45 protein-coding genes (2 of these 45 cut by a window edge) are annotated in these 57,671 nt (G+C 73.8%); 27 read left to right on the top strand and 18 right to left on the bottom strand.

Annotation, left to right across the window (positions count from 1 at the left end; genetic code table 11):
• From AACH11_RS03845 to AACH11_RS03820, 6 genes are all read right to left on the bottom strand, one after another.
• Window positions 1-257: the 5' portion of a SpoIIE family protein phosphatase gene (locus AACH11_RS03845; RefSeq protein WP_341372875.1), read on the bottom strand. It extends 2,575 nt beyond the left edge of the window; only the first 257 of its 2,832 coding nucleotides appear in the window; its start codon is at window positions 255-257; its stop codon lies off the left edge, out of view.
• A gap of 247 nt (window positions 258-504) precedes the next feature.
• Window positions 505-1,629, bottom strand: a complete 1,125-nt coding sequence (locus AACH11_RS03840; RefSeq protein ID WP_341372874.1) for a sensor histidine kinase — start codon at window positions 1,627-1,629, stop codon at window positions 505-507.
• A complete protein-coding gene (locus AACH11_RS03835) occupies window positions 1,626-2,264 on the bottom strand; it encodes a hypothetical protein (RefSeq protein WP_341372873.1) in 639 nt (212 codons plus the stop codon). Before AACH11_RS03835 ends, AACH11_RS03840 begins: the two co-directional genes overlap by 4 nt.
• Window positions 2,264-2,668, bottom strand: a complete 405-nt coding sequence (locus AACH11_RS03830) for a response regulator (protein WP_341372872.1) — start codon at window positions 2,666-2,668, stop codon at window positions 2,264-2,266. The genes AACH11_RS03835 and AACH11_RS03830 overlap by 1 nt, the downstream gene beginning before the upstream one ends.
• Window positions 2,661-4,634 carry a diguanylate cyclase gene (locus AACH11_RS03825; RefSeq protein WP_341372871.1) on the bottom strand — a complete coding sequence of 658 codons (1,974 nt, stop codon included), beginning with the start codon at window positions 4,632-4,634 and terminating at the stop codon, window positions 2,661-2,663. Before AACH11_RS03825 ends, AACH11_RS03830 begins: the two co-directional genes overlap by 8 nt.
• A gap of 209 nt (window positions 4,635-4,843) precedes the next feature.
• Window positions 4,844-5,887, bottom strand: a complete 1,044-nt coding sequence (locus tag AACH11_RS03820) for a S1C family serine protease (RefSeq protein WP_341372870.1) — start codon at window positions 5,885-5,887, stop codon at window positions 4,844-4,846.
• A 350-nt stretch (window positions 5,888-6,237) separates the two neighbouring features.
• On the opposite strand from AACH11_RS03820, the gene AACH11_RS03815 reads away from it, so the two are divergent.
• The 3 genes from AACH11_RS03815 (at window position 6,238) to AACH11_RS03805 (ending at window position 8,783) form a co-directional block, all read left to right on the top strand.
• Window positions 6,238-6,867, top strand: a complete 630-nt coding sequence (locus AACH11_RS03815; RefSeq protein ID WP_341372869.1) for a hypothetical protein — start codon at window positions 6,238-6,240, stop codon at window positions 6,865-6,867.
• Window positions 6,868-7,552: 685 nt separating this feature from the next.
• The gene (locus tag AACH11_RS03810; RefSeq protein ID WP_341372868.1) at window positions 7,553-8,038 is read left to right on the top strand and encodes a hypothetical protein; all 486 of its coding nucleotides are present in this window, start codon (window positions 7,553-7,555) and stop codon (window positions 8,036-8,038) included.
• A gap of 10 nt (window positions 8,039-8,048) precedes the next feature.
• Window positions 8,049-8,783: a hypothetical protein gene (locus AACH11_RS03805; RefSeq protein ID WP_341372867.1), complete on the top strand. Its 735-nt coding sequence runs from the start codon at window positions 8,049-8,051 to the stop codon at window positions 8,781-8,783.
• Here AACH11_RS03805 and AACH11_RS03800 read toward each other — a convergent pair.
• Window positions 8,705-10,258: a hypothetical protein gene (locus AACH11_RS03800; RefSeq protein ID WP_341372866.1), complete on the bottom strand. Its 1,554-nt coding sequence runs from the start codon at window positions 10,256-10,258 to the stop codon at window positions 8,705-8,707. The genes AACH11_RS03805 and AACH11_RS03800 overlap by 79 nt on opposite strands.
• A 343-nt stretch (window positions 10,259-10,601) precedes the next feature.
• On the opposite strand from AACH11_RS03800, the gene AACH11_RS03795 reads away from it, so the two are divergent.
• The 7 genes from AACH11_RS03795 (at window position 10,602) to AACH11_RS03765 (ending at window position 21,017) form a co-directional block, all read left to right on the top strand.
• Window positions 10,602-11,609, top strand: coding sequence for a helix-turn-helix transcriptional regulator (locus AACH11_RS03795; protein ID WP_341372865.1), 1,008 nt, complete (start codon window positions 10,602-10,604; stop codon window positions 11,607-11,609).
• 178 nt (window positions 11,610-11,787) lie between these two features.
• Window positions 11,788-13,794, top strand: a complete 2,007-nt coding sequence (locus tag AACH11_RS03790) for an HD-GYP domain-containing protein (RefSeq protein WP_341372864.1) — start codon at window positions 11,788-11,790, stop codon at window positions 13,792-13,794.
• 219 nt (window positions 13,795-14,013) lie between these two features.
• Complete coding sequence (locus AACH11_RS03785; RefSeq protein ID WP_341372863.1) at window positions 14,014-14,637, top strand: YitT family protein; 624 nt, start codon at window positions 14,014-14,016, stop codon at window positions 14,635-14,637.
• Window positions 14,638-14,759: 122 nt separating this feature from the next.
• On the top strand, window positions 14,760-15,935 hold the full coding sequence (locus tag AACH11_RS03780) for a hypothetical protein (RefSeq protein WP_423228686.1): 1,176 nt from the start codon (window positions 14,760-14,762) through the stop codon (window positions 15,933-15,935).
• Entirely contained in the window at window positions 15,935-17,944 is a 2,010-nt protein-coding gene (locus tag AACH11_RS03775; RefSeq protein WP_341372862.1) for a DNA polymerase Y family protein, read from the top strand. The genes AACH11_RS03780 and AACH11_RS03775 overlap by 1 nt, the downstream gene beginning before the upstream one ends.
• A gap of 193 nt (window positions 17,945-18,137) precedes the next feature.
• Window positions 18,138-20,489, top strand: coding sequence for a DNA topoisomerase IV subunit A (parC, locus tag AACH11_RS03770; RefSeq protein ID WP_341372861.1), 2,352 nt, complete (start codon window positions 18,138-18,140; stop codon window positions 20,487-20,489).
• Between the two features lie 144 nt (window positions 20,490-20,633).
• A complete protein-coding gene (locus AACH11_RS03765) occupies window positions 20,634-21,017 on the top strand; it encodes a cupin domain-containing protein (protein WP_341372860.1) in 384 nt (127 codons plus the stop codon).
• A gap of 99 nt (window positions 21,018-21,116) precedes the next feature.
• Here the strand turns inward: AACH11_RS03765 and AACH11_RS03760 are convergent, their stop codons facing one another.
• The 3 genes from AACH11_RS03760 to AACH11_RS03750 form a co-directional block, all read right to left on the bottom strand.
• Window positions 21,117-22,508, bottom strand: coding sequence for an FAD-dependent monooxygenase (locus AACH11_RS03760; RefSeq protein WP_341372859.1), 1,392 nt, complete (start codon window positions 22,506-22,508; stop codon window positions 21,117-21,119).
• 257 nt (window positions 22,509-22,765) lie between these two features.
• Window positions 22,766-23,653 (bottom strand): DeoR/GlpR family DNA-binding transcription regulator, encoded by an 888-nt coding sequence (locus AACH11_RS03755; RefSeq protein WP_341372858.1) that lies wholly within the window; start codon window positions 23,651-23,653, stop codon window positions 22,766-22,768.
• On the bottom strand, window positions 23,650-24,207 hold the full coding sequence (locus AACH11_RS03750; protein ID WP_341372857.1) for a phosphoribosyltransferase: 558 nt from the start codon (window positions 24,205-24,207) through the stop codon (window positions 23,650-23,652). Before AACH11_RS03750 ends, AACH11_RS03755 begins: the two co-directional genes overlap by 4 nt.
• Before the next feature lie 124 nt (window positions 24,208-24,331).
• Here AACH11_RS03750 and AACH11_RS03745 point away from each other — a divergent pair, with 124 nt between their 5' ends.
• Window positions 24,332-25,615, top strand: a complete 1,284-nt coding sequence (locus tag AACH11_RS03745) for an MFS transporter (RefSeq protein ID WP_341372856.1) — start codon at window positions 24,332-24,334, stop codon at window positions 25,613-25,615.
• Between the two features lie 140 nt (window positions 25,616-25,755).
• On the opposite strand, the gene AACH11_RS03740 is transcribed toward AACH11_RS03745, so the two are convergent.
• The 3 genes from AACH11_RS03740 to AACH11_RS03730 form a co-directional block, all read right to left on the bottom strand.
• The gene (locus tag AACH11_RS03740) at window positions 25,756-26,277 is read right to left on the bottom strand and encodes a disulfide bond formation protein B (protein WP_341372855.1); all 522 of its coding nucleotides are present in this window, start codon (window positions 26,275-26,277) and stop codon (window positions 25,756-25,758) included.
• A 2-nt stretch (window positions 26,278-26,279) separates the two neighbouring features.
• A complete protein-coding gene (locus AACH11_RS03735) occupies window positions 26,280-26,741 on the bottom strand; it encodes a RidA family protein (RefSeq protein ID WP_341372854.1) in 462 nt (153 codons plus the stop codon).
• Between the two features lie 127 nt (window positions 26,742-26,868).
• The gene (locus AACH11_RS03730) at window positions 26,869-28,389 is read right to left on the bottom strand and encodes an FAD-binding oxidoreductase (protein ID WP_341372853.1); all 1,521 of its coding nucleotides are present in this window, start codon (window positions 28,387-28,389) and stop codon (window positions 26,869-26,871) included.
• A 270-nt stretch (window positions 28,390-28,659) separates the two neighbouring features.
• On the opposite strand from AACH11_RS03730, the gene AACH11_RS03725 reads away from it, so the two are divergent.
• Complete coding sequence (locus AACH11_RS03725; protein WP_341372852.1) at window positions 28,660-28,992, top strand: hypothetical protein; 333 nt, start codon at window positions 28,660-28,662, stop codon at window positions 28,990-28,992.
• Here the strand turns inward: AACH11_RS03725 and phhA are convergent.
• A complete protein-coding gene (gene phhA / locus AACH11_RS03720) occupies window positions 28,943-29,968 on the bottom strand; it encodes a phenylalanine 4-monooxygenase (protein WP_341372851.1) in 1,026 nt (341 codons plus the stop codon). The genes AACH11_RS03725 and phhA overlap by 50 nt on opposite strands.
• Before the next feature lie 518 nt (window positions 29,969-30,486).
• On the opposite strand from phhA, the gene AACH11_RS03715 reads away from it, so the two are divergent.
• From AACH11_RS03715 to minE, 10 genes are all read left to right on the top strand, one after another.
• Window positions 30,487-33,279: a DNA internalization-related competence protein ComEC/Rec2 gene (locus tag AACH11_RS03715; protein WP_341372850.1), complete on the top strand. Its 2,793-nt coding sequence runs from the start codon at window positions 30,487-30,489 to the stop codon at window positions 33,277-33,279.
• Window positions 33,276-34,712, top strand: coding sequence for a circularly permuted type 2 ATP-grasp protein (locus tag AACH11_RS03710; protein WP_341372849.1), 1,437 nt, complete (start codon window positions 33,276-33,278; stop codon window positions 34,710-34,712). The genes AACH11_RS03715 and AACH11_RS03710 overlap by 4 nt, the downstream gene beginning before the upstream one ends.
• 34 nt (window positions 34,713-34,746) lie before the next feature.
• The gene (locus AACH11_RS03705; RefSeq protein ID WP_341372848.1) at window positions 34,747-35,703 is read left to right on the top strand and encodes an alpha-E domain-containing protein; all 957 of its coding nucleotides are present in this window, start codon (window positions 34,747-34,749) and stop codon (window positions 35,701-35,703) included.
• 141 nt (window positions 35,704-35,844) lie between these two features.
• Entirely contained in the window at window positions 35,845-39,399 is a 3,555-nt protein-coding gene (locus tag AACH11_RS03700; RefSeq protein WP_341372847.1) for a transglutaminase family protein, read from the top strand.
• Window positions 39,400-39,469: 70 nt separating this feature from the next.
• Window positions 39,470-42,070, top strand: coding sequence for a circularly permuted type 2 ATP-grasp protein (locus tag AACH11_RS03695; protein WP_341372846.1), 2,601 nt, complete (start codon window positions 39,470-39,472; stop codon window positions 42,068-42,070).
• A 191-nt stretch (window positions 42,071-42,261) separates the two neighbouring features.
• Entirely contained in the window at window positions 42,262-43,323 is a 1,062-nt protein-coding gene (locus AACH11_RS03690) for a transglutaminase family protein (protein WP_341372845.1), read from the top strand.
• Between the two features lie 211 nt (window positions 43,324-43,534).
• On the top strand, window positions 43,535-44,386 hold the full coding sequence (locus AACH11_RS03685; protein ID WP_341372844.1) for a hypothetical protein: 852 nt from the start codon (window positions 43,535-43,537) through the stop codon (window positions 44,384-44,386).
• A gap of 194 nt (window positions 44,387-44,580) precedes the next feature.
• Window positions 44,581-45,336: a septum site-determining protein MinC gene (minC, locus tag AACH11_RS03680; RefSeq protein ID WP_341372843.1), complete on the top strand. Its 756-nt coding sequence runs from the start codon at window positions 44,581-44,583 to the stop codon at window positions 45,334-45,336.
• A gap of 135 nt (window positions 45,337-45,471) precedes the next feature.
• Window positions 45,472-46,287, top strand: coding sequence for a septum site-determining protein MinD (minD, locus tag AACH11_RS03675; RefSeq protein ID WP_341372842.1), 816 nt, complete (start codon window positions 45,472-45,474; stop codon window positions 46,285-46,287).
• Between the two features lie 6 nt (window positions 46,288-46,293).
• The gene (minE, locus tag AACH11_RS03670) at window positions 46,294-46,557 is read left to right on the top strand and encodes a cell division topological specificity factor MinE (protein ID WP_341372841.1); all 264 of its coding nucleotides are present in this window, start codon (window positions 46,294-46,296) and stop codon (window positions 46,555-46,557) included.
• Window positions 46,558-46,669: 112 nt separating this feature from the next.
• Here minE and AACH11_RS03665 read toward each other — a convergent pair whose 3' ends face one another.
• Window positions 46,670-47,332 (bottom strand): DUF1415 domain-containing protein, encoded by a 663-nt coding sequence (locus AACH11_RS03665; protein ID WP_341372840.1) that lies wholly within the window; start codon window positions 47,330-47,332, stop codon window positions 46,670-46,672.
• A 41-nt stretch (window positions 47,333-47,373) separates the two neighbouring features.
• Here AACH11_RS03665 and AACH11_RS03660 point away from each other — a divergent pair, with 41 nt between their 5' ends.
• Window positions 47,374-48,369, top strand: coding sequence for a tRNA dihydrouridine synthase (locus AACH11_RS03660; RefSeq protein ID WP_341372839.1), 996 nt, complete (start codon window positions 47,374-47,376; stop codon window positions 48,367-48,369).
• Between the two features lie 108 nt (window positions 48,370-48,477).
• Window positions 48,478-49,956 (top strand): PEP-CTERM sorting domain-containing protein, encoded by a 1,479-nt coding sequence (locus tag AACH11_RS03655; RefSeq protein WP_341372838.1) that lies wholly within the window; start codon window positions 48,478-48,480, stop codon window positions 49,954-49,956.
• A gap of 53 nt (window positions 49,957-50,009) precedes the next feature.
• On the opposite strand, the gene AACH11_RS03650 is transcribed toward AACH11_RS03655, so the two are convergent.
• From AACH11_RS03650 to AACH11_RS03640, 3 genes are all read right to left on the bottom strand, one after another.
• Window positions 50,010-51,818 carry a glutamine--tRNA ligase/YqeY domain fusion protein gene (locus AACH11_RS03650; RefSeq protein ID WP_341372837.1) on the bottom strand — a complete coding sequence of 603 codons (1,809 nt, stop codon included), beginning with the start codon at window positions 51,816-51,818 and terminating at the stop codon, window positions 50,010-50,012.
• Window positions 51,819-52,018: 200 nt separating this feature from the next.
• Window positions 52,019-54,031 (bottom strand): Lnb N-terminal periplasmic domain-containing protein, encoded by a 2,013-nt coding sequence (locus AACH11_RS03645; protein ID WP_341372836.1) that lies wholly within the window; start codon window positions 54,029-54,031, stop codon window positions 52,019-52,021.
• Between the two features lie 282 nt (window positions 54,032-54,313).
• Window positions 54,314-54,784: a DUF3015 family protein gene (locus AACH11_RS03640; RefSeq protein WP_341372835.1), complete on the bottom strand. Its 471-nt coding sequence runs from the start codon at window positions 54,782-54,784 to the stop codon at window positions 54,314-54,316.
• Window positions 54,785-55,031: 247 nt separating this feature from the next.
• Here AACH11_RS03640 and AACH11_RS03635 point away from each other — a divergent pair, with 247 nt between their 5' ends.
• The 3 genes from AACH11_RS03635 to AACH11_RS03625 all read left to right on the top strand — a co-directional run.
• Window positions 55,032-55,982 (top strand): DUF808 domain-containing protein, encoded by a 951-nt coding sequence (locus tag AACH11_RS03635; protein ID WP_341372834.1) that lies wholly within the window; start codon window positions 55,032-55,034, stop codon window positions 55,980-55,982.
• A gap of 273 nt (window positions 55,983-56,255) precedes the next feature.
• Window positions 56,256-56,972: a hypothetical protein gene (locus AACH11_RS03630; RefSeq protein WP_341372833.1), complete on the top strand. Its 717-nt coding sequence runs from the start codon at window positions 56,256-56,258 to the stop codon at window positions 56,970-56,972.
• 161 nt (window positions 56,973-57,133) lie between these two features.
• Window positions 57,134-57,671 carry the beginning of a DUF6515 family protein gene (locus AACH11_RS03625; RefSeq protein WP_341372832.1) on the top strand. It continues 617 nt past the right edge of the window, so 538 of the gene's 1,155 nt are visible here — the first part of the coding sequence; its start codon is at window positions 57,134-57,136; the stop codon falls past the right edge of the window.

The following is a 57,671-nucleotide window of genomic DNA, read 5'->3' as shown; positions in this document are numbered from 1 at the left end:
ACCGTGGCGGCGCTGCGGTTGATGCTCAGCACATCGTGCAGGATCAGGAAGGTGGCGGTGGCCAGCAGCGCGATCAGCAGCAGGCCGGTGATCGAGCGCAGCCAGACGCCGCGGGTGAGCTGGCTGACATCCCGGTCGGCCAACGAACTGGCGGCGTCATCGGGGCGGCGGGAGGATGCGGGGGCGCCGGGGGATGGCGTGGACCGGTCGGTGGCGTTCAGGGGCAGGGTGGCGGCGTCGGACAGCAGGGCGGCCATGCGTGGAAGGGGGTGCGTGCGGCAGACCGTCGGCCGGGCCGGCCCGTCGAGCGGCCGTGCCTACCGGTCCGGCGGAGCGGACGGATGCCACGCCGTGCGGGCACCCGCCGTGATCCAACGCAACGCCCATGCCGGGCGGCACCCCCGATGTCCGGGGGTGTCCGTCACGACGGAGCCGTCGGGGGTCCTGGCCGTGTCGACGTGCGGCGCCTGCACACGGTGCACGTCAGGGCACCGGGGCAGTGCATCAGGCCTGCGCGGCGTGCGTGGCCGAGGCTTGCAGGCGCGAGAAGCGCAGCTGCCAGTGCGTGCCGGGACCTGTGGTGGCCCCGGCCCCGGCCGACGCCGGCTCGCCACTGTCGCGGCACGCCGGCAGGCACAGCGCCTGACCGTCGATCTGACGGGTCAGGCTGTGCACCAGCTGCAGGCCGAGCGAGGCCTGCGGGCCGTCGCGCCACTGGGGCGATCCGATGCCGTCGTCGATCACCTCCAGCAGCGCGCCGCCGTCGGGCAGCGGGCTCAGCCGCACGTCGATGCGGCCGGGCCGGCCGTCGGCGAACGCATGCTTGTGGCAGTTCGACAGCAGCTCGGTGACGATCAGGCCGAAGGGGATGGCGCAGTTGAGGTCGGCGCGCACGGCCGCGGCCTGCACCTGCAGCTGCACGGCGGCCTGTGGCCCGCGCAGCGCCTCGCCGACCTGGCGGCACAGGTCGGCCAGATAGTCGGCCAGATCGACCTGGACCAGCTGCGAGGACTGGTAGAGCTTCTCGTGCACCAGGGCCATCGCCCGCACCCGCTCGGCCGTCTCGGCCAGCGCGGCACGGGCCGCGGCATCGTCCAGGCTGCCGCGCTTGAGGTTGAGCAGGCTCTGGATCACCTGCAGGTTGTTCTTGACCCGGTGGTAGACCTCGCGCAGCAGGGTCTCCTTCTCGGCCAGGGCGAGCTCCAGCCGTCTGGCCTGCAACCTGAGGGTCTCCTCGCGGCGGTGGCTCTCGCCCATGTCGCGCACCTGCAGCAGACAGGAGCGGCTGCCGTCGCCCAGCGGGACCGACACCACGTCGACGGCATGCCGGATGCGCGGGCCGCGGCCGCCGGGATCGTGCAGCGGCAGCGGCCAGGGGTGCAGGGCGGTCGACAGCCGGCTGGAGTGGCCACGCGTCAGCGCGGCCTGGACGGCGGCCTGCAGCCGGGGATGCAGATCACCGCCCAGCACCTCGGTCAGGGTCGCGCCGTCGGGTGCGGCGTGCAGGCGCAGCCGCTCGCGCAGCCAGCGGTTGCACAGGCGGATGCGGCCGTCGGCGGCGATCAGCAGTGCGCCCATGTCCAGCGCGTCGCACAGGCGTGCCGGGACGGCGGGCGACAGGGCGCTCATGCCACGGCCGGCTCACCCAGGCCGAAGTAGACACGCATGTGGCGCACCAGCTGCTCCAGCGACGGCACGTTCATCAGGAACAGCACCATGCCGCTCACGTTGCTGGCCTTGAGCGTCATCGAGATCTCGGCCAGCAGCGTCGCGTTGCCGGGATGCAGCTGATCGACCAGCTGCTCGACGTCGGCGCTGTCGACCTGCGGCAGCGAGCCCTGGAACTCCATGCCCAGCATGTCGGCCAGCGTGCCCATGCAGCTGTTGATGATGATGTTGCCGATCTCGGCCAGCGCGTCCTGCTCCAGCTCGCTGATGTCCTGCACGGCCTGGGCGTGTTCGCCGAGCATGCGGCGCACCACGTCCAGGCAGGCCTGCTGCGGCATCAGCAGCACGGCATCGGTCTGGATCTGCTGGCCGGCGGCGAAGTCCTGTGCGATGGTGACGATGCGGCGCTGGCCGGCCTCGGCCGGCAGCTCGCACAGCCGGGCGTTGAGCTGCTCGCGCGAGAGCAGTTCGACGCGGGGCACCGACATCTGCACCTCGGTCTGCACCACGTCGGCGAAGGATGCGCTGGCCGCGCCGAGGGCCACGTTGAAGGCCTCGGCCAGGGCGTCGCGCTCGATCTCGCTGATGTTCATCATCAGGCGTGTGCCTCGTGGTTGGCGCTCAGGGGGCCGGCGGCCTCCAGCGTGCGCAGCACCTCCAGCACGACGTTCTCGGTGATCGGCTTGCGGAAGAAGTGCACGCCGAGCGCCTGGGCGCGGGCCTGGGTCGCGTCCTGCACATTGGCCGTCAGCAGCGCGATGCGCAGCGTCGGCCGTTCGGCGCGCAGCTGCTCGGCCAGGTCCAGGCCGCTGCGGCCGGGCATGTTGTGGTCCAGCAGCAGCCAGTCGGGCCGCTCGCGCTCGATCAGCGCGCAGGCCTCGTCGGCATGTGACGCTTCGAGCACGCGCAGCGCGGGCCGGTGCTTGCGCAGGTAGCCGGTGGACATGATGCGCGAGACCTTGCTGTCGTCGACAACGAGCAGGGTGAGGGGCTCAGACATGGTGCAGGGACTCCGGATGCGGTGGGACGGGGAGGGCCGGATCGGCCGATGGGGAGGTGATCGGGTCGGGGGCGGTCTCGCGCACGTCGCCGGGCGTGGCCTCGGCCGCCGCGCAGGGCTCGTGCACGACGCAGCGGTCGCGGCCGGCGGCCTTGCCGCGGTAGAGCGCGGCATCGGCCAGGGCCATCAGGCGCGAGGGCCGGCTGGCGTGCTGCGGATACAGCGCCACGCCGATGCTGGCGCCGATGCGCACGTCCTGCCCGTCCGGCAGGCGGATCGGCTGCGACAGGGCGCACAGCAGCTTGTGGCCGACCACCGTGGCCTGCTCGGCACGGGCCACGCCGTGCAGCAGCAGCACGAACTCGTCGCCGCCCCAGCGCGCGAGGTGGTCGCTGGCGCGCAGCACGCTGCGCATGCGGCGGGCCGCCTCGGCCAGCACGGCATCGCCGGCGGCATGGCCGTGGCGGTCGTTGACCGGCTTGAAGTGGTCGAGGTCCAGCAGCATCAGCGCGTGCGGCAGGCGCGGTGTGGGGTCGTCGGCGTGGTCGGTCCGCGCACGGCAGTGCTGCAACAGCGTTTCGTTCATCGCCGCGCGGTTGGGCAGGCCGGTCAGCATGTCGCGCGAGGCCAGGCGCGACAGCCGGCCCTCATCGGCCTTGCGCGCGCTGATGTCCATCACCTGGTAGAGCAGCGTGCCCGGGGGCGGCAGCGGCTGCAGCGCCTGCCCGGCGGGCCCGGCGGTGGCCTGCACACCGGCCTGCGCACCGGCCGGTGGGGCCCGCAGCGGCGCGCCCGGCAGGCGGCACACGCTGACGGCGACCCAGCGCTGGCGGCCGTCCAGGCCCTGCCAGGCGCGCTCGTACTGCGCGCAATCGGGGTGGCCGGTGTGGCCCAGCCGCTGCAGCCGACCGGCTTCGGCCGCCCAGTCCTCGGCGCTGCCGAGCTGGCCCAGATGCACGCCGCCGGGCGGCGGTGGCGTGCAGCCCAGCAGCTGGGCCATCGCCGCGTTGGCCTGCTCGATGTGGCCGTCCGGTCGCACCAGGGCCATGCCCAGCGGGGCCTGCTCGAACGCGCCCCGGAAGCGCGATTCGCTGGCCCGCAGCGCGGCCTCGGCCTGCACCTGCTCGGTGACGTCACGCAGTGCGCAGACCTGGCCGATCAGGCGGCCGTGCTCATCCCGGATGGGGGCCCGTGATTCATCGACGGCGCGCTCGCCATGCGGCGTCAGCAGGCGGCGGGCCGGGCGCTGCTGCGGCGTCGGCGCGCCGGTCGTGCCCGGCGGCAGGCCGTCCGCATAACGCAGAAGTTCGGAGACGGGCCGTCCCTGCCAGTCGGCGCTGGCACAGCCCAGCAGGCGCTCGGCGGCCGGGTTGATGAAGTGCAGGCGGTCGCCGAGATCGATGGCCAGGACGGCATCGGTCACGCAGCGCAGCGTCGAGGAGAACCAGCGTTCGGCCGCCCGCAGCTGCTGCTCCAGCCGGTGCTTGCACAGCGCCACGTCGATGGCCGCGCGCAGCTCCTTGAGCTGGTAGGGCTTGGTCAGGTAGCCGTAGGGGCCGGTCTGGGCCGCGCGGTGCACGGTGGCCGGATCGCTGAAGGCGGTCAGGTAGATCACCGGCGTGGCCTGGCGGGCCTGGATGCGGCGGGCGGCCTCGATGCCGTCGCGCGGGCCCTTGAGCACCACGTCCATCAACACCAGATCGGGCTGGCGCGCGGCGGCCAGAACCACGGCCTCGTCGGCGGTGTCGGCCTGGGCGCAGACCTCGAAACCGAGGTGCTCCAGCTGCACGCGCATCTCGAGGGCCACGATGGCCTCGTCCTCGACGATCATCAGCCGTGACGGGCGGCCGGCCTGTGCATCCAGGCCGCCCGGAGGTCCGGGACGGATGGGGGCGCTCGCGTGCATCGGCACGTCGTCGTCCGGCGCGCCCTGCCGGCGCGTGTCACGGGTACTGCCACTGCTCATGGTCCTGCCACTTCCCTGCTGCCCTGTCACTTCCTGGGTGCAGGTTGTAGCGATTCAGGCCGCGGCGGTATCCCGGCAGGATCAGGTCGTGCACGCCCTTGTTCGGCCCTTGGGCCGGCTCAAGTGACGCGGCAGGCGGCCGACGCTGGCGCCGGACCGGCATGCCGCCCGCAGCCGTCGCACCGGTGCCTTGCCTGTGCCGGTGCGCGTCATTCGCCGGTCAGGCGCACGCTCGTCTGGCGGGTACGGCCGCTGCGCCAGACGGTCAGGGTGAGGGTGTCGCCGCTCTGGTAGCGTTCCAGCACGGTCAGCAGGTCGTCGAGCGTCGACACCGCCTCGCCCTGCACGGCGGTGATCACGTCGCCGCCGGCCACGCTGCCGTCGCGGTTGCGGGCGAAGGGCTGCAGGCCGGCGCGTGCGGCCGGGCCGTCCGGGGCGACCTGCACCAGGGCGACGCCGGTGGGCAGGCGCAGCGCCCGTTCAAGTTGCTCGTTGGCTGCGCTGATGCCGAGCGCCGGCCGCGTGATGCGGCCCGAGCGGATCAGCCGCGGCACGATGCGGTTGACCTCGTCGGCCGGAATCGCGAAGCCGATGCCGGCGTTCGCCCCCGAGGGGCTGGCGATCTGCGTGTTGACGCCGATCAGCCGGCCGGCCGAATCGAGCAGCGGCCCGCCCGAGTTGCCGGGGTTGATCGCCGCATCGGTCTGGATCACGCCGCGGATGGTGCGCTCGTTGAAGCTCTCGATCTCGCGGTTGAGGGCGCTGACGATGCCGGTGGTCAGCGTCTGGTCGAGGCCGAAGGGGTTGCCGATGGCGTAGACGCGCTGGCCGACCAGCAGGTCACGGCTGCTGCCCAGCGGGATCGGCGTCAGCCGCTCGCGCGGCAGCTCGACCTTGAGCACGGCCAGGTCGCGGTCGGCGAAGGCGCCGACCAGCTTCGCCTCGACCGTGGTCTGGTCGGCGAAGGTGACGGTGGCCGACGAGCCGCCCTGGATGACGTGGAAGTTGGTCACGATGTGGCCGGCCGCATCCCAGACGAAGCCGGTGCCGGTGCCGCGCGGCACCTGCTGCACCGAGCGGCTGAACAGGTCGCGCTGCAGGCCCAGCGTGGTGATGTGCACGACCGAGGGCGACAGGCGGCGGAAGAGCTCGACCTGGGCCAGCTCGTCGGCCGCCAGCGGCCCGCGCGGGGTGATGGTGCGCGGCTGCTGGGCGGCGGCGCCCAGGGTCACCACGGTCAGCAGCAGGGCCACGCAACGGGCCAGGCGGCCCGGGCGGCCCGGGCGGCCCGGGCGTCCCTGGCCGCAGCCCCGGCGCGGGCCTGCGGGGCGTGGCGCAGGCCCCATCACGGCGGGGACGGTCGGGCGGGCGGTGTGGCAAGGCCGGGAGGGGCGTGAGGGCCGAGGAAGGGGCAGGAGGGGCATCGGCGGTCGGGCAGGACGTCGGGGGGTGCTGATCATAGAAGTGCGGTCGGCGCCGGTTCCGCTCAAGCGCGGCGTCAGGCCGCCGATAGCACGTCCAGGCCCGTGTCGGGTCCGGTCTGCGCCGTGGGCGCGCCGGGGCCGGCCGCTCGCGTGATCCCGTTGCCTGCCGCTGCGCCACCATGACCGTCGATACCGATACCCGTCCTGATCTGCTGCCGTTGGTGGCTGGAGCCCTCAGCCAGGGCTGCGCCTTCGCGGCCCTGGGGGTGGCCTTGTGGCCCTCCCGGGCGCTGGCCGCCGCGGCGCTGCTGGGCGGCTGTGGTCTGGTCTGCGGGGCCTTGATCCAGCGCCTGCGGGGCCGCCACCGGGCCTTGCCGCCCCGGCCCGTCGCCGCCGCGCCGGAGCGCTCCGAGGGCTGGCAGGCCAGCCGCGCCACCGCCTTGCGTGAGGCGGTGGCCCGCGGGGCCACGTCCTGGCTGCCGCTGGACGTTCCCGGCGCGATGCCGGCCTCGGCCGGCTATGCCGGCGTGGCCGGGGTGTCGGCCTGGCGCGCGGCGGCGGAGGCGGGCGGCGCGGGGGCCACGTCCGGGTCCGGGTCCGGGTCCGCGGGTGATGCGACGAACGGTCATGACGGACCGTCGGGCCCGTCCGGGTCGGGCGAGGAGGACGATGGGCCGGCGGCCGAGCCGCCGCGGGCGACCTCGGTCGTCGCCCGCCGGCGCTGGGTCGATGGCCGGCCGCCGGTGGCGGCGCGCGTCGGTACGGCCCCGGCGTCGGCGTCGGTCGCCGAGCCACTGCCGCAGCCGTGATGGCCGGCGGAAAAGGCACGGCGATGCACGGGCTGCAGCCAGGCGCGATGTTCAAGGTCATCATGCGGCGGGCCCGTGCCGGGGGCGCGGCGATCGCCGGCGGCGTGGCGCCGGGCCACCCCATGGCGCTGTCGGGCCGCGGGCCCGGGCGGCTGCCGGCGCCGGACGAGCGCTGCGCGCCCGCGCGTCCGGGCGTCGCCCGGCGGGGACGGCGCGCAGCCCGCGGCCGCATCCGTGCCGGCGTGCGCGTGGCCGTCGGCCGTGGGGCGGTGGTCTGCACGCCAGGGGGCTGCGGCACGGCGCGTGTCGGCGCGGGCGGGCGTCAGGGTGATGGGGGTGGCGGTGGTTCCGGTGGCGGTGGCAGCGGCCACGGTGGGGGGTGTGGCGGTCGGGGGACGCCGTGAGGCGCGACCGTGCATCACGGTCGCCGTCGTCCTCGTCCGGTCCGGACGGCGATCCGGATCACCGTCGACCGATGCCGCGCACCGAGGGCGCGACCACCACGGCTGCACCGTCGTCCGGTCGCGTGGACGCGGATGGTGACGGCGACGCTGAGGGCGCCGGTGAGCCGGTGAGCACGGTCGGCGCCGGTGCTGGCCCGGGTGCTGGCTCTGGTGCCGGCGCAGGCGCGGGTGCCGGTGCAGGCGCAGGCCGCGCCGGGCGGTCCGCGACGGCCTTGCTGCGGGTGCAGATCGCTTCGCGGGCCTCGCGCCAGGGCGTGCACGGCGTGCGCTGGGTGCTGCTGGAGCCGCTGCCGGCATCCGCGACGGTGGCCGCGCCGGCTGCCTGGGTCGAGCCGGCGCCGCGGCAGCTGCCGGGTCAGGCGCTGCAGTCCTTGCTGGGCTGGCTGCTGATCCTGCTGACACTGGTGCTGGCGCTGCTGCTGGGCTGGCGCTGGTTCGGGCCGCCTCAGGCCTGGCGGGCGGTCATCGAGTTGCTGCCGTCGGCCGCCGTCGCCGCGCCACCGGCCGCATCCCGTCGGCCGTCGGCCGCGGCATCGGCTCCGACTCCGACTCCGACTCCGACTCCGACTCCGACTCCGACGACCGTTCCGCTCGACGCGGTGTCGACCGGCATCCCCCCGGCGGCCGCGGCGACGGCGGCCAGCGCGGCCACGCCGGCCACCCCGGCCACCCCGGCCATCCCGGCCCTGAGGCCGTCATCACCGTGAGGAGCGCCGGATGAGCCCGTCGATGCGACCGGGACCGGCCGATGCCGTGCCCGGCACCGTCACCCGTCGTCCACCCACGCCCTGGCCCGAGCCGCCGGGGCCTGGCGAGCTGCGCTGGCATGACGAGGTCGAATGGCTGGGCCTGCGCGTGCGGGCCTGGTTCTTCGACCCACGGCGCCTGCCGGCGCAGCTCGCCTGGGCGCAGGCCCAGCGGGAGCGCACGGGCCAGCCCCTGGCCCCGGCCCAGCTCGAACGCCTGGTCCAGCTGCTGCCCTGTCTGGCCGACTGGCCGGTGCAGCCCCTGGGGCTGCCCGGCGAGCGGTCCGTCTGTCATGCCGGCGCGCTGCAGGCGCGGCCCGAGCTGCTGCTGCGCATCGGCGAAGGTCGTCGCAGCGGCCTGCTCTGCCTGGGCAACCGGGGGCCCGAGGCGACACGGCCGGTGCCCACCGACAGCTGGTTCCGCGAGCTCGACCTGCAGGCGATGCTGCAGGCGGTGGCGGTGGCCATGGCCGCCTCCGGCGAGTACCAGTTGCCGGCCGTGGCCCTGTGGCGCGGGCCGAACGTGGTCTACCAGGTCGATCCGGGATCGGTGGTGCTGGCGCAGCTGGCGGCCCAGATCGGGCCGGCCTGCCACTACTGGGGCGAGCTGCGCAGCCTGAGCCCGGCTCAGCTGGCCAGCTTCTGCGAGCCGAGGTTGCGCAGCCTGCCGGCCCTGAAGTACGCCGCGCCGCTGGGCACGCCCTGAAACGCGGCCTGGAACGCCGCGGGAAACGGGGTCTGTGGCGCGGGCGCGGGCCCGGCCGGCAGGGCCGACGGATGCAGGGGCTGCGCCGGCTGTGTCGGATGTGGCCAGGGGCTGCCGCGGCGCAGGCGGGCCTGCATCCCGCTGGCTGGCAGCAGCGTGATGGCACCGGCACCGGCACCGGCGTTGGCGTTGGCACCGGCGTTTGCGCCCGCGCCGGCTCCGGCCCCTGCATCCACCCGCGCAGCGTCGCCTTCGCCGCCGGTGTGCACGAGCGCGGCGCTGCGCGCCGGCAGTCCCCAGCCATCGGTCGCCTGTTCGCCGCTGATCCAGCATCCGCCACCGACGACCAGCCCCCGCTGGGTCGCGCGCTGCAGCAGCCGCTCGCAGTCGGCCGCGCCCAGGCGCAGCGCCAGGCGCTGCCAGCGGCGCAGCACCAGCGGATCGGCCCAGCTGTCTTCCAGCGCCTGGCGCAGCGCCCGGCCCTCGGCCCGTGGCCCGGCCTGCAGCCGCCGCGCCAGCAGCGTGTGCATGAAGATCTGGAAGGCCTGGCGGGTCTGTGTGCAGGGCATCAGCGCGGCCAGGTCCAGCAGCCGCCGGGCATAGCCGCTGGCGCAGAACTGCAGCGTCAGCATCAGCTGCAGCGCCTGTACCGGGTTGATCACCCGCACGCCATGGCCGGGCAGCACGCGCAAGGGGATGCGCGCGGCCCGGGCATGGGGCAAGGGGGTGGCGAAGCTCACCAGCACGCCCAGGCGCAGCCAGGCCTCGGCGGGCAGGGCCTGCGGCCAGGGCGTGTCGCCGGTGCCGCCGCTGCTGGCGCCGGTGCCGCTGTCGCTGCTGCCGGTACCGCCGCAGGCGGGATCCTGCAGCAGCCGCGCGATCAGACGCGCGTCGCCGAGCGCCTGCCGGGCCTGCAGCGCCTGGCGCTCGATCAGCACCAGATGGCCGAGCGCCCAGGCGGCCTGCGGGTTCAGCCGCGTGATCTCGGCGGGGTGGGTGGCTTCGGCCGCGGCCGCGGTCTCGTGGCCCGCCAGCGGGCCGTCGGCCCGGTCGTGCGCTCCGGCGGGCGTCGTCCAGTGCACGGGCCTGCGGGTCACCGGGCAGTGGTCGGTGGCGGCCAGCCGCGACAGCAGCAGCGGCGTGACCTGCAGCTCCTCGAAGACCTCGCCGCCTTGCCAGGCCTGCAGCCGCAGCGCCAGCCAGTGCCGCAGGGCCGGACCGTGGGCCAGCGTGCGGGTGCCGTAGACCGCGCGGCCGGCCCGCCAGCCGGCGTGCACCGGGCTGTCGGCATGCAGATGGGCCAGCGGCGGGGTCAGGCGGTGGTGGGCATGGTCCCAGCCGATGCGCCGGCCGATCGCGTCGGCCGCCGTGGCGGCGCCTGCCGGCGCTGCGGCACCGGGCGCCGGCCTCCCGGCCGGTGACGGGGCGAGGGCGGGCAGCGGCGTGTCATCGAAAGCCAAGGTGACCTGACGCATGTTCGAGCTCCTTCGGGACCGGCGCGGCCGGAACATTCCGGCATGGGGGTCAGTGTGGCGGCCCACTCGCTCAAAAGATGAGCCACACAGGGTGGTGAACTGATTTTTTTCACAGTGTTCCGCGGGGTGTCCGATCCCCCATGTTTGCATCTAGGGGTATGTCTCTTTATGTCCTGTTACAGAGTGTGCACGCTGGGCGCTCGTCTGCCGGACGCTTGTCCGGGGGGGGCGGAAGAGCCCTGGCGGACCTGCGGATGACCGAGGGTGGTGGCACACTGGCGCGATAAAGCACGCTCATCTCGGCCGCAAGGTCCGCGAGCGGGCACCAAGAACCTACCAGCCGATGTCCAAGACCGCCCGCCTCTACAAGATCGAAGCGCTGATCCGCCAGCGCGGCCACGTCAGCTTCGCTCAGTTGATCGACACCCTCGAGGTCTCGCCCGCCACCCTCAAACGCGACCTCGAGTACCTGCGCGACCAGCTCGGCGCCCCGATCGAGTACGACCGCTATCTGAACGGCTACCGTTTCGCCGATGCCGGTGTGCCGGTGGCGGCCAACGATGGCTCCGCCTCCGAACGCCGCCACGAACTGCCGGGCCTGTGGTTCAGCGAGCGTGAGCTGCACGCGCTGCTGATGGCCCAGCAGCTGCTGTCCAGCCTCGATGACGAGGGCCTGATCGGCCGCCATCTGCAGCCGCTGCTCAGCCGCATCGAGGAGCTGCTCGGCCCCGGTGGCCAGAGCGACGCGCGCCAGCTGATGAAGCGCGTGAAGATCGTCGGCGCGCTGCGCCGGCCGGTGCCCAGCGAATGCTTCCAGCGCGCCGGCGAGGCGCTGACGCGCCGCCGCCGCCTGCACATCCGCTACCTGACGCGCACCCGCGGCAACGACGTCAGCGAGCGCGAGGTCTCGCCGCAGCGCCTGGTCCACTACCGCAACACCTGGTACATGGACGCCTGGTGCCACAGCCGTGACCGCCTGCTGCGCTTCGCGCTGGATGCGGTGCAGCAGGCCAGCGTGCTGACCACGCGGGCCAAGGACGTGGCGATGAAGCAGGTCGAGGCCGAGATGGACGCCGGCTACGGCATCTATGCCGGCGCCACCACGCGCCAGGCGGTGCTGCGCTTCTCGGCCCAGGCCGCGCCCTGGATCAGCCGCGAGGAATGGCATCCGCAGCAACAGGGCCGGGAGCTGCCCGACGGTGGCTGGGAGCTGAGCCTGCCCTACACCGACGAGACCGAGCTGGTGATGGACATCCTGCGCCACGGCGAGCAGGTGCAGGTGGTCTCGCCGGCCGCGCTCAAGCAGACGGTGCTCAAGCGTCTGAAGGCCGCGACCGCGGTCTACGCCTGACGCCCGCCGGCGGCGCCCGCACCCTGCGGGGTCACCGCGCGCCGCCGGTCCGGCGGCGCGTCGGGGCGGCCGCCGCACCTGGGGCCCGGCAAGCCTGTCACGCCGGGCGCGGCCGTGGCGCGGGCCGGGCGGGTTCCTGCGGTCAAGCCGGCGCCGGCCGCGGCCGATAGCGACAGGCATGGATCGTCTGCTTTTCCGTCCGGCCCGTGTGGCGGACCCCGCTGTCGAGGGCGCTGTCCCGGATGCCTTCACGGATGCCTTCACGCTGTCGGCGGTCCGCGGTGGAGCGTCGACGGTCGCCTGCGCGCCGGATGTCCTCCGGGACGCCCCGCGGCCCGGTGCCGAGGTCTGGCCCGAGTGCGGCCGCGAGGACGACGCCTGGGCGGCGGTCATCCGCGAGGCCGCGCTGGCCGTGCCCGATGGCGCGTCGATCGATCCGCCGGCCTGCGGTGCGGCGGATGGGGTGGGGCAGGGGGGCGCGGCGCCGGACGCCGATCGGCGTCCCGTTCCCACGCTCGGCGCCCTGTGGATCGGCTTCAGCCGGGCGCTGGATCTGGCCGAGGGCCAGCCCGAGGGCCATGCGCTGCGCAGTGCCTGGATCGCGCTGCACATCGGTCAGTCGCTGGGGCTGGAGCCCACCGCGCTGCGCCAGTTGTGCGAGACCGTGCTGCTCAAGGACCTGGGCGGCAGCTGCATCGCCGTCGGCCTGAGCGCCCTGTCCGGCGTCGATGACCGGGTGCTCAAGCCCCGGCTGCAGCTGCGCCGTCCGGCCGGCTGGGCCGGGACGCTCGCGCTGCTCGCCCGGGGGGCTGCACAGGTGGTCGCTCGGGGGGGCGCTCAGGGGGGCGCCCGGGGGCCGCATCCGGCCGGCGCCACGGCGACCGGCGGCCCGGCCGGCCCGCTCGGGCGCGGGCCTGCCGCATCCGCTGCATTCGCCACATCCGCCACATCCGCCGCTCCCGGGCCGGTGGCCGGCATCGGGGCCGCGCCGGGGTCGGGGCCGGCGGTGCCGTCGACCGAGGCGCTGTGGCAGGGCGCCCGCCGGCTCTGGCATTGCGCACGCCATGGCGGCCGCGCGCTGCCCGAGCTGCAGCGCCTGCGCAGCCGCCAGGGCGCCGAGCTGGCGCGCCAGCTGTCCCTGTCGGAGGGCGTGGCGCACGCCATCGGGGCGCTGGACGAGCACTGGGACGGCCGGGGCGGCCCTCAGGGCCTGCCCGCAGAGGCGATCGCGCTGGGAGCGCGCATCGCGCTGCTGGCCCAGCAGACCGAGCGGGCCTTCGCCACCGGTGGGCCGGGCGCTGCGCTGCAGCTGGCGCGGCGCCAGTCGGGGCGCTGGTTCGACCCGCATCTGGTGCAGATGCTGCTGTTGCTCGGCCGCGAGCCCGTGTTCTGGGAGGCGCTGCTCGATCCACAGCTCGATGAGCTGCTGCTGGCCCATCCGGCCTGGCGCGGCCAGCCGCTGCCCGACGACGCGCACCTGGACGACATCGCCGCCACCTTCGGTCTGGTCGCCGATGCCAAGAGCCCCGGTCTGCGCGGCCACAGCGAGCGCGTGAGCGTGCTGTGCGACGCGATGGCGCTGCGCCTGGGCCTGCCGCGACAGCGGCGCCAGAGCCTGCGCCGGGCCGCGGCCCTGCACGATCTGGGCAAGCTGGGCGTGTCCTCGCTGTTGCTGGAGCGGCCCGGCCCGCTGGCCCCGCCGGAGCTGGGACGGGTGCGTCAGCATGTGCGCCACACCCGCCGGCTGCTGTCGCGCATTCCCGGCTTCGAGCCGCTGGCCCGGCTGTGCGGCGACCACCACGAGCGGCTGGACGGCACGGGCTACCCCTGCGGCCTGTCGGCGCGGCAGCTGCCGCTCGACGCCCGGCTGCTGGGCGTGGCCGATCTCTACGATGCCCTGGTCTCGCCGCGACCTCACCGCCCGGCGCTGTCGCCGGCACAGGCCCTGCAGAAGCTGCGCATCCAGGCCGACACCGGCCAGATCGACGGCCGCTGCGTCGAGGTGCTGGCGCGCGTGGTGCGGAGCCAGGGCGCGGACGGTGTTCCGCCGCCCGGCCCGGTCGAGGAGGACGGTCCGCCGACAGACCGTGACGATCCCCCGACCGTCATCGAGCCCCACGGCACCGACCGTGGCGCATCCCACGACCCGGTCGCCGCCGGCCGCACCGCGGTGCCGGTGGCCTGAACGGCCCCGTCGCAGGGTTCGCGGGGGTCGCGGGGGTCGCCGGCCGGTCCGGCGCGACGGCGGGCCCGCGGTTTGCTACTCTCCTGGATCTGAGATCCTTCCGCCGTGGGCCCGACCTGAACCGTCGGTGCCGACCGGGGGTGCGGCGGCCGGTGATCCCGGTGGCCGTGCCGCCGCGGCGGACCCGCCCGCACCCCGGGCTGCCGACCGGATGCCGAGATGGCCACCACCCACGTCCCGACTCAAGTTCCCTTGCGCCACAGCTGGTTCGACGACCTTCACGCCCTGCTCGCCGGCTCGCTGTTCGTGGCGCTCGGGCTGGCCATGTTCGCCCATGCCGGGCTGCTGACCGGCGGCGTCGCCGGCGTGGCCTTCCTGCTCTGGTACGCGACGGGCTGGCCGCTGTCGGCCTGCTTCTTCGCGCTGAACCTGCCGTTCTACTGGCTGGCCTGGCGCGGGCTGGGGGCGGCCTTCACGCTCAAGAGCTTCGTCGCGGTGGCGCTGGTCTCGCTGTGGACGGCGCTGGCCCCGGGCGTGCTGCGCTTCGACCTGCTCAACCCCTGGGTGGCCTCGGTGCTCGGCGGCTTCCTGATCGGCTTCGGCCTGCTGGCGCTGCTGCGCCACCATGCCAGCGTGGGCGGCGTCAACATCCTGGCGCAGTGGCTGCAGCAGACGCGCGGCATCCGCGCCGGCCATGTGCAGATGGGTGTGGACGTGGCCGTCGTCATCGCCGCGCTGGTCACGCTGGCGCCCGAGAAAGTGCTGCAGTCGGTGGCCGGCGCGGTCATCATCGGCGCCTTCCTCGCGCTGAACCACCGGCCGGGGCGCTACCTGGGGGCCTGAGCCGCGGTGACGGCCGGGCGGCCGGGCCCGGGGCCCGGCACGGTCCGGTCGAGGCACGCTGACAGCGCCTGGCGCGCACACCTGACTTGCTTGCGAATACTGTATGCGCATACAGTATCCAGGTGAGCCTTTCACTGCCCTTCGTCGTCGCTGATCCGCCCGTGCCGCGCCCTGGAACAGGGGCGCCGGCCGCGGCCGATGACCTCCGCCGGCCCGGCCCTCGGCCTGCGGCAGCGGATGCGGGCGCCGATCCGCTGCCGCAGGCCCCGCCCGGGCCTTCGGCCGCACCCGAGCTCTGCCACCCGGCCCTCTGGCGGGCCAGCCAGCTCGGGCGGGGCAGCCCGCGCTGCAGCGCCAGTGGCCATGTCCAGCTCGATGCCCAGCTGCCCGGCGGCGGCTGGCCGCATGGCGTGCTGACCGAGCTGCTGCTGCCGCGCCCGGGCATCGGCGAGCTGCGCCTGCTGGCTCCGGTGCTGGCGCCGTCCGCACTGGCCTGTCGCGTCAGCGGTGAGCCGCGCTGCGTGATGCTGTTCGATCCTCCGGCCCTGTTGTCGGCCTGGGCCCTGCTGCAGCAAGGACTGGATCCGGTGCACTGGCTGATCGTCGGTGGCGGGCAGGGCTGGTGCGCGGGGCCGCTGTCCGGCCGTCCAGGGCAGGGGCCGGGCGGGGACCTGGCGCCATGGTCGGATGCGGGTACGGGTGTTGGTGCTGGTTCGGGTGCGGCCATGTCGCGCCCGACCTCCCGGTCGGCCGTGCGGGGCCTGCCACAGCCATCGCGCCTACCGCACCCGCCCCATCGGCCTCATCGGCCCCCTCTGCCCGGAGGCCGGCCGCCGCTGTTGCCGCAGACCGACGTGCTGTGGGCGCTGGAGCAGGCCTTGCGCAGTGGCCATCTGGGGGCCGCGCTGGCCTGGTTGCCCGCCCACGGGCTGCGTGCCGAGGCCCTGCGCCGGCTGCAACTGGCCGCGCAGTCCCACGACGGCCCCGTCTTCCTGTTCCGCGACGAGGCCGCGCGCCTGCAGCCGAGCGTGGCGCCGCTGCGCCTGTGGCTGCGGCCGCAGGGCATCGACGGTCTGTCCGTGCGGGTGCTCAAGCGGCACGGTCCGGCACTGGCGCAGCCCCTGCGGCTCGTGCTGCCGCCGGTGCTGGAGGCCGCGCGCCTGGCCCGGGCCCAGGCCCGCCACGCGTTGGCGCAGGCCGCCGCCGGTGGTGGCCGGCCCCTGGCCGGGCAGCGTCCGGCCGCGTCGGGCCGGGGGGAGCCGCCCGCCGCCGCCCTGCGTGGCACGCGAGGTCCGTGATGCTGTGGATCGCGCTTCACCTGCCCCGGCTGTCGCTGGAGGCCTGGCGGGCGACCCGGGCGGCCCTGCCCGATGACCGGCCCTGTGCGCTGCTGCACGCCCACCGCATCGTGCAGGTCGATGCCGCGGCGGCCGCGGCCGGGGTGCAGGTCGGTCAGCGGCGTGCCACCGCACAGGCGCTGGTGCCGGGGCTGCGGCTGGGCCAGGCCTGCGCACAGCGCGATCTGCGTCTGTTGCGCGCGGTGGCCCATGTGGCGCTGACCTTCAGCCCCTCGGTGTGCTGGGCCACGCCGGCCGGTGCGCGCACCGACGCCGCGCCGGACGATGCCGTCGAGGACGGGGACGACGGTGCGCTGCGGGAGCCCGGGCCTGGCCGGCTTGAGCCACCGCCGCGGCCGGCGGGCCGGGCCGTGGCGGCGGTGGCCGCCGTGGCCGCCTCCCCGCTCGCGGCCCCGGTGCCGGCGCAGGTCGCCGCCGGTGGGCACGGTGGGTACGGTGGACACGGTGGACACGGTGGGCACGGTGGGCACGGTGGGCACGGTGGGCACGGTGGCGCGCCCGAGGCCCAGGCCCCCGTGCAGCCGGCCGCCGGTCCGGCCCTCGTCGGCGTGCGGCTCGAGGTCTCGACCTGCCTGCGCCTGTTCGGAGGCTTGCCGGCCCTGTTGTCACGGCTGTGCACCGGGCTGCGTGATCTCGGGTTGGGCGAGGTGCGGCTCGCCTGCGCACCCACCGAGCTGGGGGCGGCGCTGCTGGCCGCGACGGCGCCACCGGTCGCCTTGCAGGCCGGGCGTGCGGTGCAGCTGCCGGTGCTGCCCCAGCTGTGCAGTCTGGCCGCCCTGCAGCCCTGGCTCGACCGGGTTCCGCTGGCACTGCTGGGGCTGACGCCGCCGCAGGACGAGGCCGCCGCGGCGCTCGGCCTGCGCGTGCTGCGCGATCTCGATGGGTTGCCGCGCGACGGGCTGGCACGCCGCCTGGGGCCGCTGTTGCTGGCCCGGGTCGATCAGGCCCGGGGCCGTCAGCCCGGTGCCTGGCACTGGTTGCGGCTGCCCGAGCGCTTCGAGGCACGGCTGACCCTCGACTGGCGGGCCGACGACACGGCCGCGCTGCTGCCACCGGCCCGCCACCTGCTGGCCCAGCTCGGTGCCTGGGCCCGCGCGCGCCAGGGCTGCATCGGCCGCTGCCGGCTGCGTCTGCACCACGAGCGCCGCCAGCAGGCCGACGATGACGCCACCACCCGGACCGAGCTGGTGCTGGCGCCGGCACGGCCGCGGCACGCCGATCCGCAGCACCTGGGCCGGCTGCTCGACGAGCGGCTGGCCCGGCTGGAGCTGCCCGCCCCGGTCCAGGGCCTGAGCCTGGTCTGCGACACGCTGCTGCCGCGCGAGGACGACGGGGCCGAGCTGTTCGAGGGTCTGGCCGGCGCCGGGCACTGGCAGCGCCCGGAGGCCCGCCGTGCGGGTCTGGCCGCGCTGGTCGAGCGTCTGCAGGCCCGTCTGGGACCGCAGCAGGTGCAGGCGCTGCGTGCCGTCGCCGACCGGCGGCCCGAGCGCGCCAACCACTGGCCAGCGGCGGATCCGGACCGGCTGGCGGGCCCGCTCCGTGCCGGCGTGTCGATGGCTGTGCCGGCCGGGTCCGCCGGGTCTGCCACGCCTGCCGCACCTGCCGCACCTGCCGCACCTGCCGCGGCGCGGGGCACCCGGCCGACCTGCGATGCCACCGGGCGGCCGCAACCGTCGGCGGCCCGGCGTCTGTCGGCCCAGCCCTTGTGGCTGCTGCCGCAGCCGCTGCGCCTGGGTGAGGGGCCGCAGGGGCCGCTGTGGCAGGGTCGGCCGCTGGAGCTGCTGGCCGGTCCCGACCGGCTGGAGACCGGCTGGTGGGATGCGCCCGAGCCCACGCTGCGCGACTACTTCATCGCCCGCGACGGCGACGGTGCTCTGGCCTGGATCTTCCTGCAGCGGCCGGCCGCCCGGGCCGAGCCGCACTGGTGCCTGCAGGGCTGGTTCGCCTGAGCCGCGCCCTGTCCATGCGCCTGCCGTACCCCGTCCACGCGCCGTCCATGCCCCGTGTCCGTCCGCCCGCCACCGCGCCCGCACCCCCCGGTGCGCAGGGGGTGTGCGCGCCAGCCGCCACAATCACGCCCTGGGTCCGTGGCCGCGCCGGCCCGCGCGCACCGGCCCAACGGCTCCCGCAACCCGTCCGTCCATGACCGTCCAGACCGATCTCTTCTCGACTCCCCCGAGCCCGTCCGGCCCCGAGGCCGGTGACGCCATCTCGCTGGCCCACTATGCCGAGCGCGCCTACCTCGAGTACGCGTTGTCGGTGGTCAAGGGCCGTGCGCTGCCCGATGTCTGCGACGGCGCCAAGCCGGTGCAGCGCCGCATCCTCTACGCGATGCAGCGCATGGGCCTGGGCTGGGCCAACCAGGGCACCAGCGGCCCGAAGCCGGTCAAGAGCGCGCGCGTGGTCGGCGACGTGCTGGGCCGCTTCCACCCGCACGGCGACCAGGCCGCCTACGACGCGCTGGTGCGCATGGCGCAGGACTTCAGCCTGCGCTATCCGCTGATCGACGGCCAGGGCAACTTCGGCAGCCGCGACGGCGATGGCGCGGCCGCCATGCGCTACACCGAGGCGCGGCTGACGCCGATCGCCCGCCTGCTGCTCGACGAGATCGACGAGGGCACGGTCGACTTCGTGCCCAACTACGACGGCAGCTTCGAGGAGCCCTCGCTGCTGCCCGCGCGCCTGCCCTTCGTGCTGCTCAACGGCGCCTCGGGCATCGCGGTGGGCATGGCCACCGAGATCCCGTCGCACAACCTGCGCGAGGTCGCCGCCGCCGCCGTCGCGCTGATCAAGGACGAGCAGCTCGACGACGACACGCTGCACACGCTGATCCCCGGCCCCGACTTCCCCGGCGGTGGCCAGATCATCTCCAGCCCGACCGACATCCGCGAGGCCTACCGCACGGGCCGCGGCTCGCTGAAGGTGCGCGCGCGCTGGAAGATCGAGGACCTGGCCCGCGGCCAGTGGCAGCTGGTGGTCACCGAGCTGCCGCCGGGCACCAGCAGCCAGAAGGTGCTCGAAGAGATCGAGGAGCTGACCAATCCCAAGGTCAAGGCCGGCAAGAAGACGCTGACCCAGGAGCAGGCCCAGCTCAAGGCCAGCCTGCTGGCCGTGCTCGACGCGGTGCGCGACGAGTCGGGCAAGGAGGCCGCGGTGCGGCTGGTGTTCGAGCCCAAGAGCCGCACCGTCGAGCAGCAGGAGCTGATCACCGCGCTGCTCGCCCACACCAGCCTGGAGACCAGCGCCTCGGTCAACCTGACCATGGTCGGGCGCGACGGCCGGCCCACGCCCAAGAGCCTGCGCCAGATGCTGGTCGAGTGGATCGACTTCCGCCAGGCCACCGTCGCGCGGCGCAGCCGCCACCGCCTGGACAAGGTCGAGGACCGCATCCACGTGCTGGAAGGCCGCCAGCTGGTGCTGCTGAACATCGACGAGGTGATCCGCATCATCCGCGAGAGCGACGAGCCCAAGGCCGCGCTGATCGCCCGCTTCAACCTGTCGGACCGCCAGGCCGAGGACATCCTCGAGATCCGGCTGCGCCAGCTCGCCCGTCTGGAGGCGATCAAGATCGAGCAGGAGCTCGCCGCGCTGCGCATCGATCGCGACAGGCTGCAGGAGATCCTGGGCAGTCCGGCCGCGCTCAAGCGCCTGCTGATCAAGGAGATCGAGGCCGATGTCAAGGCCCATGGCGACGAGCGCCGCACGCTGATCCAGGCCGAGAAGCGGGCGGTGGCCGAGATCAAGGTGGTCGACGAGCCGGTGACCGTCATCGTCAGCGCCAAGGGCTGGGTGCGCACGATGAAGGGCCACGACGTCGACGCGGCCACGCTGCAGTTCAAGACCGGCGACAGCCTCTACGGCACCTTCGCCTGCCGCAGCGTCGACACGCTGCTGGTCTTCGGCTCGCCGGCCGGTGGTGACGGCCGCGTCTACAGCGTGGCCGTGGCCGGCCTGCCCGGCGGCCGTGGCGACGGTGTGCCGGTCACCAGCCTGATCGACCTGGCGCCCGGCACCCAACCCGCCCACTACTGGACCGGCGCGGCCGACACCACGCTGCTGCTGGCCAACACCGGCGGCTTCGGCCTGCTGGCCAAGGCCGGCGACATGCACGGCCGCAACAAGGCCGGCAAGGCCTTCCTGACGCTGGGCGATGCCGACCGGCTGCTGCCGCCGTCGGTGGTGGCGGCCGCGCACCGCCAGGTCGCCTGCCTGGCCTTCGACGGCCGGCTGCTGGTCTACAGCCTGGACGAGCTCAAGCTGCAGCCCAACGGCGGCAAGGGCCTGACCCTGATGGACGTCGACGAGAGCTGCCCGCTGGTGGCCGTGGCCACCTTCACCGACGCGCTGCGCGTCGATGGCCTGGGCCGCGGCGGCAAGGCCAAGGACGAGACGCTGAAGACCGGTGCTCTGGCCGCCTACCTCGGCAAGCGGGCGCGCCGCGGCCAGAAGCTCGACGGCTTCCCGAAGCCGCTGCGGGTGGTCGCGGCCAGCTGACGGGCGACGGAGGGGCGACTGTGGGGCGGCGGAGGGCCGCTTCCTGGCGGTCTGAAGTCGCACGGCTGGCGGCATATGGGGTCGATGGCGACGTTCTGCAACGTTCGGTCACACCCTTCAAACATGGGGGGTACACTGCAGCCCATGGATGCCGCCACCTTTCGACAGTGTCTTCTGGACGACGGATACACCGAGCAGTTCGAACGTGAACTGGCTTCTGACACCCTGCTCGACGAGCACCGCCATGCCTGGGACTCGCGCCTGTACGTGCTGCGCGGCACGCTGGAATTCACCCAGGGCGGCCACACCCGCCTGCTGCAGGTCGGTGACTGGTGCGAGGTGGCGCGCGATGCCTTGCACACCGAGCGTTATGGCCCCCAGGGCTGCCGGGTGCTGATCGGCCGGCGCATGCCCGAGGCCGGCCAGGGTCTGCTGCATCCATTGGGCAGCGGCCTGACGGCCATGCTGACACCGGGCGTCACGCTGCTGGTGCTGATGCTGGCCTTCGGCGGGCTGCGGACGGGCTGAGGCCGCTCCGGGCGCCTGCGGCATCCGCCTGCGGACCGCGCCCGTCCTGCCACGCTGGGCAGCGCGTGGCGGCACCGGGCCCGAGCCCGAACCCGGATCTCACGCCGTCGCGGACCCCGTCAGCTGCCGGGTGACCGCCTGCTTGATCAGGCGGTTGACGGGCGGCAGGTGCTCCGCGATGCCCAGCACCGCCCGGCGCAGCAGCCGGGCCGGCCCCCGTTCATCGGTGTAGAGGCCGACCACGGCCTGCGTGCCGGCGAACACCGGCAGCGTGCGCTGGCGGTGCTCGCGCTGGTAGTGCGCGAGGGCGGCCTGCAGTGCCGCGGCCGGTACCTGCGCCAGGCGTCCGCCATGCCCGGTCGCTGGCGCGCCAGCGTCCCGGACCGCCGCCACCCGCGCCGTGGCCTGCAGCGCCTGCTGCAGTTGCGTGGCCAGCACCTCGATGCCGTAGAGGCCGAAGTTGTAGCCATGGGCCGTCACCGGGTGCATGCCCACGGCCGCGTCGCCGACCAGCGCGAAGCGCGGTGCGACGAAGCGGTGGGCATAGACGGCCACCAGCGGATAGCCGTGGCGCGGCCCGGCCGGGGCCATCGCGCCCAGCCGGCCGCCGCACTGCTGGGCGATGCGCGCGGAGAACGCGGTGTCGTCCAGCGCCATCCAGTCGGCCACCGCGTGCGTGGGCAGGGTCACCACGGCCGAGCTGCGCTGCTGCGTCAGCGGCAGCAGCGCCAGGGTGTTGCCATAGCGGAAGCATTCCCAGGCGATGCCGCCATGGTCGCGCGCGTGGGCCACCGGCGCGACGATCACGCTGCGGCCGAAGTCGTGCATCGCCGCGCCGATGCCGGCCATGCGCCGTACCGTCGACAGGCGGCTGTCGGCGGCCACCACCAGCGCGGCGCGCAGCACGCGCCCATCGGCCAGCGTGAGCGTCGCCAGAGCGGGGTCCGGGGCCGGCGAAGGTGCCGGCCGTGGGAACGGCCCCGCCGCCGCTGCGGCGCCTGCCGCGGCCGGCAGTTGCAGCGCCAGCACGCGGGCCTCGGCCTCGATGCGGATGCCGGCGCGGTGGCTCGCGGCCTGCCAGGCCGCGGCCCGGATCGCATGGTTGGGCACCAGCCAGCCCAGCACGTCGTCGTCGGTCTGGCGGGCCTGGCCAGTCCGGGCATCGGCATCGGTGCGGGTGTGGGCCGGCGTGCGGCGGGCATGCTCGGGGCCGAAGCGCAGGGCGGCGGCCAGGCCACGCTCGGCCTGCAGGCCGTCGAGCACCCGGGCCTCGCGCAATGGCGAGATCAGGTCGGCCGGCAGTGCCGACCACAGGCCCAGGCGGCTCATCACGCCGCGCGCGCGGTGGGTCAACGCGATCTCGCGGCCATCGTCGGCCGGGTGGGCGATCGCCGCCAGCGGCTGCTGCTCCAGCACGCACACGCGCAAGCCCAGATCGGCCAGCGCGCAGGCCAGCGCCAGCCCGGCCGGGCCGGCGCCGACGATCAGCACGTCGTCGTCGAGCGGGTCGCCTGCGGCCGGGGCGGCCGCCGGGCCCGTCGAGTCCCCCGTCGAAGGGCCTGCCGCGCAAGCGAGAGCGGGCCCGGTGGCACCGCCCTCGGCGAGATCCGCTGCGAAGCTGGCCGCGGGACCGGCGTGCAGGGGGGCGGCCTGGGGGGCTGGCAGAGGAGTGGTGGCGGCGCGGACGGCAGGTGTATCGGACATCGCGCCATGCTGCCTGACGGCAGGCCCGCGGGGCTTGATCGGGCTCAGCCCCCCTGCAGACCGGGCGGGGCCGCGGCGCCTGCGCTGCCGACCGGGTCTGCCGCGTCGGTCGCCTCCGCCGCCTGCGCCGCCTGCGCCGCCGCACGGACGATCTGCTGCCGTCCGGCCAGCCAGTCGACCGCGCGGTCGCTGATCACGCGGTCGACCTCGTCGAGTGCGGCCACCGCGCAGGGCGCGATCTGGTCGAGCTTGCTGTGGTCGCCCAGCACCACGCGCAGGGCCGCGCCGTCGACCATCGCCCGCTTGACCGGGGCCTCGTCGGGCTCGGTGGCGGTCAGGCCGGTGCGCGGGTGCAGCGCGCAGGCGCCGAGAAAGGCGATGTCGGCGCGCCAGGCCGCCACCGCCTGCGCGGCCTGCGGGCCGCCGAAGATGCGCTGCGTCGGCAGCCACAGCCCGCCGGCCAGCACCAGGCGGATCTGCGGGTCGTCGGCCAGCGCCAGCATCACGTCCAGCGCATGGGTCACCACGGTCAGCGGGCGGCAGGCGCTTCCGGCCTCGCGCAGCGCGCGGGCCAGGGCCAGCGTGGTGCTGCCGGCGTCGATGAACAGCGTCTGGTGGGGCTGCACCCAGGCGGCGGCGGCATCGGCGATCGCCTGCTTGGCGGCGGGCAGCAGATCCGCACGCTGGCGCGCCGGCAGCAGCGACGTGTTCAGCGCGACGGCCCCGCCGTGCGTCTTCTGCACCAGGCCGCGGGCGGCCAGGGCGCGCAGGTCGCGCCGGATCGTGTCCTCGGACACCCCGTAGCGCAGGGCCAGCGCGTTGACCTGGACCCGGCCGGCGTTCTGCAGCGCCTCGGCGATCTCCTGCTGGCGCTCGGCGGCGTAGCGGGGAGGCTCGGCGGCGGGATCGAGTCCGGTGGCGGTGTCGGTCATGGCTGTCCGGTGGGGGCGGTCTGGTCGGGCGCGCGGTCCAGGCGTGCGACGAAGGGCAGCTGTCGCCAGCGGTCCTGCCAGGGCAGGCCGTAGCCGACGATCGGGGCATCGCTGTCGAGTGCGAAGCCATGGAACTGCGGCACGGGCAGGGCGATGCGGCCCGGCTTGACCAGCAGCGTGGCCACGGCCAGCGAACGCGGGCCGTGGGTCTGCAGATGCGCCAGGATGCGGGCCATGGTCGCGCCGGATTCGATCGCGTCATCGACGACGATCACGTCCCGGCCGTGGATCGGCACGGTCTGCCGGTAGTGGATGTCAGCGTCATTCGTGCGACAGCCGGGGGTGTGGGGACAGGAGATCCAGTCCAGCGCCAGATCCATGCGCAGCTGCCGCACCAGATCGGCCGCGAACAGCATGCCGCCGGGCACGACGGTGATCACCACGGCCGCGGTGCAGTGCGCGTCCAGGCTGCGGGCCACGTGGGCGACGCCCGCGGCGATGTCTTCGCGGGACAGCAGGATCTGGCCTGGGGAGGGCTCGTGCAGTGATGTCATGGGCGGGTCGATGGGGTGGCTCCGAGGGTGGATGAATTGTGCACAGCCTGCCGGCTTGGATGCAAGTTTATTCCGACTTCTGCGTGTAATTGCCTATTTGTGCCGACATTGCTACAGTGTCGGCATGAGCCAATCCTCTGATTTCTTGCCCCGGGCGGCCACGGCCGGCGATCCCGCCGCGGACCGGTGCCAGGGCGCGGTGGTCACGCCGGCGGCCCAGGCCGCGGCCCGCCAGGCCACCCGCCTGCAGTTCGCCGCCCTCGGCCTGATGGCCGGTGCCTGGGGCGCGCATGTGCCCAGCGTCAAGGCGCACTACGGGCTGAGCGCCGGCGAGCTGTCGCTGGCGCTGCTGAGCGCGGCCGTCGGCTCGGTGCTGTGCCTGAGCCGGGCGGCGACCATGGTGCAGACGCTGGGCGCGGCGCGGGTGGTGATGGCCGGCGCGGTCGTCGGCTGCGCGGCGCTCGGTTCGGCCCTGCTGCCAGCCGGCCTGGTGGCGCTGATGCTGCTGATGGTGGCCATGGGCGGCGCGATGGCGCTGGTCGATGTCGCGATCAATGCCGAGGGCTCGCTGCTGGAGCGCATCGGCGGGCGCAAGGTGATGAGCGGCTTCCACGGCATGTGGAGCCTGGGCGGCATGGGCGGCGCCGCGCTGGCCGGCTGGATGCTGCGCCATGCGGTGGCGCCGGCCACGCAGCTGATGCTGGTGGCCGGACTGGCGCTGGTCGCACTGGTGGCCGGGGCCACGCGCATGCTGCCGATGGACGCCCACGGCGCGGCCGACGAGGCGGCGGCCGATGCCCATGCCGCCGGCGGCAGCGGTCGGGGGGCGGACGACGGTGGTGCGGTGCGCACCGCGGCCACACCGCCGCGCTCGACCCTGCTGCTGCTGCTGGGTGCGCTCGGCATCTCGGGCTATCTGGCCGAGGGCGCGATGTACGACTGGTCGGTGCTGTGGCTGCACCAGGATCTGGGCCAGCCGCAGGCCTGGTCGGCCCTCGGCTATTCGGCCTTCGCCGCGGCGATGGCGGCCTTCCGCTTCGCCGGTGACGCGCTGCGGGCCCGCATTCCGGCCCACCGTCTGCTGGCCGTCAGCGCGCTGACCGGGGCGGCGGCGATGGCGCTGGCGCTGATCGTGCGCGAGCCCTGGATCGCGCTGGCCTGCTTCGTCGTCGCCGGGGCGGGCCTGGCCAACATGGTGCCGGTGATCTTCATGGCCGCCAGCCAGGTGCCGGGTGTGCCGGCGGCGCGCGGCATCGCCACCGTCTCGGCGCTCGGCTATGTCGGCTTCGTCGCCGGGCCGCCGCTGGTGGGCTTCATCGCCGAGGGCGTGTCGCTGACCGGCGCGCTGTGGGTGGTGGTGGTGGCGATGGCCGTGCTGGCCTTCGGCGCACGGCTGGTGCCGCGCTGAGCCGGCCGGGGCAGCGGGGGGCGGAGGGCCGGGATCGGCCCTCGACCGCCACCGATGCCGCCAGCCGCGGCCGACACGGTGGCCGGTATCGCGGCCTGTACAGCGGCCTGTATCGCGATCGATACCGCGGCCGGGTGGGCTCAGCGCCCGTCGCGCAGCACCGGCCAGACGGCGGCACCGAGGCCGACGAACAGCGCCAGGCTGTAGAACTCGTAGGGCACGCCCAGCAGCCAGGCCTTGGCCTCGGCGCAGGACGCGTAGGCGGCGAAGACCTCGGGCCAGCGGGCGTCCAGCCCCAGGCTGCCGACGATGCGGTCGGCCAGCGACATCGCGCAGGACTGCGATTCGTTGGCGACGACGTGCTGCCACAGCGCGGTGGCCACGCCGCAGGCCGACAGCAGCAGCGCCAGGCCGGCACCCGTGCGCCGGACGGCCGGGGCCGACCCGGCCGAGCCCAGCAGCGCGGCCGCGGCGATGGCCAGGAAGATCAGGCGCTGCAGCACGCACCAGGGGCAGGGCAGCATGCCACCCACGTGCTGGGTCAGCAGCGCCGCGCCCACGGCCGCCAGCGAGACGGCGGCCACCAGCGGCAGGCGCAGCCGCACCCAGGGGCTGGCCGGGGCGTGCTCATCGAGCCCGGAGAACAGGCGGCGCGGCCCCACGGTCAGTCGCGCACTTCGGCGATCAGTTCGATCTCCACGCAGGCCCCGAGCGGGATCTGCGCGACACCGAAGGCGCTGCGGGCATGGGCGCCGACGGCCGGGCCGAAGACCTGGCCGATCAGGTCCGAGCAGCCGTTGGTGACCAGGTGCTGCTCGGTGAAGCCGCTGGTCGAGTTGACCAGGCTCATCACCTTGACGATGCGGCTGACCTTGTTCAGGTCGCCGACGGCCGCGTGCAGCGTGCCCAGCAGGTCGATGGCGACCGCGCGGGCGGCCTGCGCACCGGTGGCGGTGTCGACGTCGGCCCCCAGCTGGCCGACCCAGGGCTTGCCGTCCTTCTTGGCGATGTGGCCGGACAGGAAGACCAGGTTGCCGGTGCGCACGAAGGGCACGTAGGCGGCGGCGGGAACGGCCACCGGCGGCAGCGTGATGCCCAGCTGGGCGAGTTGATCGTAGACGGACATCGTCGGCGGAAGGGCAGAGGAAGACGGTGGGACGGGGGCGGGGCCGGCCGCAGGGGCCACCCGCTCCCGGGCAAGCCGACGATGCTACAGCAGCGGGCCCGCCCGCCTGCTCGGCAGCGACGCAGGATCAGGCCGCACGGTGCAGGGCCGCGCCCTCGTGCGGCGGCGCGGCTGGTGCGGGCTGTGCGGCTGGCGCGGTCTGTGCGGCTGGTGCCGCCGCCGCCCGTGCCGCCGGTGTCCCGCCCGGGCCGCCCAGGCCGCCCAGGCCGCCCAGGCCGCCCAGGCCGCCGCGCCCCCCCGGACCGCCGTCCGCCCGCGTGCGCAGCTTGCCCGGGTTGAGCAGGCCCAGCGGATCGTGGCGGGCCTGGGTCGCCCGTAGCGTGGCCAGCGCGGCGGGGCTGAACCCGTCGCCGATGCTGCAGGCATGGGCCTCGATCACCTGCACGCCGTGCGCGCGGTGCAGGTCCTCGATCTGCCGCAGCCGGGCCTCGTCACGGAAGCGCAGCAGCGGCAGGCCGCGGCAGCTGATCCGGCCCTCGGCGGTGCGCACGAACTCCAGGTGCGGCATCAGTTCGTCGCCCAGGGCCTGCTGCAGCGCCAGCACCTGCTGCGGGTAGCACGAGGGGTCGTGTACGGTCTGCAGATGGGTCAGCGCGCGGTCGGCCTTGAGCGCGTGCAGCGTGGTGTGTCCCCAGGTCGATTCCAGCAGCGATGGGCGGCCGCGGCGCACCGCGTGGGCGTCCTGGCGCAGCGTGCAGTGCCCGCCGTGGCGCTCGACCAGCTGGCGCAGCCCCGGCTCGCCGGCCTCGTCGACCAGCAGCAGCAGGGCACTGTGGCCGGCCGGCACCAGCTCGGCCAGGTGCGGCAGGCAGGGCACCAGCGCGGATCCGAGCAGGCAGATCTCCTTCTTGGCGATGCCCGGGCTGTGGGCCAGTGCACCGCCGCAGTGCAACGCGGCCTCCAGCGTCGGAAAGCACACCACCTGTTCGACCCAGGGCTGGGCCGGTGCCAGGGCCAGCTCCAGCTCCAGCACGATGCCGTTGGTGCCGCAGCCGTGGTAGAGCGCCAGCGCCTCGGGCGCCCGCAGCTCGATGACGCGCGGCTCGGGCTCGACCGTCATCAGCCGCAGGCCCAGCACATTGCCCTCGGCGTCCGGCGGGCCCCAGGTGATGGCCCCGGCGCCCCAGCTGCCGCCGGCGAACAGCCCGCCGACGGTGGCGCTGCGGTAGCTGGAGGGCAGGCAGCGCAGCTCCTGGCCGTGCGGCACCAGCGCGCGGTCGAGGTCGCACAGCCGCATGCCGGCCTGGGCCCGCACGGTGCCGCCGTGCACCCAGCACAGGCTGGCATAGCCGCTCAGGTCCATCAGCAGGCCGCCGTGCAGCGGCACGCTGTGGCCGCGGCAGTTGCTGCCGCTGCCGCGCAGGGTGAGCGGCGCGCCGGCCCGCGCGCAGGCGGCCACCACGCGGCGGATCTCGTCCTCGGTGCGCGGGCGTACCACGCTGTCGGCCTGGCGCCCGGCCAGCTCGCGCCGCAGCACCGGGCTGAACCAGTGGTGGTCCTGGGACAGCCGGGCCACGCGCGAGGGCTCGGTGATCCAGTCGAGGTCGGGCAGCTGGTGGGGCAGGGCGGCGAGGGCGGGGTGCGGCATGGTGCGCGGAGAGCGGGCATCAGGGCATGGACACGGCCTGGATAGCAGGATCGATGCCGCGCACACACGACAATCGCGAGGCCGCCGCGGCCCCCGGTGGGCCCCGCGTCGCCCACTGCCCGTCGCCCGCCGCCCGCCGGGTGCCTCCCCCGTCCAGCACCGTCCTGCCTTCCTGTCCATGACCATGACCATGCCCCTCACCCGCGCAGCCCGGCTGCGGCCGATCGGCCCTCCCGCCAACCCGTGCCCGGCCGCCGCGCCGCTCGCGCGATGAGCGCCGCCCGCACGCCGCTGCGCTGGCTGTCCTTCACCCTCAGCGACGGGGATGACGGCGTGAGCACGCTCGATGCCGAGGCCTCCAGCCGCGACCCCGAGGCGGTGGCCGGCATGCGTGCCGAGGCCGAGCGCGTGATCGCCTGGGCGCGCCAGCGCTTCGCCGCCAGCGAGGGCGCGGTCGAGGACGGCGCCGACTGGGACCACCATCTGCACCAGGGCGTCGAGGCCGGTGGCTGGCAGGTGCTGGCGCTGACCTTCAGCGCCTCTGCGCGCTTCGTCAGCGCCTTCGAGCGGGCCTTCGGTCTGGACGACGGGTCGCAGGACTGAGCGCCGGGGCGGGCGCTGGATCCGCGCCGTCCGCCGGGGCCCTGCCGGCCGGCCCCGTGTCGCCGTCCATCGGCCGGCCCTCGCGCGTCAGCCGGCGGTCTTCGGCCAGGTGCTGGTCGGGCTCGATCGTGGGCAGTGCGTGGGCGGCGCGGTACAGCGGCTCGAAGTCCTGCTCGGCCAGTGCCATCAACTGGCCCAGGTCGTCGAGCACGAAGTAGCAGGCCTGCAGGTCATCGATGCGGTGGCGCGTGCGCATCACGCGCAGCAGGTCGAAGGCCAGGCGCTGCGGGGTCGCGTCGTCCAGGCAATAGCGGCTTTCGGTGGCCGACGACAGGATGCCGGCGCCCCAGATGCGCAGGCCGCCCGCCTCGCGCAGCAGGCCGAACTCCACCGTGTACCAGTAGACGCGGGCCAGCAGAGGCAGCATGCCGAGCGCCTGCGCCCGCAGCCCGCCCTGGCCGTAGGCCTGGATGAAGTCGCCGATCTGCGGATCCAGCAGCAGCGGCACATGGCCGTAGAGGTCGTGGAAGACGTCGGGTTCCTGCAGGTAGTCCAGGTGCTGCGCGTCGCGGATGAAGCGCCCGACCGGAAAGCGCCGCGCAGCCAGATGGCCGAAGAACACCGCATCGGGCACCAGGCCGGGCACGGCCACCACCTGCCAGCCGCAGCGGGGCTGCAGCACGGCGTTCAGGCGGTCGAAGTCGGGGATGGCCCGGTCGTCGATCGGCAGCGCGTCGAGGGCCCGCAGCCAGGCGCTGCAGGCCCGGCCCTGCAGCCCTGCGTGCTGGCGCTGCCACAGGTGCGCCCAGGTCGCGTGCTCGGCCGCGGTGTAGTCCTGCCAGTGCTGGGGCACGGTCCAGTCGGCGCGCTCGGGGCGTCCGGCGTCGCCGGCGGCCAGGCCGTGCAGGCCGTGCAGGCCGTGCAGAGCGGCCGGTGGCGGGGCCGCACCGTGCGGCGGGGGACCGTCGTGGCTCATGGGGCGGTGCCCTCGTCGATCGACCACCCGGCCGCGTGGGGGGCGATCAGGTCGACGTCGGGGCCTTGTCTGGTGGGTACAGGTACGGGTACGGGGGTGGTGTCGAGGGGCGACATGGACAGCCATCCTGAGGGTTCCGGCGGGTGGACCAGCGGACCTGCGGACCTCCGCGGCGCTCAGCCCTGAGGCGGCGCGTCGGGTACCCCGGGCACCGTGGCTGCGAGGCGCCCTCCCCAGGTCATCGCCTGACGGGCAGGATGCGGATCACGGGGCATCGATCGGCAGGGGCGGCCCATGGTGTGGACGGCGGCGGAAAGGGCCGCACGACCGTCGAGCGTCAGCGTGCGCCGCAGTGGCGGACTTGTCATCCAGAACAGCCCTGATGTCGGCCGTCAGTTCTCTGCGCTGGGTCATGGGCGTGCGGCCTGCGCGGCGCCGGACACCGAAGGCTAGGGGGATGCCGTCGACCGCCATGCATCGGGGCGTCGCGGCCCGTGCCCGGCCCCTAAACTGCACCGATGTCGGGCCTCCGCAGCCTCAGCAGTCGATCGGCCGGGCCGGATCAGGAGCCGGGTGCGGGCCATGGCCCGGCGATCGCGGTGGTGATGGCGGCGGGGGGGGCGGCGGCGATGGCGGGCGCCGGTGGTCGACGCGAGGGCGACGGGCGCTGCGCCGCGGCGTCGGGACCGGTCGACGGCGGCGCGGCGGCCGGCCTCTGGCTGGCCTGTGCCGCGCTGGGCTGGCTGGCCGGTCTGGCGGTGCAGATGCAGCAGGCCGCGCTCGCTCCCGAATCCTGGCGTCAGGCTGTCGCTGCGGTGGCCGCGGTGGCGCTGGCCGGCGGGGCACTCCGGCGGGTCGGTCGCGGCGGTGCCCGCCTGGTGGCCGTCGCGCTGGCCCTGGCGGCGGCCGCGCTGGGCTGGGCCAGCACCGAATGGCGGGCCGCGCAGCGCCTGGCGCAGCGTCTGCCGGCGGTGCTCGAAGGCCAGCCGGTGACGGCGGTCGGTCGTGTGGTGGCGCTGCCCCAGGCCCAGGCCGATGGCTGGCGTTTCCTGTTCGAGGTCGAATCGGCGCGTGATGCGCAGGGCCGTGCGCTCACGCTGCCACCCCGGCTGTGGCTGGGCTGGTACCCGTCCCAGGCGTCCCAGGGCGATGCCGATCCGGCCGCCGCCGCGCTGGCGGCCGCGCCGCTGCGGGCCGGCGAGCGCTGGCAACTGCCGCTGCGCCTGAAGCGGCCGCACGCGGCACAGAACCCCGGCCTCTACGACGCCGAGCTGGGCTGGTTCGCGCAGGACATCGGTGCGGTGGGGGCCGTGCGTGCGACCGAGGTCGCGGACCCGCCGCACCGGCTGGCCGGTCCCGATCCGTGGCGACCCGCGCTGGTGATCGAATCGGTCCGCCAGCGCCTGCGGGAGGCCATCGAGCGGCAGGTGCCGTCGCCGCTGGCCGCGGGCGTGCTCGCGGCGCTGGTCGTCGGCGATCAGTCCGGGGTCGATCAGGCGGCCTGGGAGCTCTACCGCCAGACCGGCGTGGCCCACGTCATCGCCATCAGCGGCACCCACATCACGATGCTGGCCTGGCTGGCCAGCGTGCTGGCCCTGCCGCTGTGGCGACGGCAGCCGGCCTGGGCCCTGCGTGTGCCGGCGCCGCTGGCCGCGCGCTGGATCGGCGTGGCCGTGGCGGCGGCCTACGCGCTGCTGGCCGGCTGGGGCGTGCCGGCGCAGCGCACGGTGCTGATGCTGGCGGTGGCCGCCGGGCTGCGCAGCACGGCCGCGCGCTGGCCCTGGTGGGCGGTGCTGCTGAGTGCGGCGGTGGCGGTGACGGCCCTCAACCCCTGGTCGCTGATGCAGGCCGGCTTCTGGCTGTCGTTCGCCGCCGTCGGTCTGTTGCTGGCCAGCGAGCCGGTCCTGCGGCCGCCGGTGCCGCCGGCCGGTGCGGCCGCCGACACGGCCGCTGACACGGCCGCCGTCAAGGTCTCCGTCAAGGTCGCGGCCCGCGGGCGGCGGCTGCGGGCCCTCGTGGGCGCGCAGACCCGGGCCCATCTGCGCAGCCAGTGGGTGGCCACGGCGGGGCTGGCGCCCTTGTCGCTGCTGTGCTTCCACCAGCTGTCGGTCATCGGCTGGCTGGCCAATCTGGTGGCCATTCCGCTGGTCACGCTGCTGATCACGCCGCTGGCGCTGCTGGGCATCCTGGTGCCACCGTTGTGGACGGTGGCGGCGGCGCTGGTGGTTGCCGGCCACCACGGGCTGGCGTGGCTGCTCACCTGGCCCGGCGCGGTCTGGACGGCCGGCCAGGCGCCGATGTGGGCGGCCGTGGCCGGCCTGCTGGGCGCGGTCCTGCTGGTGCTGCCGGCCCCCCGTCGGCTGCGCTGGCCGGCCGCGTTGGCGCTGCTGCCCCTGCTGTGGCCTTTCGTGCCGCGGCCGGCGCCGGGGCAGTTCGAGCTGCTGGCCGCCGACATCGGCCAGGGCACGGCCGTGCTGCTGCGGACACGGCACCACCTGCTGGTCTACGACACCGGGCCGCGCCTGTCGCGCGAATCCGATGCCGGGCAGCGCGTGCTGCTGCCGCTGCTGCGCGCGCGGGCCGAGCCGGCGATCGACCTGCTGATGCTCAGCCACGGCGATGCCGACCACATCGGCGGCGCGGCCAGCCTGCTGGCGGGCTGGCCGGTCCGTGCGCTCTCCTCCTCGCTGCCGGCGGGCCATGCGCTGCGACCGGCGGCCACAGCCACCACCGCCACCACCACCGTCACCGCCACGCCCCACGGCGACTGTGTCGATGGCCAGCACTGGCAGTGGGATGGCGTGCAGCTGCGCGTGCTGCACCCGGATGCGACGACGCTGGCCGGGACGGCCGCGGCCCAGGGCCTGCGCAATGCCCGCTCCTGCGTGCTGGCGGTGCGCGACGCCGCCGGCCGCCAGGCGCTGCTGACCGGCGACATCGAGGCGGCACAGGAGGCCGCCTTGCTGGCCCGCCACGGTGCACCGGCGCTGGCCAGCACGCTGCTGCTGGTGCCGCACCACGGCAGCCGCACCTCGTCGACCCCGGCGTTCCTGGATGCCGTCGCGCCCGCTCTGGGCGTGGTGCAGGCCGGCTACCGCAGCCGTTTCGGCCATCCGGCGCCCGATGTCCGCCAGCGCTACGCCGATCGGCGCATCATGCTGGTGCGATCCGACCGGTGCGGTGCATTCCGGTGGCAGGCTGGTGCGGTCTCGTGCACCAGAAAAGACCTTGTCCGCTACTGGCATTGGCCGGCACCTGAAGCTGGACCGCTTGTTGCTTTGACCCCTCCGTCAGGAGCCCCCACCCCATGAAACCCAGCTTTGACGAGATGACCCGCGCCGCGGACGACCCGCGGGCCCACTACCTCGAGTACGCCCAGTGGCTGGCGCAGCAACCCGGCGAGCAGATGGCCGCCCGGCGGCAGGAGGCGGAGATGATCTTCCGCCGTGTGGGCATCACCTTCGCCGTCTACGGCGCCAAGGACGAGGACGGTTCAGGCACCGAGCGGCTGATCCCCTTCGATCTGATCCCGCGCATCATTCCGGCCGACGAGTACGCCCGCATGCGCCAGGGCCTGGCCCAGCGCGTGACGGCGCTCAACCGCTTCCTGCACGACGTCTACCACGGCCAGGAGATCCTGAAGGCCGGCATCGTGCCGGCCGAGCAGGTGCTCAACAACAGCCAGTACCGGCCCGAGATGCAGGGCGTGGACGTGCCCGGCGGCATCTACAGCCACATCGCCGGCATCGACATCGTGCGGGCCGCCCAACCCGACGGTTCAGGCACCTACTACGTGCTGGAGGACAACCTGCGCGTGCCCTCGGGCGTGAGCTACATGCTCGAGAACCGCAAGATGATGATGCGGTTGTTCCCGGAGCTGTTCGCCCTGCACCGCATCGCGCCGGTCGCCCACTACCCGGACCTGCTGCTGGAGACGCTGCGCGACGTGGCACCGGCCGGCGTCAACGACCCGACGGTGGTGGTGCTGACCCCCGGCATGTACAACAGCGCCTACTTCGAGCATGCGTTCCTCGCGCAGCAGATGGGCGTCGAGCTGGTCGAGGGCCAGGACCTGTTCGTCAAGGACGACTTCGTCTACATGCGCACCACCCAGGGCCCCAAGCGCATCGACGTCATCTACCGCCGCGTCGACGACGACTTCCTCGACCCGCTGGCCTTCCGCAAGGATTCGACGCTGGGCTGCGCCGGCCTGCTCGACGTCTACCGCAAGGGCAACATCACGCTGAGCAATGCCATCGGCACCGGGGTGGCCGACGACAAGTCGATCTACCCCTACGTGCCGAAGATGATCGAGTTCTACCTCGGCGAGAAGCCCATCCTCGAGAACGTGCCGACCTGGCTGTGCCGCGAGGAGGGGGACCTGAAGTACGTGCTCGACCACCTGCCCGACCTGGTGGTCAAGGAGGTGCACGGCGCCGGCGGCTACGGCATGCTGGTCGGTCCGGCCGCGACGAAGGCCGAGATCGAGGACTTCCGCAAGGCCTTGCTGGCCAATCCCGGCAACTACATCGCCCAGCCCACGCTGGCGCTGTCGACCTGTCCGACCTACGTCGAATCGGGCATCGCGCCGCGCCACATCGACCTGCGGCCCTTCGTGCTGTCGGGCAAGAGCGTGCAGATGGTGCCCGGCGGCCTGACCCGCGTGGCGCTCAAGGAAGGCTCGCTGGTGGTCAACAGCAGCCAGGGCGGCGGCACCAAGGACACCTGGGTGCTGGAAGCCTGACGATCGATCGAAGAGGAAGAAGGAAACCCATCCGATGCTGTCCCGTACCGCCGATCACCTCTTCTGGATGTCGCGCTACATGGAGCGGGCCGAGAACACGGCCCGCATGCTCGACGTCCACTACCAGACCGCGCTGCTGACGCAGTCCGACGACCGTGCCGACGGTGGTTGGGCCGGCGTGCTCGGCATCTCCGAGCTGACCGGCTCCTTCCACCAGAAGCACGCCGTCGCCGACATGCGCAACGTGCTGCACTTCATGGTGCGCGACACCGGCAATCCGTCGTCGATCGCCAGCTGCCTGCAGGCCGCGCGCGAGAACGCCCGCGCCGTGCGCGGCACGCTGACCACCGAGCTGTGGGAGACCACCAACGCGACCTGGCTGGAGTTCAACCAGCTGCTGCGCGGGGGCTCCTTCGAGCGCGACCCGGCCACCGCCTTCGAGTGGGTGAAGTTCCGCTCGCACCTCAGTCGGGGCGTCACGGTGGGCACCATGCTGATGGACGAGGCGCTGCACTTCATCCGCATCGGCACCTTCCTGGAGCGCGGCGACAACACCGCGCGCCTGCTGGACGTGAAGTTCCACGCGCTGGCCGGTGACTACTTCGGCGCCTGGGGCGCCGACGATGCGCCTGAGGTGGACTTCTATCACTGGAGCGCGCTGCTGCGCTCGGTCTCGGCCTTCGAGATCTACCGCAAGGTCTACCGCAACGTGATCCGGCCGGACAAGGTGGCCGAGCTGCTGATCCTGCGCCCGGACATGCCGCGCTCGCTGGCGGCCTGCATGAACGAGGTGGTGGCCAACGTCGATGCGGTGGCCAACGCGCAGAGCGGGGAGACGGGGCGGCGCGCCGGCCGTCTGCGCGCGGACCTGCAGTTCGGCCGCATCGACGAGATCCTGGCCACCGGTCTGCATGCCTACCTGACCCAGTACCTGGACCGCATCAACGACATCGGCGCCGGCATCAGCCGCGACTTCCTGGTCCCGGCCTGACGCGCCACGTCCCCTGACAGGCCGCGGCCGGGCGCAGCAGCGCTGCCGCGGCCTTGTCATGTCCTCCGACGACGATCTCCCGCTGGCGGTGCGGCACCGGTTGCCCTGCACCGCGGCATCGGCATCACCCCAAGGATCCCCGTGTCCATCCACGTCGCCCTCCACCACGTCACCCACTACCGCTACGACCGGCGGGTCAAGCTGTCGCCGCAGGTCGTGCGCCTGCGACCGGCGCCGCACTGCCGCACCAAGATCCTGAGCTACAGCCTGAAGGTCGAGCCCTCGGCGCACTTCATCAACTGGCAGCAGGACGCGTTCAGCAACTACCTGGCGCGGCTGGTCTTCCCCGAGCCGGCCACCGAGTTCAAGGTCACCGTCGATCTGGTGGCCGAGATGTCGGTCTACAACCCCTTCGACTTCTTCCTCGAACCGGGCGCCGAGAGCTACCCCTTCACCTACGACGAGGCGCTGCGCCAGGAGCTCGCGCCTTACCTCGTGACCGAGGCGCCGACGCCGGCCTTCGCCGCCTTCCTGGCCACCATCGACCGCGGCGAGCAGCGCACGATCGACTTCCTGGTCGGCCTGAACCAGCGCCTGCAGCAGCAGATCGGCTACGTCATCCGCATGGAGCCGGGCGTGCAGACGCCCGAGCAGACGCTGACGAAAGCCACCGGCAGCTGCCGCGACACCGGCTGGCTGCTGGTCGAGACGCTGCGCCACCTCGGCCTGGCCGCGCGCTTCGCCTCCGGCTACCTGATCCAGCTGAAGTCGGACGTGCAGGCGCTCGACGGCCCGAGCGGCACCGAGGTCGACTTCACCGACCTGCACGCCTGGTGCGAGGTCTATCTGCCCGGCGCCGGCTGGATCGGCCTCGACCCCACCTCCGGCCTGCTGGCCGGCGAGGGCCACATCCCGGTGGCCTGCTCGCCGACGCCCGGCAGCGCGGCGCCGATCAGCGGCGCGGTCGACGAGTGCGAGGTCAGCTTCGGCCACGAGATGCAGGTCACGCGCATCTGGGAGTCGCCGCGCGTCACCTTGCCCTACACCGACACCCAGTGGGCCGAGGTGCAGGCGCTCGGCGCGCAGGTCGACGGTGAGCTGCTCGCCGGCGACGTGCGCCTGACCATGGGCGGTGAGCCGACCTTCGTCAGCGTCGACGACCGCGACGGCGCCGAGTGGAACACCGAGGCCCTGGGCCCGACCAAGCGCCTGATCGCCCAGGACCTGACGCAGCGCCTGCGCGACCACTACGGCCAGGGCGGCTTCCTGCATTACGGCCAGGGCAAGTGGTATCCGGGCGAGCAGCTGCCGCGCTGGGCGCTGTCGATCTACTGGCGTGCCGATGGCCAGCCCTGCTGGCACGACACCGCGCTGCTGGCCGACGAGCGCGAGCCGCAGCACTACACGGCCGAGGACGCCGGGCGCTTCATCCGCGCGCTGAGCCGCCGCCTGGGGCTGACCGACCAGCATGTGCAGACCGGCTACGAGGACACCTGGTACTACCTGTGGCGCGAGCGCCGGCTGCCGGTCAACGTCGATCCCTTCGACGCCCGTCTGGACGACGAGCTGGAGCGCACCCGGCTGCGCCGGGTCTTCACCCAGGGCCTGGAGGCGCCGATCGGCTACGCGCTGCCGATCCAGCCGGCCGAGGGCGGCGTGGCGCTGGCCGGCGCGCGCTGGCAGACCGGGCCGTGGTTCTTCCGTGACGAGCGCATGTACCTGTTCCCGGGCGATTCGCCGATGGGCTGGCGCCTGCCGCTGGACAGCCTGCCGTGGGTCGCCGGCACCGACTATCCGTACCACATCGAGCACGACCCCTTCGCGCCGCGCGACGCGCTGCCGGCCGCCTCGGCCATCCGCAGCCAGTACGCCGCGCACGTGGTCGGCGGTGGCTTCGCCGAGGGCGGCACGGTGGCGCTGCAGGCCGGTGTCGACAGCGGCACCTCGGCCGTCTGGGGTCAGGGCGTGGCTGGCGACGGCCCGGCCGCCGCCGGGGCGGGCGAGACCACCGGCCGGCCGGGGGCGTCGGGCGACGGAGTCGCGCCGCTGTCGCCGCTGGCCGACGATCCGATGGCGCTCGCGCGCAGGCCCGAGCGCTTCCAGTCGGCCCACTGGATCACCCGCACCGCGCTGGTCGTCGAGGCGCGCAACCCGGCGCGCGCCAACGGCCCCCAGGCCGAGGCCGCGGCCGCCGCCAAGGGGCAGGGCGCCCACAGCGTGCTCTACGTCTTCATGCCGCCGCTGGCGCGGCTGGAGGATTACCTGGCGCTGCTGGCCGCCGTCGAGGCCACGGCCGCCGAGCTCGGCGTGAAGGTCGTGCTGGAGGGCTATCCGCCGCCGCGCGACCCGCGCCTGAAGGTGCTGCAGGTGACACCGGATCCGGGCGTCATCGAGGTCAACATCCATCCGGCGTCCAACTGGAAGGACCTGGTCGAGCACACCGAATTCCTCTACGACGCGGCCTGGCAGAGCCGGCTGTCGACCGAGAAATTCATGCTCGACGGCCGCCACACCGGCACCGGCGGCGGCAACCACTTCGTGATGGGCGGCGCCACGCCGGCCGATTCGCCCTTCCTGCGCCGGCCCGATCTGCTGGCCTCGCTGCTGGCCTACTGGCACAACCACCCGAGCCTGAGCTATCTGTTCTCGGGCCTGTTCATCGGCCCGACCAGCCAGGCCCCGCGCGTGGACGAGGCGCGCAACGACCAGCTCTACGAGCTCGACATCGCGCTGGCCCAGATCGAGAAGAACAAGGGCGTCTATGGCCAGGACATGCCGGCCTGGCTGGTCGACCGCACGCTGCGCAACGTGCTGGTGGACGTGACCGGCAACACCCACCGCAGCGAGTTCTGCATCGACAAGCTGTACTCGCCCGACAGCGCCACCGGCCGCCTGGGCCTGCTGGAGCTGCGCGCCTTCGAGATGCCGCCGCACGCGCGCATGTCGATCGCCCAGCAGCTGCTGCTGCGCGCGCTGATCGCCCGCTTCTGGAAGGAGCCCTACCGCGCGCCGCTGCAGCGCTGGGGCACCGAGCTGCACGACCGCTTCCTGCTGCCGACCTTCGTCTGGATGGACTTCGAGGACGTGATGGCCGACATGGGGCTGGCCGGCTACGGCTTCCAGTCCGAGTGGTTCCTGCCGCACCTCGAGTTCCGCTTCCCCAAGGTCGGCGAGCTGGATGCGCGCGGCGTGCACCTGACGCTGCGCCACGCGCTCGAGCCCTGGCACGTGATGGGCGAGGAGGGCGCGACCGGCGGCACCGTGCGCTATGTCGACTCCTCGCTGGAGCGCATCGAGCTCAAGGCCACCGGTCTGGTCGACAGCCGCCATGTGCTGACGGTCAACGGCGTGCCGGTGCCGCTGCAGCCCACCGGCCGCGTCGGCGAGTACGTCTGCGGCGTGCGCTACCGCGCCTGGAACCCGCCGAGCGCGCTGCACCCGACCATCGGCGTGCACGCGCCGCTGACGGTCGATCTGGTCGACCGCTGGGCCCAGCGCTCGATGGGTGGCTGCCAGTACCACGTGGCGCACCCGGGCGGCCGCAACTACGCGACCTTCCCGGTCAACGCCTACGAGGCCGAGAGCCGTCGCCTGGCGCGTTTCTTCACCCTCGGCCACACGCCGGGGGCGATGCGCGTGGGCGAGCCGGTGCGCAGCCTGGAGTTCCCCTTCACGCTGGACCTGCGCACGGCCTGAGGCCCGCCCCGGCCCCCCTGCGGCGCTCCGGCCGTCGGGGGGTGTCCGGCTTCAAGGCATCATCACGCCCATGCAACGCAGTCTTCTGGCCGACGACGGATTGCCGTCCACCGCCGCGCTGGTGGCGGCGCTCGCCCACCCCGCCACCGCCGGTCACTGGGATGAGTGGCGCCTGGATGACGGCCGGCCGCGGCCGCCGTGGGCGCGCTTCTTCGAGCAGCTGGGGACCTCGGGCTGGGCCGATCTGCCCTCGCGCCGGGCCCGCGTGATGCACCGCGTGCGCGAGGACGGCGCCACCTACAACGTCTATGCCGAGCGGGCCGAGAGCCGGCCCTGGCCGCTGGAGCTGCTGCCGGCCATCGTCAGCAGCACCGACTGGGCCCGCATCGAGGCCGGCGTGCAGCAGCGCGCACGGCTGATGGAGGCCACGCTGGCCGATCTCTACGGCCCGCAGGCCCTGTTGCGCGACGCGCTGCTGCCCGCCAGCCTGATCCACGGTCATCCGCAGTACCTGCGGCCGGTGCACGGCCTGCGGCCGGCCGGTGGCACGCGGCTGCACATCGCCGCCTTCGACCTCGCGCGCGGGCCCGACGGTGGCTTCCGTGTGCTGGCGCAGCGGCTGCAGGCCCCTTCGGGCCTGGGTTATCTGCTGGAGAACCGGCTCATCATCGCGCCGCAGTTCCATGACGCGTTCACCGAACTGAACGTGCAGCGTCTGGCCGTCAGCTTCCGCACCCTGATGGACGGCCTGCTGCAGCTCAGTCCGGCCGGCGAACGCAGCCGCATCGCGATGCTGACGCCGGGCCCGCTGTCGGAGACCTATTTCGAACAGGTCTTCCTGGCCCGCTACCTCGGGATCGCGCTGGTCGAGGGCAGCGATCTGACGGTGCGCGCCCAGCGCCTGTACCTGAAGACGCTGCATGGGCTGGAGCAGGTACACGTGCTGCTGCGGCGGGTCGATGACGAGTTCCTCGATCCGCTGGAGCTGCGTGCGGATTCCCAGCTCGGCGTGCCGGGTCTGCTGCAGGCCCTGCGCGCGGGTCAGGTGGTGATGGCCAACGCGCCGGGCGCCGGTGTGCTCGAGAGCCCCGGTCTGGCCGCCTTCTGGCCGGCCGTCGCGCGCCGGCTGCTCGGCGAGGACCTGCTGCTGCCGGCCACCGAGAGCTGGTGGTGCGGCGAAGAGGCGGTGTGGGCCGAGCAGCGCGAGCGGCTGGCCGACTTCGTCGTCGCGCCGACCTTTCCCAACGCCCAGATCGCGCCGCGTGCCGCCGGTCTGCTGTCGCCCGGCGAGCGGGCCGCGCTGCTGCGCCGCGTCGATGCCGATCCGGCCGCCTACACCTTGCAGGCCCGCGTCGCGCCGTCGGAGACGCCGGTGTGGGTCGATGGCCAGCTGCAACCCAGGGCCGCGGTGTTGCGCGTGTTCGCGCTGACCGACGGCCGCGGCGGCTGGCGGGTGCTGCCCGGGGCCATGACCCGCGTGGCCGCGCAGTCGGGCCAGAGCCTGGTGGCCAGCCGCACCGGCGTGCCGGTCGATCCCACGCCGGCCGACCCCTGGCTGAGCATGCAGCACGGCGCCGCCAGCGTCGACACCTGGATCATCGCCGAGGGTGCGGTCGATCCGGTCAGCCTGCTGCCCAAGCCGCTGTCGGCCGAGGAACTGCAGGGCTGGCACCGCAGCGTGACCAGCCGCGCGGCGGAGAACCTGTTCTGGCTCGGCCGCTACACCGAGCGGGCCGAGAACGGCGTGCGCCTGGCGCGCGTGATGCTGGAGGCCATGGCCGACGGCAGCCCGACGGTGCTGTCGCTGCTGGGCGAGCTGGCGCGGGTGCACGGCATGGTCGGCCCCGGCGTGCCCTCGCCGCAGCAGTCGCCGCGGCTGTTCCTGCGCGCGCTGGTGCACGGCCTGGGCGGGGCCACGGCCGGCGGCACCACCACCAGCGTGGCCTGGAACCTGAGGGCCCTGCGCCAGTGCGCGCAATCGCTGCGCGAGCGCCTGGCGCCCGAGCACTGGAAGCTGATCCACGAGGTCGGCGACCATTTCGAGGCCCATCTGCGCGCCGTGCTGGAGGAGGGCGAGGGCCATGCCCCGGCGCCCGACGTGCTGGGTGTGCTCGCCCGCACCGCCACCCATCTGGCGGCGATCACCGGCGCCCAGACCGACCGCATGACGCGCGACGACGGCTGGCGTCTGCTCAGCGTCGGACGCCAGATCGAGCGGCTCGAGATGTTGTCGCACGCGCTGGCCACCGGCTTCCGGCGGCGCGTGCACACGGCCGATGACGGCTTCGCCGTGCTGCTGGGCCTGTTCGACAGCCTGATCACCTACCGTGCCCAGTTCCAGGCCCGGCGCGAGGTCCTGCCGCTGCTGCACCTGCTGGTGCTCGACACCGACAACCCACGCAGCCTGGCCTGGGTCGCGCGCACGACGCGCGACCGCCTGCGCAAGCTCGCCCGCCACGATCCGCTGTGGCTCGACCGGGTGCTGGCCGACATGCCGGCGCCCGAGCACTGGGATCTGGCCACGCTCGGCATGGCCGGCGAGGACGGTGACCATCCGGCGCTGCTGCAGGCGCTCGAAGGCTGCTGCGACGCAGCGCGGCGGCTGTCCGACGAGATCGGCCGTCATCTGTTCGTCCACGTGGCCTCGCCCGAACGCACCGTCTGGCAATGAGCGCAGAAGATTCCATCGTGCCCGTACCTGCCGCGCCTGCCGTGCCTGCGGTGCCTGCGGTGCCTGCGGTGCCTGCGGTGCCTGCGGTGCCTGCGGTGCCCGCCGGGGAGCCTGCCGGGGAGGCCGTCTCCGGTCCGCTGACGCACCCGGTCCCGATGCCGGCTCCGATGCAGGCCTCGGCACAGTCCCCGATGCAGACCCGTTCGGCCGTCGCGACCGCCGCTGCGGCCGTGATGGCCACGGCCAGCGTCCGGCCCGCGGCGGCCGCCGCTTCCTCGGTGCGCCGCCTGGCCGTGCTGCACGAGACGCGCTACCGCTACGACGCCGCCGTGGAGGTGGCCCACCATGGCGCGTGGCTGCGTCCGCGTGAGACCCCGGTGCAGCGCGTGCTCGGCTGGCGGCTGGACATCGATCCGGTGCCCGACGCCACGGTGCAGCACAGCCGGGACGCCTTCGGCAACTGGCGCCAGGGCTTCAGCCATGCGCAGGTGCATGACCGGCTGCTGGTGCGCTCGCGCTTCGATGTGACCGTCAGCCCGCCGCCGCCGCTCGATGTCGAGGCCAGTCCGCCGTGGACCGAGGTCGCCGCCGGTCTGCGCTACCGTGCCGGCTGCCAGCAGCCTGAGGCGGTGGAGTTCGTGCTGGGCAGCCGCTTCGCGCCGCAGCATCCGCAGCTCGCGCTGTTCGCGGCCGACCTGCTGGCCCAGCGTCGCGCCCGGCCGTTGCTGGATCTGGGCCTGGCGCTGATGCACCGCGTCCATGCCCACATGCGCTACCGGCCCGCCACCACCGACGTGGCCACCGACGCGCTGCAGGCCCTGGCCCGCGCCGAGGGCGTGTGCCAGGATTACGCGCACCTGATGATCGGCGTCTGGCGCAGCCTGGGGCTGGCCGCGCGCTATGTATCGGGTTATCTGCTGACCCAGCCGCCCATCGGCCAGGCCCGCCTGATCGGCGCCGATGCCAGCCATGCCTGGGTCGCGCTGTGGTGCCCGCTGCACGGCTGGGTGGCGCTGGATCCGACCAACGATCTGCGTGTGGGTCAGGATCACGTCACCCTGGCCTGGGGCCGCGACTATGCGGACGTGGCGCCCCTGCGTGGCGTCATCCGCGGCGGAGGCAACGCGCCACCTCAGGTGGCGGTCTCGGTGGTGCCGGCCGACGATGCGCAGGCGATGCTCGCGCTCGGGCCGCTCGATGCGCCGGTGCAGACGATGGCCGCGGGGGCAGCGGGGGCAGCGCTCAGCGACTGAGCGTCCCTGACGGATTTAGGGGATGCGCGTTTCCACGGTTGTGCATCCGGCACGTGGTTTGCATAAACTTGATCCTGCGCGGAACCACGTGCGACGGCTGCGCCTGCGCGTGTTGTCGGCTGTCTTCGCGCAGGCCCGGGTCGCCCGCCAGCTGTCGGCGGGCACTCACCCCGGATCTCCTCAGGGGCGCCGCCCCGCAACCGGAGCAGCGATGAAAACCCGTCAAGTCGTCATCTTCAGCGGTGAGCAGTTCACCGTGCCTCAGGGCATCCAGCGCATCGACACCCGATCGACCCATGGCTGGCAGGTGCGTTACCACGGCACCAAGATGTTCTCCGACCACACGCCCGACGGCAGCGGCGCCGCCGCTGCGCTGGTGCGGGCGACCAAGGAACTGCTCCGGCGCATCAACGAGATGCCGGCTCCCGTGACGCTCCAGGGGCGCCCCAGCGCCAACAAGACCTCGGGCCTGCCCTCGGGCATCTCCGGGCCGATCGTGCGCCAGCGCAAGGGCGCCAAGCTGCGCACGGCCAACCTGTCGGTCCTGGTGCCGCGCTACGGCATGTCGCCGCGCTGCCGCACCGTCTACATCGGCAACGAGAACACCTACACCGTCGAGCGCTACCAGGCGGCGCTCGACCGCGCGATCCAGATCCGCCAGGAGGCCGAGGAGGTCTACGCGGTCGAGGCCACCAAGGCCAAGCGCAAGGCGGCCAAGCTGATGAAGGCCATGCTGGCCGACGCGATGGCCCGTGCCGCGCAGTCGCCGGCACCGACCGCCACCCGCAAGCGGGCGGTCAAGGCCGCGGCCGCGCCCGCGTCTGCGGCGCGCAAGGCCTCCCGCGTCGCCGCACCGCCGGCCGAAGCCGTCGCCGCGCCGACGGCCACGCCGGCGAAGAAGGGCGCGTCCGCCCGCGCCGCGCGCAAGGTCGGTGGCACCGCCGGTTCCCGTGCGGCCGGCAAGGGGGCCGGCGCGGCGCCGGTGGCGGCTGTCGAGGCCGTCGCCGTGCCCGCACGCAAGGCGGCCCGCAAGAGCCCGCGCAAGGCGGCCGCCACGGCCTGAGTGACCGTCGGCGCCTCCGGTTCGTCGGGGCGCCGCAACATTTCCGGGCCGAGCGCCATCCCCAAGGCAAGGGGACCGTGTGCGGGCGGATACACTCGCACACCAGTCGCGGCACACATCGTCCACACTGTGCCGCTCATCTTCGACGTGGCCGGTGGTGTTGTCCCCCGGTCGCCCGCGCTGTCCGGATTCCCTTGGCCACCACCACCGCCGCCTTCGATCTCAAGAGCACCGCCTGGACGTTGACGGTGCTGCGCCTGCAGACGGCCGACACCGCCGCACTGGCCCGTGCGCTGGCCGAACGCTTCGGTGATTCGCCGGGCCTGTTCGATGGCGATGCGGTGGTCATCGACCTCGGCCCGCTGCGGGACGGGGTGCCGTGCCCTGATTTCGCCGCCTTGCTGCCGCTGCTGCGGCGCATCGGCATGCTGCCCGTCGGCGTGCAGGGTGGCAGCGCGGCCCAGACCCGCGAGGCCCGTCGGGCCGGCCTGCCCGAGGCGATGGATGCCGCGCCCGCCGCGGCCCGGACCGACACACCGGCCCTGGTCCGCGAGATCATCCGCGAGGTCGAGGTGGTGCGCGAGGTCGAGGTGCCGCGCGAGGTGCCCACGCCGGTTCCCCCGCTGGTCGTCGACAAGCCGCTGCGCTCCGGTCAGCGCGTCTATGCCCGTGGCGGCGACCTGATCGTCACGGCCGTCGTCAGCTTCGGTGCCGAGGTCATCGCCGACGGCAACGTCCACGTCTACGCGCCGCTGCGCGGCCGCGCGATCGCCGGCGCCCGCGGCGACACCTCGGCCCGCATCTGGTCGACCTGTCTCGAACCGCAGCTGATCTCGGTGGCCGGCATCTACCGCACCACCGAGACCGAGCTACCCGACAACGTGCGGAGCAAGCCCGCCTGCGTGCGCCTGGACGGCGAGCGCCTGATCATCGAACCCGTCGGCCAATGAGCCCGTCAGCCAGCGTCCGTCCATCGCGCGCTGCTTCCGCCGTCCCGACACTGACCGCATCCGTCGTACCCACCCCGCAGCCCGCAGGCGTCGCCTCCGCGTGACGCACGGCGCATCCACCAGGAAAATCACCAGATGGCCAAGATCATCGTCGTCACCTCCGGCAAGGGCGGCGTCGGCAAGACCACCACCAGCGCCAGCTTCTCGACCGGCCTCGCGCTGCGGGGTCACAAGACCTGCGTCATCGATTTCGACGTCGGCCTGCGCAATCTCGACCTGATCATGGGCTGCGAGCGCCGCGTGGTCTACGACCTGATCAACGTGATCCACGGCGAGGCCAACCTCAACCAGGCGCTGATCAAGGACAAGCAGTGCGAGAACCTGTACGTGCTGGCCGCCAGCCAGACGCGTGACAAGGAAGCGCTGACCCAGGACGGCGTCGAGAAGGTCCTCAAGGACCTGGGCGAGATGGGCTTCGAGTACATCATCTGCGACTCGCCGGCCGGCATCGAGACCGGTGCGTTGATGGCCATGCATTTCGCCGACGAGGCGCTGGTGGTCACCAATCCCGAGGTGTCCTCGGTGCGCGATTCGGACCGCATCCTCGGCATCCTGGCCAGCAAGACCAAGCGGGCCATGGACGGCGGCGAGCCGATCAAGGAACACCTGCTGATCACCCGCTACAACCCGTCGCGCGTGGTCGGTGGCCAGATGCTGTCGCTCGACGACATCCAGGAGATCCTGCGCATTCCGCTGATCGGCGTGGTTCCGGAAAGCGAGACGGTGCTGGAGGCCAGCAACCAGGGCCTGCCGGCGATCCACATGAAGGGCAGCGACGTCAGCGAGGCCTACAAGGACGTGATCGACCGTTTCATGGGCACGGACAAGCCCTTGCGTTTCATCGATGCCGAGAAGCCGGGCTTCTTCAAGCGCATCTTCGGTGGGAGGTGATCGGCCATGTCCTTCCTGTCCTTCCTGTTGGGCGAGAAGAAGCAGTCCGCCAGCGTCGCCAAGGAGCGGCTGCAGATCATCCTGGCCCATGAGCGCTCGGGCCGCAACGCGCCGCGCGCCGACTACCTGCCGCAACTGCAGCGGGAGCTGATGGCGGTCATCGCGAAGTACGTGCAGATCGCACCCGAGGACATCAAGGTCCAGCTCGAGCGCCAGGACAATCTGGAGGTGCTCGAGGTCAAGATCGAGCTGCCCGAGAACCAGCGCTGAGCGCCGCGCGCGGGCCCGGCACACCGGGCTTGCCGCACCGCCGTCCGGCACGGCCGGCCCCACCGCAGAGGGCGGGGCTCCGGCCGGCGCGGCTCGATCGGCTCAGCTCAGCTCAGTCTGCCCGGTTCTGGCCGCTGGCCTGCGCGCTGGCGCTGCCGGGTACCCCGGCGCCATCGGTGACCGCGGTGCCCATCGCGGCCTGCCGGCCGGCGGCCTCGCAGCGTGCGCGCAGGGCCTGCCAGCCACCATCGCCGAGCTGTTCCATCGTGCGCTGGTTGATGCGCCAGATCGCGTCGGCATCCGGGAACGCGGCCACCGCGCGGTCGATGCTGGCCTCGCGGATCAGGTGCAGCGTCGGGTAGGGCGAGCGGTTGGTGCGCGGGCCGGGGCCGTCCGGGTCCTCGCCGGCGAAGGCATAGTCCGGATGGAAGCTGGCCACCTGCAGCTCGCCATCGAGTTCCAGTTCCTCGAGCAGGGCATCGGCCACGTCGAGGAAATCGTTGTAATCGAGGAAGTCCTGCAGCACATGAGGATGGACCAGCACCGTGGTCTCGACCTGCTCGGCCGGCGTGGCCGCCAGCAGGCGCAGTTCGTCGGCCAGCTGCGCGCGCAGCGCCTCGGCGGTGTCGGCCGGGCTGGCCACGTAGCGCACCTGACCCTTGACCTGCACGGCCTTGGCGAACGGGCACAGGTTCAGCCCGATCACGGCCTCGTCGACCCAGGCCCGGGTCTCGGCCAGCACCTGGTGCAGCGGTGGAATCGTCGTGGAAGTCATGCCACGATTGTGCGCCCCGGCGTGCACGGATGAACGCGGCCATGTCCCTGACGCCCATCCTGCTGGCCCCGATGGAGGGCCTTCTCGACCACGATCTGCGCGACGCGCTGACCCGTGCCGGTGGCCTCAGTCGCTGCGTCAGCGAGTTCATCCGCATCACCGACCAGCTGCTGCCGCCACGGGTGTTCCTGCGCATCGTGCCCGAGCTTGCGCAGGGCTCGCGCACGGCGGCCGGCGTGCCGGTGCGGCCACAGCTGCTGGGCAGTGATCCGGTCTGCCTGGCCGACAACGCCGCGCGCCTGGCCGAGCTCGGCGCTGAGGGCGTGGATCTGAACTTCGGTTGTCCGGCCAAGATCGTCAACCGGCATCGGGGCGGGGCCATCCTGCTCGACGAGCCCGAGCTGCTGCAGCGCATCGTGCAGGCGGTGCGCGACGCGGTGCCGGCCGGCGTGCCGGTGTCGGCCAAGATGCGGCTGGGCAATCTCGACGACGCGCTGGCCATCGATTGCGCGCAGGCGCTGGTGGCCGGTGGTGCGCAGGAGCTGGTGGTCCACGGCCGCACCAAGGTCCAGGGTTATCGGCCGCCGGCCTGGTGGGACGCGATCGGACGCATCCGCCAGGCGCTGCCCGCCACCGTGCCGGTGGTGGCCAATGGCGAGATCTGGACCGTGGAAGACGCGCTGCGCTGCCGTGCCGAGAGCGCTTGCGACGCGCTGATGCTGGGCCGCGGCATGGTGGCCGATCCCGGCCTCGCGCTGGCCTTGCGGGCCCATGACGCGGTGGCGGCCGATGGGCCCGGCTGCACCGTCGACTGGCCGACGGTGCTCGGCCTGCTGCTGCACTATGCCGACGTGGTGGCCACCCGTGTCGCGCCGCGCCATCAGGCCGGGCGCGTCAAGCAGTGGCTGCATTACCTGCGCCGGCGCCATCCGCAGGCGCAGGCGCTGTACGAGCAGGTGCGCACCATCGCCGATCCGCGGCAGCTCAGAACGTCACTGGAGCTTGCAAAAGCTCACATCTGCTTACCCCTCGCTTGAGGGGGGTGGACCCTGCGGGGCAGGGGGGTTCATCGCCATACTCGGTCAAAACCGGCCGCCCGGCAGCGGACGGCCGACGAGACCCACGCCGCACCAGGAGACTCCAGCATGCGCCCCTACCGTCCCTTCCGCTTCCCGGCCGCCCGTTCCGTCGTGGCGGCTGCCGCGCTTCTGGCGTGTGCGGGCGCTGCGTCGGCGCAGAGCAGCTACCTGCAGTCGCTGGTCGACGCGACGGCCGCCGGCAGCTGGACCCAGGTCAACGCGGGCGCGCTGTCCTCGTCCTTCGTCACCGATCCGTCCTTGCTGCCGACGAACCTGATCTACGCGCCGGAGAACGTGGTCCATGCCTGGAGTTCGGTGGCCTGGGATTCGCTGCGCGGCAACCTGATGCTGTGGGGCGGCGGCCACTCCAGCCACTCCGGCAACGAGATGTATCTGTGGAGCGGCAGCAGCGGCAACTGGTCGCTGGGCTCCTTGCCGAGCGCGGTGATCAACGCCCCCGACTCGGCCGATGCCGACAACCGCACCTACCTGGTGGCCGACAACGCGGCGCCACAGTCCTCGCACACCTACGAGGGCAACCTCTACCTGCCGCTGAACGACCGCTTCATCACCTTCGGCGGCGTGGCGTTCAACGATGCCCAGGGCTTCACCACGCGGGATGCCAGCGGCGCCCTCGTGACGGCCGGTCCCTGGCTGTACGACCCGTCCAAGGCCAGCGCGACCCAGGTCGGCGGCACCACCGGCTCGGGCTGGGACAGCACGACCACCGGCGGCCAGATGTGGACCAACCGGGTCTCCAGCGTGACCTGGATCGGCACGGCTCCGGCCAGCATCTCCTTCATCAACAACACGACGGCCTACCGCGAGGAAAACGGCCACGACGTGGTCTACCTGACGGCCTACAGCGGCGGGGGCTGGCCCTCGCTCTACCGCTACACGGTCGGCAATCTGGCGGCCGGCGAAGGCGACACCTTCGAGCTGATCGGCGTCTCCAGCAACGTGCCCAGCCTGCAGGCCTCGGGCACGATCGACGACACCCACAGCCTGTACGTCCACACGACCACCCACCCGTCGACCACCTATGACCTCAACGTCTGGGACCTGACGCAGTCGGGCAGCGGCAACGCCGACGTGGGCATCAGCCTGGTGCTGGCCGGCACCGGTGCGGCCTTCGACATCGACGAGAACTACGCCGTCGAATGGAACAGCGCCGACGGCTACCTGTACCTGTGGGGCGGCGATGGCGGTCAGGTCTACCGCACCAAGGCCACCTACAACGCCGACGGCAGCCTGGCGACGACCTGGACGCTGGAATCGCTGCTGAGCGCGGGCAGCGAGCCCGAGGGCAGCTTCCGCTACGGCGTGCTGGGCAAGTGGACCTATGTCGAGTCGCTCGGCGTGTTCGTCGCCCTCGACGAGTACGACGACGCCACCGGCGACGCGGGCGTCTGGATCTACAAGCCCGACACCTATGTGCCCACGGCCGGCGCCGCCGGTGTGGTGCCCGAGCCGGCGACCGTGGCGATGATGCTGGCCGGCCTCGGCGTGGTCGGCGCCCGCGTCCGGCGCACCCGCCGGGGCTGAGGCCGCGGCGGGCCGGGGGCCTCACAGCCCCGGCGGGCGCCCCGGCCGCGGCCTCACTTGCCGCCGAAGCTGTCCTTCAGCCCGCAGACGCGGTTGATCACCGGCTGACCGGCCCGGTGGTCCAGGCGGTCGGTGACGAAGTAGCCGTGGCGCTCGAACTGGAAGCGCACGTCCGCCGCGGCCTGCATCACCGACGGCTCGACATAGCCGGTGACGATCTGCCGGCTCAGCGGGTTGAGCACGTCGCGGAAGTCGCGGTCGCCCGCGTCGGGCTGGGCTTCGGTGAACAGGCGGTCGAACAGACGCAGTTCGGCCGGCTGGCCGTCGTGCACGCCGACCCAGGTGATCACGCCCTTGACCTTGACCGCGTCGGCGCCCGGCGTGCCGCTCTTGGTGTCGGGCACGACGGTGGCCAGCACGGCGGTGACCCGGCCGTCGGCGTCCTTCTCGGCGCCGGTGCACTCGATGACCATGCCGTACTTCAGGCGCACCTTGTTGCCCGGGAACAGGCGGAAGAAGCCCTTGGGCGGCACGTCGGCGTAGTCGTCGGCCTCGACCCAGACCTCGGGGCCGAGGCTGAAGCGCCGCGTGCCGAGCTCGGGGTGGTGCGGATGGGCCGGCGCCTCGCAGGGCTCCAGATGGTCGGCGCCGAACAGCTCGGCCCAGTTCGTCAGCTTCAGCCTGACCGGGTGGATGACGGCCATCGCGCGGGCGGCCGAGCCGTCGAGCTCGGCGCGCACGCAGCCTTCGAGCACGCTGTACTCGATCCAGGCGTTGGTCTTGCTGGCGCCGGTGTCCTCGGCGAACTTGCGCACGGCGGCGGCCGGATAGCCGCGCCGGCGCATGCCGGCCAGCGTCGGCATGCGCGGGTCATCCCAGCCGCTGACGATGCCCTCGTCGACCAGCGCCTTGAGCTTGCGCTTGCTGGTCACGACGTAGCTGAGGTTCAGGCGGCCGAACTCGTGCTGCTTGGGCGGCGGGGTGTTGATCAGGCCGCCTTCGCCCAGGCGGGCCAGCAGCCAGTCGTAGAACGGGCGCTGGTCCTCGAACTCCAGCGTGCAGATCGAGTGCGTGATGTTCTCCAGCGCGTCCTCGATCGGGTGCGCGAAGGTGTACATCGGGTAGATGCACCAGCGGTCACCGGTGTTGTGGTGGTGGGCGCGGCGGATGCGGTAGATGGCCGGATCGCGCAGGTTGATGTTGGGCGCGGCCATGTCGATCTTCGCGCGCAGCACCATCGCGCCGTCGGCATGCACGCCGTCGCGCATCTCGCGGAAGCGCGCCAGGTTCTCGGCCGGCGTGCGGCCGCGGAAGGGGCTGTCGGTGCCGGGCGTGGTGAAGTCGCCGCGGTTGGCACGCATCTGCTCGGGCGTCTGTTCGTCGACGTAGGCCAGGCCGCGCTCGATCAGGTGCTCGGCGGCGCGGTACATGACGTCGAAGTAGTTCGACGCGTAGTACTTGTGCTCGACGGCCTGACCGGCGACCTGCGCGGTCCAGTCCCAGCCCAGCCAGCGCACCATCTCGACGATGGCGTCGACGTACTCCTGCTCCTCTTTTTCGGGGTTGGTGTCGTCGAAGCGCAGATGGCAGACGCCGCCGAAGTCACGTGCCAGACCGAAGTTCAGGCAGATGCTCTTGGCATGGCCGACGTGCAGATAGCCGTTGGGCTCGGGCGGGAAGCGCAGGCGCACCGGGGCCGGATCGGCCGCACCGGCGGCGTGATGGGCGGCATCGCCGGGTGAGCCGCCCCACTGACGCTGGCCGTAGACGCCCTCGGCCAGCTCGCGCTCGATGATGGCGCGCAGGAAGTTGTGGACCGGCTTGGCGGCGCCGTCGGACGGCGCGGAGGACGTGGCGGACATGGAGCTCGTCGTGAGGGTTCGAGAGGGGTGTGGTGCGCCGCCGGGCACGATGGCGGCGGCGGGCTGCGGCGCGTGGCGCTTGCGGCGGGCGTGGCGCACCGCTGCGGCGGCCCGGCCCGGCTTGGCCAGGACAGGGCGGGCCCGCGGACCCTTGCGGGGCAGGCGATGGTCGGGATTCTAGCCAGCGGCCCTGCGCGGGCTCACCAGTGGTGCTGCAGCCCCAGCGCGCAGCGCGTCGGCGCGCGTCCGGTGCCGCGGCGGCTGGCACCGCATTCGAGCAGGCCGGCGGTGTCGTGGCCGAGTGTGCGGCGCAGGCGCAGGTTCCACTCACGCTCCTGCGGCGCATCGCCCAGGTAGGCGCGGGCACGCCACTGCAGATGGGCGCGCCAGTGGGCGCCCAGCGGCGTCACCAGCCCCAGATGCACGCCGCTGCCCAGCCGCCAGCGCGGGGCGTCGGCAGGATCGCCGGCCACCCGCTGCAGCTGGTTGTCCATCAGCGCGTAGACCAGCGGCGTGCCGTGGCCCCCGCCGGACCAGGGCACGCGGCTGAGGCCCGGCCCGCCATTGAGCACCGCATCGAGCCCGGCCTGCGCCGGCGTCGTGCCGGGTGCGCGCTGCCAGCCGGCGTTGACCTTCCAGGCCAGCGCCGGCCCCAGCACCGGCGGCGGCGCGACCGACAGGATGTCGACCGGTCGCAGCGCATCCAGGTGCAGGCCGCGGTCGTCGGCCCGCAGCCGGGTGTCGAAGAAGCGGATCTGGGCGCCGGGCGCGAAGCCGGGTTCGGGGTCCAGCAGCTCGTGGTAGGCCGGGTGCAGCTGCAGCAGCAGCGCGCCGCGGCCGTCGTGGCGGGTGGCCAGGGCCTCGATGCGGGCCGTGCCGTGGCCGCGCTCGGGCGCGTTGTCGGCCGGTGGCACCGCGATCTCGGGCAGCAGGGGCAGGGCCGCGCGCTGCAGCAGCAGGGCCATGCGCCGGGCCTGGGCCTCCTCGCTCGACCAGCGGCCGCGTGCGGCCAGCAGGCTGACCTGGCGCTCGGCCAGATCCAGCACCTGGGCGCGCTGCGGCGGCGCCAGCGCGGCCAGCCGGGCGGCGAGCGGGTCGTCGGCCGGTGTGGCCGCAGATGTGGCGGTGGGTGCGCCAGGCGCTGCACCTGCCGCCGTGGCGCTCTGCGGGCCGGTCGACATCGGCCTTGCGGGCCTGGCGATCGGCCCGCGCTCCGGCAGCGGCCGCTCGGCCAGCGCGCCGGCCAGGCTCAGGGCCGACGCATCGACCTGGGCCGCCCGCGCCGCCAGCTGGCTGCCGGCCGAGGGGCGGTAGATGCGCTGGCGCACCAGGCCCGGCACGCTGGCCACGGCCTTGACCGTGTCGCTGGGAATGGCCGCCAGACGGAAGCGGTCGGTCAGCGCCAGACCGGGGCGCGCCACGTCCAGCAGCGACAGCAGGTGATAGGCGCAGTTCTCGTCGAAGAACCAGTAGTCGAAGCGGGTGAAGCCGAGTTCCCAGGTGTGGGCCAGCAGGCGTTCGCGCTCGACCGGGCTCAGGTCCAGCGCGTACTCCCAGATGTCGCGGTCCTCCATGTGGGTGTAGGCGCGCACCCGCAGGTAGTAGGGCGCGTTGGTGAAGGCGCCGGGATAGAGGCCGAACAGGCCCTTGAGCTCGAACAGCGGATCGGCCGTGTCGGCCGCGTCCGAGACCGCGTAGCTGATGCTGTAGGACAGCAGCGGCGACTGCGCCGGCTCTTCCGGTGGATCGAGCCGCAGCAGCGTGTGGCCGAACATCGAGGCCGGGCTGTTGATGTAGGCCGCCGCATAGACGAGGGTCAGCCGCTCGGCGCGGATGCCGGCGCGCCAGTCGTCGTAGCGCGGGCAGGGCTGGGCGGGCAGCGCGTCCGCCGTCAGCCCGAGGACGTCCAGCAGGAAGGCCTTGCGTGCCGGGAAGCGGCATTGCGCGGTCTGGCCGGCGGCGTGCCGCTCGGTCGGATCGAAGAAGGCGGCCAGCGTGGCCTGCAGTTCGGCCTCCGGGTCCCGCGCACCGCCGGGGGCGAGGAAGAAGCCCGGATCGTCGGCCAGGCTGCGCGCCGGACCGATGCCGGCCAGCGGCTGCACGTGCAGCAGGTCCAGCCAGCGGCGCTGGGTGTGCACGCCGAGCGTGCGGGCCCGCTGCTGCAGCTCGACCAGCGTGGGGGCGGGCGCAGCAGGCTGGGCGACGGCCGCCATGCCGGCCAGGCCGCAGAGCAGGGCGGCCAGCCCGGGGATCAGGCGCCGGGGACGCCCGGTGCGTGCGGACGACCCGGCGAGGCCGGTGGCCCGATCCGGCGCCCGGTCGACGTCATCTCCCGACCGCGCGGCGGTGCGGCCCCCTCCGGCCGGCGAGCCGGAGGGGGCCGCCGAGCCGGCTCCAGCCACGATGCGGCGGAGCGGTCGGTGCCACGGCATGAACGACAGCGGGCTCAGGGCGTGGTCCGGACGGGGGCTCGGCGGGCGCTCAGGCGCAGGGCTTCAGATCTGCGCGGCGTAGCCGGTGAAGCGGGCGTCGGACGCCAGCACGCCCTTCAGGTTGGCGACCACGGCTTCGTCGGCGAACACGCGGCCGAACTGCTGACGCATCAGCGAGGCCAGCGGGGCACGGTCTTCACCGCGCACCTGCATGACGGCCATCAGGCCTTCCAGGCTCTCGCCCTGGCCGGCGGCCGTGTCACGGGCCAGCGCCATGCGGTTGCTGTCGATGTAGACCGACAGCTTCTGGGTCGAGGTCACCACGCCGTCCTTGGCGCAGCCCAGCGTGCCGAAGGTGATGCCGAAGGTCTGGTTGCCGGAGGTGCCGTTGGTCGTGGCCGCCAGCACCTGCGGGCCGAGGCCGGACTGGCCAGCCCAGACCATCGAGCCCAGGCCGCAGCCGACATTGTTCTGGGCCGCGTGCGCGCCGGAGACGGCGAGGACCAGCAGGGGAAGGACGAACAGCTTCTTCATGTGCAGACTCCCGGAATGAGTGGATCGCCGGCGCCGACGGCACCGGACCTGGTCATTCTGGAGCGTCGGCAGGGGGTTCCGGGCGGGTGACACCTCTGGTTTGATGAAACCGGGTTCGCGGCGTCGCGCGGCCGCCACGAAAATGGCCTTGTCGGAATCTCCGTGCCGGATGTCCTTGCCGGGGCCTTCCGGATCTGCCTGCCGGCCTTGTCCGCTCACCTGTCTGTCCATCCGTCCTGCGTCCCCCATGGCCACCACGCTGCTCGCCCTGCTCGATGACATCGCTTCCGTGCTCGACGATGTCGCGTCGATGACGCAGGTGGCCGCGCGCAAGACCGCGGGCGTGCTGGGCGACGATCTGGCGCTCAATGCCCAGCAGGTGAGCGGCGTGCGGGCCGAGCGTGAGCTGCCGGTGGTCTGGGCCGTGGCCCGCGGCTCGCTGGTGAACAAGGCCATCCTGATTCCGCTGGCGCTGCTGATCAGCCAGCTCGCGCCGTGGGCGGTGCAGCCGCTGCTGATGCTGGGTGGGGCCTACCTCTGTTTCGAAGGGGCTGAAAAGCTCGCTCATCGGCTGCTCCAGCGGTGGCACGGTCCGCACGATCCGCAAGGGGCACACCGGGCACACGGGACTCCGGCGCCGGGCGCGACCGTGGCCACGGCGCCCGCCGCGATCGCGCAGATCGAGCGCGAGAAGGTCCGCGGCGCGGTGCGCACCGACTTCGTCCTGTCGGCCGAGATCATCGTCATCACGCTGGGCACGGTGTCGGCGCTGCCGCTGGGCCAGCAGCTGGCGGTGCTGGCCGGCGTCGGTGCGCTGATGACGGTGGGCGTCTACGGGCTGGTGGCCGGCATCGTCAAGCTCGACGACCTCGGCGCCTGGCTGCTGGGGCGGCCCGGCGCGTCGGCGGCCGGGCGCGGGCTGGGGCGAGCGCTGCTGCAGGCGGCTCCGCGCCTGATGCGTCTGCTGGCCGTGGCCGGCACGGTGGCGATGTTCCTCGTCGGTGGCAGCATCGTGCTGCACGGGCTGGTGCCGCTGCACCACGCGCTGCAGCCCTGGCTGGAGGCGGCGGGCGCACCCCCGGCCTGGCTGCGCCAGGCCCTGGCCGATCTGGGCACCGGTCTGGCCACCGGCCTGCTGGTGCTGGCCGTCGTCGAGGGCGTCGCCGCGCTGCGTGCGCGAGGGTCGGCGCGGTCCTGACGGCAGGATCCGGGTCGCGGCCGCCGTGCGGCGCTGCGTGCGCGGTGGTCACGCCGAGGGGCGACTGGATGGACGGCCTCCAGGTCGGCATCCCGGTCTGCATCCGGGTCTGCTCCGGGTCGGCACCCAGGTCGGCCCGGACGCCTTTCCGGCCTCCGCCTCCGCCTACAGCCGTCCGGCGCAGGTGAAGCCAGGATGAGGCGCCCGCCGCGCGGCGGTTGCGCGCCGGCCCGCCGGTCAACGGCCGTTCGGGCCCGGCGTTGAAGCGCCATGATGTTCCTGTCTTCCGCGCCGCCCCGCAGGGCGGCCCGTCCGGCCTGCTCGGTCCTCTCGGCCCGGTTGGCCCGCTCGGCCCGTCCGGCCCGGTGGCTCACGCTCGGCCTGCCACTGCTGCTGACCGCCTGCGTCGTCACGCCAACCCCGGTGGCCCGCGCGCCGGCCGTGCGGCCGGCACCGGTCGCCGTGCCGGTGCGGCCGGCCCCGCCACCGGCCGCCGCCGCCACACGGGCGCTGTACTTCTATCCGCGCCAGGGCCAGGACGCCGCGCGCCAGGACCGTGACCGCTACGAGTGCTACCGCTGGGCCGTGCAGGCCACCGGCGAGGAGCCGGGCATGACGCCGACCACGCTGCCCACCGCGACCGTCCGTCCACCGGCCGAGGGCGGACGGGGCCGCGAGGCCGATGGCGCACCGGTGGTCGCCGGCGCGGTCGTCGGGGCGATGGCCGGGGCGGTGGTCTCGGGGCCGCGCAGCGGCCCGGCGCCGGTGATCCTCGGTGCGCTGCTGGGCGCCACGCTGGGTGCGGCCCAGCGCGACGCGCAGCAGCAGGCCGACGCCCGCTCCCGGGAGCGGGCGGCCGAGCGGGCCGAGCAGGCCGCCCTGATCGCCGGCGAGCAGGCGCTCGACCGTGCACGCGCCGGGGGCGCCAGCGAGGACTTCCGGCGCGCGATGACGGCCTGCATGGAAGGCCGCCACTACACGGTGCGCTGATGCCGGCGCCGACCGGTGGGCCGCGTGGGCCCCGCGATGCCGACCGCGTGCCGGCGTCCGCCGCGCAGGGCGTGAACCGGGCCGCGTCGCGGCCCGCCAGACAGGATGATCCGCAGATGAACCCCTCCCATGCCCGAGCCATCGTTCCGGCGCGAGCCCTGATGCCGCACGCTCCCGGCCAACCCGGCCAACCCGGCCAACCCGGCCAACCCGGCCAACCCGGCCAACCCGGCCAACCCGGCCACGCTGGTGGTGCTGGCGGTGCTGGCGGTGCTGGCGGTGCTGGCGGTGCTGGCGGCGGGCGCCACGCCCGGCGCACCGGGCATCCGGTTCCGGGCCTGCTGGCGGCCGTCGCGCTGCTGGCGGGCCTGTCGGCGGGCGGGCTGTCGCCGGCCCACGCCGAGGACGGCCCGGAGGCCCGTGGTCGCGATCCGCTGCTGCGCCGTGGCGCGCCTGCGGCGGCGGTCGGCCCGACGGCCGGCCCGGCGATCGGCGCGGTCCGTCCGCCGGCCGAGGGGCTGCTGCGCGACGTGGTGCGCGACCGCGGGCGCCACGGGCGCGGCGATGACGGGCGAGCTGACGGCCGAGGTGACGAGCGGCGGGATGATCGCCGCGACGCTCGCCGGGATGACCGTCGGGAAGAACGCCGCGATGATCGTCGCGATGATCGTCGCGATGGGCGCCCTGAAGACCGCGGCC

It is taken from the genome of Pseudaquabacterium rugosum, assembly GCF_038066575.1.
GTDB classification, from domain to species: Bacteria; Pseudomonadota; Gammaproteobacteria; order Burkholderiales; family Burkholderiaceae_C; genus Pseudaquabacterium; species Pseudaquabacterium rugosum.
The sequence above is the reverse complement of the archived record's forward strand: the minus strand, read 5'-3'. Positions and strand labels throughout refer to the sequence as shown.

Coding starts and splice junctions, on each gene's coding strand:
- AACH11_RS03840 (WP_341372874.1), bottom strand. CDS start 1,629: ATGAGCGCCCTGTCGCCCGCCGTCCCGGCACGCCTGTGCGACGCGCTG.
- AACH11_RS03835 (WP_341372873.1), bottom strand. CDS start 2,264: ATGATGAACATCAGCGAGATCGAGCGCGACGCCCTGGCCGAGGCCTTC.
- AACH11_RS03830 (WP_341372872.1), bottom strand. CDS start 2,668: ATGTCTGAGCCCCTCACCCTGCTCGTTGTCGACGACAGCAAGGTCTCG.
- AACH11_RS03825 (WP_341372871.1), bottom strand. CDS start 4,634: ATGAGCAGTGGCAGTACCCGTGACACGCGCCGGCAGGGCGCGCCGGAC.
- AACH11_RS03815 (WP_341372869.1), top strand. CDS start 6,238: ATGACCGTCGATACCGATACCCGTCCTGATCTGCTGCCGTTGGTGGCT.
- AACH11_RS03805 (WP_341372867.1), top strand. CDS start 8,049: ATGAGCCCGTCGATGCGACCGGGACCGGCCGATGCCGTGCCCGGCACC.
- AACH11_RS03800 (WP_341372866.1), bottom strand. CDS start 10,258: ATGCGTCAGGTCACCTTGGCTTTCGATGACACGCCGCTGCCCGCCCTC.
- AACH11_RS03795 (WP_341372865.1), top strand. CDS start 10,602: ATGTCCAAGACCGCCCGCCTCTACAAGATCGAAGCGCTGATCCGCCAG.
- AACH11_RS03790 (WP_341372864.1), top strand. CDS start 11,788: ATGGATCGTCTGCTTTTCCGTCCGGCCCGTGTGGCGGACCCCGCTGTC.
- AACH11_RS03785 (WP_341372863.1), top strand. CDS start 14,014: ATGGCCACCACCCACGTCCCGACTCAAGTTCCCTTGCGCCACAGCTGG.
- AACH11_RS03775 (WP_341372862.1), top strand. CDS start 15,935: ATGCTGTGGATCGCGCTTCACCTGCCCCGGCTGTCGCTGGAGGCCTGG.
- parC (WP_341372861.1), top strand. CDS start 18,138: ATGACCGTCCAGACCGATCTCTTCTCGACTCCCCCGAGCCCGTCCGGC.
- AACH11_RS03765 (WP_341372860.1), top strand. CDS start 20,634: ATGGATGCCGCCACCTTTCGACAGTGTCTTCTGGACGACGGATACACC.
- AACH11_RS03755 (WP_341372858.1), bottom strand. CDS start 23,653: ATGACCGACACCGCCACCGGACTCGATCCCGCCGCCGAGCCTCCCCGC.
- AACH11_RS03750 (WP_341372857.1), bottom strand. CDS start 24,207: ATGACATCACTGCACGAGCCCTCCCCAGGCCAGATCCTGCTGTCCCGC.
- AACH11_RS03745 (WP_341372856.1), top strand. CDS start 24,332: ATGAGCCAATCCTCTGATTTCTTGCCCCGGGCGGCCACGGCCGGCGAT.
- AACH11_RS03735 (WP_341372854.1), bottom strand. CDS start 26,741: ATGTCCGTCTACGATCAACTCGCCCAGCTGGGCATCACGCTGCCGCCG.
- AACH11_RS03730 (WP_341372853.1), bottom strand. CDS start 28,389: ATGCCGCACCCCGCCCTCGCCGCCCTGCCCCACCAGCTGCCCGACCTC.
- AACH11_RS03725 (WP_341372852.1), top strand. CDS start 28,660: ATGAGCGCCGCCCGCACGCCGCTGCGCTGGCTGTCCTTCACCCTCAGC.
- phhA (WP_341372851.1), bottom strand. CDS start 29,968: ATGAGCCACGACGGTCCCCCGCCGCACGGTGCGGCCCCGCCACCGGCC.
- AACH11_RS03715 (WP_341372850.1), top strand. CDS start 30,487: ATGTCGGGCCTCCGCAGCCTCAGCAGTCGATCGGCCGGGCCGGATCAG.
- AACH11_RS03710 (WP_341372849.1), top strand. CDS start 33,276: ATGAAACCCAGCTTTGACGAGATGACCCGCGCCGCGGACGACCCGCGG.
- AACH11_RS03705 (WP_341372848.1), top strand. CDS start 34,747: ATGCTGTCCCGTACCGCCGATCACCTCTTCTGGATGTCGCGCTACATG.
- AACH11_RS03695 (WP_341372846.1), top strand. CDS start 39,470: ATGCAACGCAGTCTTCTGGCCGACGACGGATTGCCGTCCACCGCCGCG.
- AACH11_RS03690 (WP_341372845.1), top strand. CDS start 42,262: ATGCAGACCCGTTCGGCCGTCGCGACCGCCGCTGCGGCCGTGATGGCC.
- AACH11_RS03685 (WP_341372844.1), top strand. CDS start 43,535: ATGAAAACCCGTCAAGTCGTCATCTTCAGCGGTGAGCAGTTCACCGTG.
- minD (WP_341372842.1), top strand. CDS start 45,472: ATGGCCAAGATCATCGTCGTCACCTCCGGCAAGGGCGGCGTCGGCAAG.
- minE (WP_341372841.1), top strand. CDS start 46,294: ATGTCCTTCCTGTCCTTCCTGTTGGGCGAGAAGAAGCAGTCCGCCAGC.
- AACH11_RS03665 (WP_341372840.1), bottom strand. CDS start 47,332: ATGACTTCCACGACGATTCCACCGCTGCACCAGGTGCTGGCCGAGACC.
- AACH11_RS03660 (WP_341372839.1), top strand. CDS start 47,374: ATGTCCCTGACGCCCATCCTGCTGGCCCCGATGGAGGGCCTTCTCGAC.
- AACH11_RS03655 (WP_341372838.1), top strand. CDS start 48,478: ATGCGCCCCTACCGTCCCTTCCGCTTCCCGGCCGCCCGTTCCGTCGTG.
- AACH11_RS03650 (WP_341372837.1), bottom strand. CDS start 51,818: ATGTCCGCCACGTCCTCCGCGCCGTCCGACGGCGCCGCCAAGCCGGTC.
- AACH11_RS03645 (WP_341372836.1), bottom strand. CDS start 54,031: ATGGCGGCCGTCGCCCAGCCTGCTGCGCCCGCCCCCACGCTGGTCGAG.
- AACH11_RS03640 (WP_341372835.1), bottom strand. CDS start 54,784: ATGAAGAAGCTGTTCGTCCTTCCCCTGCTGGTCCTCGCCGTCTCCGGC.
- AACH11_RS03635 (WP_341372834.1), top strand. CDS start 55,032: ATGGCCACCACGCTGCTCGCCCTGCTCGATGACATCGCTTCCGTGCTC.
- AACH11_RS03630 (WP_341372833.1), top strand. CDS start 56,256: ATGTTCCTGTCTTCCGCGCCGCCCCGCAGGGCGGCCCGTCCGGCCTGC.